Consider the following 57,671-nt stretch of genomic DNA (forward strand, 5'->3'; position numbering starts at 1 on the left):
CTCAAATTCTTCTACTTTGAGTCCAGTCAAGCTTTGAAACACATGAGGTTTATTGTGGATAGCGCCGTAGCTCAACATCGTAAACACCTCGGTCTTCGAGCAACAACCCTTCACTTCTAAACTACTCTATTTCCGATTAAGTCTAATAGATGGAGAAAGCGGTCAAATTTTGGAGTCGAAGGTAATTTCCGATGCTGAGTGTACCTGGGGCGTAGGACTCTATGCTTATCGCAGTCTCTTGCCTGATGGCAAGCCTCCGAAACATCTGGATAATCTTTACTGGATCTCTTTTGGGCTATGGAAGCAGTTGCTGACGCAGTTTGTCTTCGACCTGTACAAAGACTATAAGTACCGGGTAGTACCGCGGACGGAGATGCTTCGCCTTGCAGAGGCTGGTATACCCGCTTCTTTGTTCCGGTTAAACACATCGTCGAAGGAGTCGCTGAAGATTGGCGATCGCTATCAGTTCCCTGCTGGCTATATTGTCAGTTCGCCGCAGTTTATGCCACGCCGCAACGGCGAAGAGAGTTCAGAAGACAGTTCAACTGATGGTTACATTGTTTGCACCGTTTTCACGCCAGACGGCAACGAAATTTGGATTTTCGATGCTCAAAATCTGGAGGATGGTCCCCGGTGTAGATTGAGCCATCCTTCACTGAAGTTTAGCTTGACGATTCACACAGCGTGGTTGGAAAAAATCGCCCCCCGCACAGCCACGTACAACATCCCTGTGCGTCAGGATTACAAGAACTTAGTGAAGCAAAAGTCTCAAGAAATCCAGGATCTATTTGAAACTGAGGTATATCCTCATTTTGAGCCAACTTCGCGATCTGCCTGTTGAGTGAAGCCCTAAATACGCCTTACTGTGTATCGGAAAATATTTTAAGGTAGTAACTTTGTATACAGACGCGATATGTCGCGTCTGTATCTATCTTGGGATAGATTTTTGATATATAAGATTAAAGATGAGGTATTTTTTTGTTTAAAAGCAGTTTCGCAAATACCATTTCACTGTATGTCTGCAATAGCGCTCTCTAGTGCCTCTACAGCGGCTCGTAAGGGCGGCGATTCGGCTGTTCCCGAATCATCGCAGCATCCGAAGCGCGCATCCGCGCCGCTAGGCGATCGCAATAGTAGATGTAGCATTAAAAGAATGAATTAGTAGAAATTTTAGATTTCTTTGACTTTTTAAACAAGAAGGGTAAAAGTGATGGTCTTAATATCAGGATACGAAATTACAAATAAAATCTACGAAGGTACAAGAACTGTTGTTTATCAAGGAAAAAGGCATCAGGATAAAAGATCGCTTGTATTCAAATTAATTAAAAATAATTATCCAACTCCGAAAGATATTGCCAGGATAAAAAATGAATATGAAATTATTAAAGCTTTAAATGCTAAGGGAGTTGTGAAAACCCTAGGACTTGAGAATCATAAGAATGGATTTGCGCTAGTTTTAGAAGATTCTGGTGGAGAATCACTTAATAAAGTTATTGCCGACAGACCTATAAATTTTAAAATTGTTCTTAAGATAGCAGTTCAGGTTGCAGAAATTATTGGAGAACTCCATTCTCACAATATTATTCATAAAGATATTAAGCCACACAATATCATTTTCAATCAAGAAACGGAAGAAGTTAACATTATTGATTTTAGCATTGCATCCCGTCTATCCCTAGAGAACCAAACAATCAGCAGTCCCAATTTGATCGAAGGCACGCTTGCCTATATGTCACCAGAGCAAACGGGTCGGATGAATCGTTCTATTGACTACCGTACCGACTTTTATTCTTTAGGTGTAACTCTTTATGAAATGCTCGTGGGGAAGCTGCCATTTGAAACAACCGACGCGATGGAATTAGTTCACTGTCATATTGCCAAACAACCAATCCCTCTTCATGTGTTGGTGCCAGAAATTCCTCTTCCTGTTTCTGAGATCGTGATGAAGTTACTTACCAAGACAGCTGAAGACAGATACCAAAGCGCTGCTGGTCTAAAATTTGACCTCGAAAATTGTTTAATTCAGCTTGAAACAACAGGAGAAATTGAAGATTTTATCTGCGGTCAGCGCGATCGCGCCAGCCTTCTGCTAATCCCGCAAAAACTCTACGGACGCGAAACCGAAGTAGCCACCTTAATGGATGCTTTCGGGCGAGTTAGCCTTGGAGCAGCTGAGATGATGCTGGTAAGTGGTTACTCAGGAATTGGTAAGACAAGTGTAGTGAATGAAGTCCATAAACCAATTGTGGGAGTACGAGGATATTTTATTAATGGCAAGTTTGACCAGTTCAAGCGAAACATTCCTTATGCTGCTTTAATTCAAGCTTTTTCTGAATTGATGCGACAACTGTTAACTGAAAGTTCGGAACAGATAGACATTTGGAAAGAAAAGCTTAAAGCGGCTTTGGGAGAAAATGGTCAGGTAATTATCGATGTCATTCCCGAAGTAGAACTGATTGTTGGCGAACAACCAGAACTAACACAATTAGGACCATCTGAAGCACAAAACCGATTTAATCGAGTGTTTCAACAATTTATCCGGGTTTTTTGCCAAAAGGAACACCCGCTAGTCTTATTCTTAGATGACTTACAGTGGGCTGATTCTGCATCGCTTAAGTTAATTGAACTGTTAGTAACTGACCCAGATAGCCAGCATCTGTTAACAATTGGAGCATTCCGCGATAACGAAGTTAGTCCAACGCATCCGTTAATCCAAGCGATTGAGAAAATACAGGTTATAGGCGCTGTAGTGAATAATATCACTCTGCGACCTTTAGATAGCGATTGCGTCAGCTTGTTAGTTGCAGATACTCTTCATGAAAACGTAGGTACAGAGCGAGGAGAGGCACAAAATCTCGCGTCTCTCCTTTTTAATAAAACCCAAGGAAATCCTTTCTTCTTGACCCAATTAATAAAAACTTTATACGCCGAAAAACTGCTAATTTATAACTTCAGCCAAGGTAGATGGCAGTGGGATATAGAAGAAATTCAAGCAGTTGGAATTACAGACTATAACATTGTTGAATTGATCGCCAGAAATATTCAAAAGTTACCCGATGCAACACAGCAAGTTTTAAAACTGGCTGCTTGTATTGGCAACCAGTTTAATTTAGATGTTTTGGCAATCGTGAATGAAAAAACTCAATCAGCTACAGCAACAGACTTGTGGGATGCACTTCAAACAGGTTTGATTTTGCCTCTAAGCGATGCTTACAAAATTCCATTATCTTTTGACCAATTACAACAGGGAACTTTGGTTCTTGATGATATAAAGATTAGCTATAAGTTTTTACATGATCGGGTACAGCAAGCAGCCTATTCTCTTATACCCGACCTTGAGAAAAAAGCCACTCACCTAAAAATTGGTCAACTGCTGCTAGAAAATACTTCTCCTGAAGAAAGAGAAGAAAATATTTTTGCTCTGGTTAACCAATTAAATTTTGGTACTGAATTACTAAACTGTCAATCCCAAAGAGATGAACTGGCTCATTTTAATCTCATTGCTGGTCAGAAAGCTAGTACAGCGACCGCTTATCAAGCAGCCGTCAATTATCTCAACATCGGTTTGGGACTCTTGGCAGCAGACAGTTGGGTTTGCAACTACGAGCTGACAAATAAACTCTATGTATCAGCAGCCGAAGCAGAATACCTCAACACGAATTTTGAACAATCAAAAGTACTAGCTGAAGTAGCTCTTAAAAATGCAAAAACTCTATTAGATAGAGTGAAGATTAATGAAATAAAAATTCAGTATCATATTGCCCAAAATCAGTTGCCAGAAGCCATAGAACTCGGTCAGCAAGTTTTGGAAATGTTGGAAGTGCCCTTAGAACAAGAACCTTCGCCACACCTAAATATTGAGGACTGTTATAACCTTCCAGAAATGACCGACCCTTATAAAATGGCAGCTATGAAGATTTTGATAACAATTTCTCCCCCTGCCTTTATTTCAAGTAGCGCGATCGCGTTACCAATTGTCTACACAATGGTCAAGCTGTGTAGCCAATATGGGAATTCTTCCCTAGCTATCTATGGCTATAGCACTTATGGCTTGCTTTTGTGCGGGCCAATGGCAGATATTGATTCCGGATATAAATTTGGCAAACTAGCTTTTCATCTATTAGATAAGCTTTATGCCAAAGAAATTAAATCAAAAATCTACAGTAGCTATTGTGCTTGTATTCTACATTGGAAGGAACATATTAAAGAAACAATAGAATTATTGCGACAATCAATTCAAAGTGGGCTAGAAGTCGGTGATATAGAATTTGCTTGTCATTCGGCTCTATTCTACTGCGAACATTCATTTCTAGCTGGCGAATACCTAGAAAATGTTACGCAAAAACAAGCTAACTATATTGAAATGATCGGCAAGTTTAAAAAAGAATTTCAGCTTTACTATGCCAGCATAGGTGGGCAAGTTGTTTCTAATTTAACTGACGACTCATCTAAAAAATCTTGTCTATCTGGTAAATATTTCAATGAAGCAGAAATGCTACCCCATTTATTTGAAACCAATAATTTACAATCTGTATTTGCTGTATATTTTTATAAATTGATGCTGGCTTATTTGTTTAAAGATTACGATAAAGCAATTGAAAATGCTAGAGCAGCATCGCAGCATACTCAACCTATCACAGCCCTAATAGTATTTGTTGAATATAATCTCTACTATTCTTTAGCCCTCCTTACCCAGTACCCTAACCTTACAGCCACAGAGCAACAGGAATACATGGCTATTGTGGCGAAGAATCAGGAAAAAATGCAGCAATGGGCAACTCATGCCCCTACAAATTCTCAACATAAGTATGAGTTAGTACAGGCAGAGATTTACCGAGTTTCAGGTCAAACGCTCAAAGCAATGGAGTATTATGACCGAGCGATAAATGGAGCAAGAATTCAGGGATATATCCAAGAAGAAGCGCTAGCTTATGAGCGGGCGGCTGAATTCTATCTAACTCTGGGAAGAGAGAAAATCGCTAGAGATCATATGAGTGAAGCATATTATGGCTATGTTCGTTGGGGAGCAACCGCCAAAGTTAAAGAGTTGGAAATAGAGTATCCATACTTAATTTCCCAGATGCAATCAACAGAGCCGAATTCGAGTGAAGATACTGCCACAACCTCAAAGATGACTACTAGTGGTGAAGTTTCAGTGCTGGATTTAGCCACAGTGATGAAAGCATCTCTGGCGATTTCTGGAGAAATTGTGCTGGATAAGTTGCTCGCTTCCTTAATGAAAGTATCTATTGAAAATGCTGGGGCGATAAAAGGCTTTCTCGTCTTACCGAAAAATGGAAAATTGTTGATTGAAGCTGCTGCATCAATAGATTCATTAGAAGTAGTTGTGCAGCAATCTATTCCAATGGAAACTAGCCAAGATTTACCCGTAACAGTAATTAATTATGTAGCGAGAACTCGTTCTGATGTAGTTTTAGAAAATGCAGCTTGTGAGGGGAGATTTACAAATGACATCTATATTCAAAAGCGGGAATTGAAATCAGTCCTATGTATTCCTATCATTAATAGCGGTAGGCTGATTGCTATTCTTTACCTAGAAAATAATTTAACGGTTGGGGCATTTACTCCTAATCGAATGGAAGTCCTAAAGCTGCTATCTTCTCAAGCGGCTATTTCTCTAGAAAATGCTCTACTTTACACTAATTTAGCTACAGCTAACGAGCAACTAGAAGATTATTCGCGTACTTTGGAACACCGAGTACAGGAGCGCACGCGAGAATTAAAACTCAAAGAAGCTAGGCTTGCAGAAGCTCAGAGACTAGCACATCTAGGTAGCTGGCAATTTGATATAGAAACGCAAGAAATTAATTGGAGCGATGAACTATTCCGGATTTTTGGTCTCCACCCCGAACAACCTGAACCCACTTTCAGGGAACATGAAAACCTGATTCATCCAGATGACGTTGACTTATGGTTAAAATCAGTAGACCTAGCGATTGAAAGAGGGAAGGCTTATGAGTTGGAGTTGAGAATCTTTCGCCCGGATAGTTCTATTAGATATATTTTTGTCAAGGGGGAACCTACTTGCAATGCTTCTGGTAAGGTGACTAAGTTATTAGGGACAGCACTGGATATTACCGAGCGCAAGCTAGCCGAGTTGGCACAACAACAATCAGAAGCACAATTAAGAGAACAAGCGAAAAAGTTAGAATTGACTTTACGCGAACTACAACAAACTCAATCCCAACTCATTCAAACTGAAAAGATGTCTAGTTTGGGACAGATGATTGCTGGAATTGCTCACGAAATTAATAACCCTGTCAACTTTATCTATGGCAATATTGACTATGCCAATAACTATATCCAAGACCTGCTTGCTTTGATTGGCGTCTATCAGCAGGAGTATCAAAATCCTACACCTGCGATTCAGAAGGCGATGTCAGAAATCGAGTTGGATTTTGTGGTAGAAGACTTGCAAAAACTTTTTGATTCCATGAAAGTAGGGGCAGAGCGCATCAGAGATATTGTCCTTAGCTTGCGGAATTTTTCACGGCTGGATCAAGCTGAAATGAAACCAGTTGATATCCATGAGGGCATCGAATCTACTTTGCTGATTTTGCAGCATCGGCTCAAGAAAGATAGTTTGCATTCTGGTATTGAAGTAATCAAAAATTACGGTCAACTGCCACGAATTTTTTGTTACGCTTCTGAGCTAAATCAGGTATTTATGAATCTTCTAAGTAATGCAATCGATGCTTTAGAGGAAATAAGAAACTCTAGAGAAGAATCTGATAAAAAGCCTACTATTAGTATTTACACAGAAATGGCTTCTTCTAATTCAGTCAGAATTAGAATTGCTGACAATGGATCGGGAATGACTGAGGATGTAAAAAAGAAAATATTTGACCCATTTTTTACGACCAAGCCTGTAGGTTCTGGTACTGGTTTGGGGTTATCGATTAGCTACCAGATCGTGGTAGACAAACACAATGGAAAGCTCAGTTGTGTTTCTTCTTCAGGTCTTGGTACTGAATTTATCATTGAGATGTCGATAAGCCAGTAGCCATTGCCAATGCAGTTTGTCTGAATATCCAGGAGGGGTATAAATTATTGGGTTGTGGGAAAGAGATAGCATCTATATCTCTACCTGGATGAATGCGAACAGATGTATCCACTATCAGTCTAAGATGGCAATTGTTGCCTATCACCCAGTAGCGAAATATATTACCACCTTACTTGAATGCTACGCCACACTTTTGCTAACCCAGGAGCATCGCCAGCAGTACAACTGTTCGCATAGACGATAGCAATTTTATGAGCCAAATTGTATTTGCAGCTATTAGAGGAAATAGGTTATGGGAGAGGATGGCAACGAGGAATTCTTCTCACAGGACAGCAGCCAAGAAAAGATGGATAACAACGGGTGGCAGGAGCATCAGGAAGAGCCTCATCAGATATCTGAGGATTCGTTGACGAATGATACAGACGATACGCTGACAGATGATGACTTGCAGACTCCAATACGCCGCAGAAGAGTCCAGCGAGAATTTCCGGCTGCTCCTTTTGAAGAAGCATTGGAAGTAGCTCTAGCGATTCAGGAGCAGGCATCTGGTCAGAAAATTCGCCGCCTTAGATTGTTCGAGCTGATGGGGCGGTCGGCGGAAAGTAGCGCAAGCCGTCAAATACTAACTAACTCTAGCAGATATGGTCTTACAAATGGCAGCTACAAAGCTGAGTGGATTGAACTTACACAAGATGGTTACATAGCTACCGCTGATGATGTCCCTGAACGGGAAAAAACACGCGCACGCTTCAAGCTTGCTATCGAGCAAATTACACCGTTCAAGAAGCTGCACGAGCGTTACATGAATAATCGATTGCCAGCTAAAGGCGTTATGGCTGACTTTCTCAAAGAAGAGGGAATGAGTCAAGACGCAGTATCTGAGTCTATTGATACTTTTCTGCTCAATGCCAAGTTTGTTGGTGTTCTGCAAAATATAGCTGGTGCTGAGCGCTTAGTAGCGCTTGAATATGTTCTCGATCAAACACCTGCAACTACCCCCTCAAATCCGCCTGCTTCGCCAAGAGTGCTGCCAATACTTGAGAATTCAACTAATGAAGGTGGCACATTAGATACTACAGCTACTTCCTCACAATCTTTGGGAATTTCTGGAGAGGCTTGGAGTCGTACCTGCTTTTACATCACACCCATTGGTCCAGAAGGATCTGAGCAGAGAATGCATTCAAATCTTTTTCTTGGTCAAATTGTTGAGCCAGCACTAGAAGAATTTAACTTGGATGTAGTGCGCGGAGATCGAATTAAAGAGGCAGGAATGATCACGCGCCAGGAAATTCAGTATGTTATGAACGCTCGCCTCGTCGTTGCAGATCTCTCTTTCCACAACCCTAATGTGTTTTATGAACTAGCGCTTCGGCACGTTTCTGGATTGCCGACAGTTCAATTAATTCGAGCATCTGAGTCAGTCCCGTTTGATATTGGTCAAATGCGTACAGTTCGTATTGATACAACAAGTATCTACACTTTAGTTCCTCAACTAGAAGTATATCGTGCTGAAATTGCAAACCAAGTACGCCGTGCGCTGGAGAATTCAGAAGTAGCTGATAACCCTTTTACTGCCTTCTACAGCGCCAAGATAGTGTCGCGCTAGCATCATGTCTTGAATTAAACAGTTCTGAAACAAACCGACTTTAAACGCTTTCTCTGTCCTAGCTGGTATGCTCAGTTAAAAACAAATTAGTATATATGTACTGATTGAGGAACGAAGCGTGTCTAGAAGTGTCTTTTTCAGCTTTCACTACCAGCGAGATATATTTCGAGTAAATATTGTGCGAAATCATGCCATGACCAAAGGAGGCTATCAAGCCGCTGGTTACTGGGATCACTCTCTCTGGGAGGCTGTCAAGAAAGAAGGTGACTTAGCAATCAAGCGCATGATCAACCAAGGCCTTCAGAGTACTTCTGTTACTATTGTTCTGATTGGTTCTGAAACTGCTGGACGGCGATGGGTTCAATATGAACTAGAGCAGAGCTATGAGCGTGGGAACGGAATGTTAGGTATTTATATTCATAACATTCCAAACATTAAAGGTCAGAAAGACCTTAAAGGACTCAATCCATTTAGCCTCATTTACACAACCAGAAATAACAAGTTGGTTTCTCTTGCGAATCTTTACCCTACATATAACTGGGTTGCCGATGAGGGCTACAATAATTTTAGTAAATGGGTTGAAAGTGCAGCGAGAGCAGCTGGGAAGTAAGTGAAGTGAGTGCATCAAATCCACAGCAACGAGTTTCAGGCAATCTGACGGCTGAGTCTGCGTCAGTTCAGAATTACCTTGGCATTTTGCAGGGAATTATTACACGTCTAGCAAATAATAGTGCCAACTGCAAAACTTGGTGCATTTCCTTAGTCTCTGCAATTCTGGTGGTAATTGCAGACAAAGGCAAGCCTAATTATGCTTGGATAGCTCTAATCCCTGTTTTGCTTTTCTGTGTTCTAGATGCTTATTACTTGGCTCAGGAACGCGCCTTTCGAGGCATCTACGATAACTTCATCCAGTCTTTGCATGCAGGCAATACAAAACAGGATGATTTGTTCATATTGAAACCGATGCAGGGCTTCGGCGTTGTCAAAGCTCTATATCAAGCTAGTCTCTCATTTTCCATCTATCCATTTTATTTAACCCTCTTTACGACTCTGATTATTGCCCGATACCTCATCTTGTAGCGAGGGTGTAAGCTAGAGGTAAAGCAGGCATATCTAGCCCTATCAAACCAAACATCACCGCTGGTTCTTTGACTAAACAACTGAGTTTAAGCAGATTCGTAAGGAATTAAAGCTTTTTTAGGAGTAATATCTAGTCTATTTAATTACTTATATTTACAGTGCTGAACCTATTAAATTTGAGGCTATTTTATAGTGACTATTCAGCCAGGCTTAATATTAGAGGTGACACGTCAACCGATGGAGATTGCAACCTATCATCCTATGACTTTGCTCCAAAATCTAAATTGGATACAACGCAAAGCGATCACATTTTTTTACTCTTTGTCTCAAAACATTATTTCCGCTTCAGCCAAGCAAATACTTCATCAACTGTAAGCATCAGATTTATACCTTCTAAAACAGGCAAAACTTCTGCTTTAGCTAGCAAATCTGGTAGACGATTCGGCTGATAAACTAAGATTGAGCGTTCGCTGGGATCGAGCAACCATCCTAGCTGAGTACCATGTTTCAGACAGTGCAGAATGTTACCAGTAACTTTTGTTTGGCTTTGGTCGGGTGAAAGGATCTCAATCACCCACTCTGGGGCAAAATTAATTCCAGTGCTAGCGATATCACCGCTTTCATCTAATGGTAGTTTATCGCTAGCTACGACAACGACATCAGGAACTACTGAACGATTACCAAAACTACAGCGCAATTCCGGAAAGGCTTCGTAATTAGTAGCTGCTGCATCAATTTTGGCAACTAAAAGTTTTTGTAATAGGCTATGTTTACCGCCTCCCATAGGTTTTTGAACCGCTTCTCCACTGATATATTCCCAAGCTGGTGATTCATCAATATACGAAAGTTGTAAAAATTCTTCTAGAGTGGTTCTTGGAATTGCAATTTTCATTTTCTCCTCCCATCACTCTGTCTCAGCATCTAAATTGGGTTCAAAACCAAGGGCACGTAGTTGTTCTGCCAATCTCTTTACTCCTCGCCTTTCTCGCTCAAGTAGTTGACTTTCTCGCTCTTGCGGAGTAAGAATCTAGTTATCATCGGCATCATACCAACGCAACCAAATGCGATCGCATCTTTGACGATTTCAAGAATGCGATCGCATCTCACCACAAATTAGACAGAAGCGCTTAACTGTTCCTCAGAAACCCATGCACCGTGGAACCCGTAAGGCACCCGCTGGGGGATGAGGACACGCGCTACTGGTTCAGATGTCACGTCTTGGGCATTTACGACTACCAGTTCCGAAGTGTCTGCCTCATCATCGTGGACAAAAGTCATCAGCCAACCGTCATCCTCAGCAGTCGCATCGGGACGAGGAACAAATACCGCTTCGCCACCATAGCGTCCCCGTCCGAATTCGTGAGTTTCGGACTTACCATTCTTAAAGTCATACTTGATGACCCCTTCAAATAGAGGCATCGGATTATTTGCCATCTTTGCCGTATAACCGTAGCGCATCGGTCGTCCCATTCGCTGTTCGTTCAGGCGGGGGAAATCTGATGGCGCATCATCCAGCATCTCCTCTTTTACCGTACCCGTGCTGAGGTTAAAGCGCCATTGGTACAAACGACCAGCGTCTCCCTCATTTTCGCCGGGGGTCATATCAGTCGTTAAAACACTGGTGGAACTCATGCGACAAGCGACAAGCACTACTTCATCTCCCTCCTCGTAGGCATTGAGAGTATGGAAGACGTAGCAGGGGGGACTTTCAAACCAGCGGATGTTGCTGTTATCGCCATGACGGGGGACAATCCCGAAACGACTAGGGCGATCGCGCTCAAACATCAATGGTGGTTTACCCTGCTGCATTCGTGCCATGCTGAAAGTTAGCGGCAGATCCATAAAGATTGTGTAGTGTTCGGTGATGGCAAAATCGTGCATCATCACCCCCATCGGCAAGTCGATGGGAACGGTTCGCAACAGCTCACCCTTCGCTGAAACGACGCTGTATTTTAGGTACGGTGGGGCAAACGAGTAGCCAAAAAACATCATCTCGCCCGTTTCGGCATCGACCTTCGGATGAGCGGTAAAGGCAGAAACCAGCTTGCCATCGTAAGAGTAAGCACCTGATGTCTCTAAGCTGGGAACCTTAATAGTGTGAGGTTCACCGCCTTCCCAGAGCGCCAGCAGCCGTCCATCGTGCCACACTAGAGCGGTGTTAGCGGTATTTTTAGGAAAATTATAGGGATTTTTGCCTCGTGACGGTTCCATCAACCCCGTCCAAATTGCCTTACCCGCTTCGCGTTCAATATTAAATCCCCGTGTCCGGATATAACGGTTGCGATATTGAGCTTTGCCGTTATTTATTCGCACTCCGTGCAACATTCCATCCCCATCAAACCAGTGATAGTTGCCGATAGGTGGAAATTGAGGATTGGGGCCATTCCGCACAAACATCCCGGATAAATCGGGGGGTAGTTCGCCGATTACTTTCAAGTTGGTGGGTGCGATTTCTTCCCGTACTGGCGCAAAGTTGTCATCTAGATAGGGATTGACTGCGGTTGTGGTCATGCGTTGTGCTGAATCGATTGTCTTATCTATATTTATTTTGATTGAGCGAACGCGATCGCGTCTCACACTATGGTTGTGGAACAAGCCAGATGAAGTGGTTGGGGTGGAGCGAGCAAAGTTTAGAGGAGGATGCGATCGCATCCTCCTCTAGTTCTATCTCTATATGGAATGGATGAATACGAACAACTTTTACCCTAAACCATCTAAAGCCATCGTGATTGACTACCAGTAAATCGCAAAATATTTCTGTGGCTAAGCCTATTGGTTGAAGAATTACCCTGTGCCAAAACGCTAATCTACTGGCATTAGCAGGACTACCGCCAAGCGCTTAGAGTTCTGCAAGTAAGAACGATTCGCCAATCACCCCTATCAATCGTCAATCTCTGACACTAAAGACGATGAAACTTGAGAGTACGGCTTTTACTGAAAACAGTGTAATTCCGTCTAAATACACCTGCGACGGCGCAAATATTTCTCCCTCTCTTAGCTGGAATTCCCCGCCAGAGGGTACTCAGAGCCTTGCTTTAATCGTTGACGATCCGGATGCGCCTGGAGACATTTTTGTCCATTGGGTTCTCTACGATCTCCCACCTGAAATTCGCCATCTACCTGGCGGCATTCCCAGCGAAGCAAACCTCGCTGAGGGGGGCGTCCAAGGTAAAAATGATTTTGGCAATTTAGGTTATGGTGGCCCTTGCCCGCCTAGTGGTACGCATCGGTACTTTTTCAAACTCTACGCACTCGATCGACTGTTAGATTTAGCAACGGGTGCCACTAAAAACAAGGTAGAAGCGGCAATGAATGGTCATATTCTGGCAGCAGCAGAACTCATTGGACGCTACAGTCGCCAGAGATAATCTTGCGGCAATTCACAATTAATCTACAAAAAAAACACCTTTGAAAAGGTGTTTTTACTGGTGGCTAAAATAAGCCTGCAAATTTGATTTTGAGTTATCAATTCTTATGTGTGATGCCGAGGAGTCCGGGCACCCATAGATGAGCCAATCAGCGATGCTGCTAAACCTAGCAGAGAACCAATTGTAAACGACCAACCTGCCTTCGCTGTGGCACCCGCAATATCACGAGTTTGTTGAGCCGTTACATTAGGCGCGTCGTTGGGTACGTTCACTGCACCTTGTTGCGCTTGATTGACGATTTCCCCAGCATTCGCACCTACAATACCGAATGCGCCTGAGATTCCACTTGCTAACAACCAGGAACTCAATGCCAAAGTTGTCGCCCAAAGAATGGCTCCATTTAACATTGCTGTATTCCGGTTCATCGGACCACTGGCACGGGCTGCTACCCAACTACCCACCAAAAGGGAAATAAACAAAGAGATAATAGACCAAATTCCGACCGCTCTGCCAACATCATCGGCATAGGTTCTCGGTGCGCCGGAACCGGAAATATTAGTAGCACCAATTGCGGCTCCTAAAGCACTCAGAATTAACTGAGTAGCTAAAGCAGTAACAATACCGGCAAAAATGGGACCCCACCTTACACGATCGTGGTACTCAACAATTTGATTGCCAGCAGTTGGCTCAATAACAACCCTGTCTTCTCGATTTGTGTATGACATTGCTCACCGCTCTTCCTGTTTCTATTTTTTATAGAGCTACTTTCTTCTAACTTTCACCCTTGAGTTATACTTTATACTGGTATTTTTCTGGGTATATCTATCAGTAGGAATAATCAGGATATCTATCGATAGAAATATGTGTTCTATTTAAGTGAAAAGCGCGATCGCAATTATTAATAAATTAGTAGAGCTTTACGGCTGTTTCAGTGACAGTAATGAGCAATAAAAAGCCAGGCTGGTCACTCTGCTATCACATCCCGTTCTGCTCAAAAACTACAGACATATAATTGCCATTCCGTCAGCCGATAATATCCCCAACCCCAGCCAAAAAAAACCACAGGTCACGACTAGCCGAGATACCTTCAGCGGTGATAATTGCTAAATACGCTCTTAACACAGCTTTGTGAACGACATCAGTTGTTGTTACAATCATTAACTGTCCTCGTCAAAATTTCTTTTTAGACAAATTTGGGGTGTAGACGAGGTAAAGCTCATCCCTCTGCTGTGTTTAGCCATTCTGGATTCATGCTTCCGGAATAGAAACACTGAGCGATTGTAGAAACTCACGATAAATCGACCGTGCAAAAACAGACTTTATTAGTAGCCAGTCTCTTGTTGGTGCCAGCGATCGCTACCATCAAAATGCCAGTTGTCCAAGCGGCTCCACTGGTAGCCCAAGGCAGTCAACAGCAGGTGAGCGAACTGCTGCGGCAGGGGCGTAAGTTGGTGGATACGGGAGATATTGCCAGAGCCTTGACAATTTATCAACAAGCTGCGGCTCTCGATCGCGAAAATGCCCGTATCTTCTCCGCCATCGGCTATTTACAAGCAGTTCAGGGCAACTACCGAGAAGCCGCTAAAGCTTATCAACAGGCTGTCACCCTCGAACCGAAGAATGCTGATTTTCAGTATGCATTGGGGTACGCTCTCGCGAATCTTGGAGACAATGCCAGTGCCGCAGCCGCCTACCAGCGTGCTGCCCAGATCGACAACAAGAACCTGAATGCCTATCTAGGATTAGGGGTGGTATTACAGCGTCTAAAAGATTATCAAGGCGCAATGCAAGCCTATGAAACTGCCCTCCAGCTCGATCCGAAAAATCTACAAGCTTATGAATTTATCGGCTCCGCCTTCCTGAAGCAGGGGCGTCCCGCAGAAGCGATTCAAGCGCTCCAACAGGCTGTTGCTCTCGCCCCAAATGACAGCGGCGTGCAGTTGAACTTGGGAGACGCCTACATGAAGCAAGGCAACGTCACGGCTGGGATGGCGGCTTTAGAACGGGCAGCCAAGATTGAACCTCGCAATGCTCAGATAAGCCTCCAAATTGGCAAAATTTTGCAAACCGGGAATAATCTGGATGATGCCTTAAAGGCTTATCAACAGGCAGTGAAGATCAAACCCGATCTCGTGGAAGCTCAGACAGCGATCGCTGATATTTTGCTGAAGCAGCAGGATTACCTCATGGCAATTGTTGCCTATCGGCGGCTGGTAGAAATGTCGCCGGAAAATGCCCAAGCTTACTACAATCTGGGAGTGGCGTTGAGAAAGCGAGAAAGGGTACCGGAAGCGATCGCAGCTTTTGAGCAAGCCCGCGACCTTTACCAGCGTCAAGGTCAGAAGGAAGGCTCTCAGAGAGCGACTTCCGCCCTTAGAGAGCTTCAAAAAGACAAAGGCTAAGGGCAAATGGCGAATAACTGATGGATAGTTTCTTAAAAACTTATTAAGAGTCTCGGCTTGTGGAAATTTCTGCGGATAAGTTGGACTGCAAGATACCTCCTAACTGCGTCCTCAGCCCCATTGATGTTAGAACAATTTAGAGCATCTAATGGGGCTTCCGTATTTTCAATTTTGATTTTCGGCTTTGGATTTTGGATGATTAGGCTGGGGTTGAGCAACGGATAGATTCTGGTTGTTCATCGGTAGAACCCGCTCGAAAATCTAAAATTTCGACCAAAGCATCAACACTGGCATCCGATAAATCTGCCAGGGAAACCACCCGCTCTAAATTGGGAAAACAGCGGCGGATAGCGTGGTTGTAGCTCGGATCGTAGTGGCACTCTAGCAAGTCTCTTACCAATCTTTCCCACTGCCCAGCATCAATGAGCTGATACCATTCTTGGAGTTTTTCCCAGCCATAGCGAGATTTCAGTCTGTGCAACTTCGCTTTTAAAACTTCCGGGTGGGTCATTAAGTGAGGATATTCTTGCAAAAGCCACTGAATTCTAGCTTCTACAGGCATCTCAATTTCTACACAGCTTGCTTGTTTCATTTGCTGCCAAAGAGATGGGGGCACATAAATCCGCCCAATTTTATTACTCTCCGCTTCCACCCATACGGGAAAGTTGGGATCGAGGCTTTGCAACTGTTGCAGTAGCAGGGATTCAAAGTGTTTTTGGGATGGCTGAGGCTGGGGATGGGTTATCGGTAATTTCCCCTCAGCTCCAGATGCGATCGCCCTTGTTTCTACCAGCTGCTCCTCAGCGCCACTCCCACGCTCCCACTCTTCACCCAGGAGAGAACCGCGATGGTTTGCCAAACCTTCCAGATCCAGCACCTGAATGCCAAACTCAGCCAGACGGCGCAAAATGTGGGTTTTACCACTGCCAGTCATTCCAGATAATATCCGGAAGTTAAAGCGTTCCGGGAGGGTTTGCAGTTGCTCGCGTACCAAGGAACGATAGGTTTTGTAGCCACCTTCGAGGACAGTGACTTGCCAACCAATTTGACTTAAGACAGTCGCCAAACTGTTAGAACGCTGTCCTCCCCGCCAGCAGTACACGAGGGGATGATAATGTTTGTCTTTTTCGGCAAAGTGATGGGTGAGGTGACGGGAAATATTTTGAGCAACTAAGGTCGCTCCTAGTTTACGGGCAGTGAAAGGACAAACTTGTTTATAGAGCGTTCCGACTTTAGCGCGTTCCTCGTCATCCAAAACGGGCAGGTTAATGGCACCGGGTATCCGATCTTCAGCGAATTCGCTGGGTGAGCGGACATCAATAATTTCGCTGTAAGTTTCTGTCTCAGATAGCTGAGTATAATTGGGCGATCGCGGCATTGTTAAATATGAATGGCTAATTGCTGATGGCTAATTGAAGGATTGTTCAAGAGCCACTTTTCGATTAGCCACTCTTTGATTAGCCATTACCCCAACTCATACCATTTTAGGTTTGGGATAAGCGTTTGAGGGTTTGACCGCCTAGCAGTCGGTCAGTTTCTTCCAGCAATGCTGGAATTTTGTCGGCGTGGGGACTATGGGTAAGACATTGGCGGAGGTCTAGTTCTCGAACCCGATCCGCTTTGGCTCCAGGAAACCAGTGGCTGGCGTTGCCCAGCAGGTTGTAGCGCATTTTAGCGTACTCGATCATATCGTAGGCGATCGCTAGATTTCTCAGCCACAAAATCACTTGGATATTTAGTCCCCCCGGCGTTGCTTCTGGCTTTGGTAAGCCAACGTGCCAGGTTTTTAACCAGTCTTCTCCTAAGGTAGCGATCGCTTCTTTCTCTAAACGATGCAGAATTGGCACCAAAACCGCCTCTGCATTCTCTAACAGCGGCAAGGTCTTCAAGTGTTCGTCAAAGTCCTCTGGTCGTGACGCCCCCACACTAAGAGTATGCACCTGCGGATGACTCAGACAGAATACATCGTTAAACACGATTGGACTGAGGGGATAGCACAAATCCACCAATTTTTGTGGCGGTTTAAACAGCATTCCTCCTTTCTCTGAAGGACTGATAATAAAAACGCCCATATCGTGCCGAGAAGCTGCCTCAATGGCAGACCAGTTGAATTGATTGATGTAGTACCAGTGCAGGTTAACGTAGTCAAACTGGTTCGTCTCAATCGCCTTCACAATTACATCACTTGGCCCGTGCGTCGAGAAGCCAATAAACCGAACTTTGCCTCGATCTTGTAGCTGTCGTGCCACCTCCAGACAGCCGCCCTGTTTAATGCTATCGTGCAGCAACTCATCGGTATTGACACCGTGTAGCGACAGCAAATCAACGTAATCTAGCTTTAAGTAAGCTAGGGACTTCTCAAATTCTTGGCGAAATTCTTTAGCGTCCGCTTTAGGGCTGATTTTCGTCTGCACAATCAGTTTTTCGCGGGGAAAAGTCGGCAAAATTCGCCCTAACTGCATCTCAGAGGTGCCGTAGCCACGAGCAGTTTCAATATGATTGATTCCGACTTCAAAAGCTCGGCGAATCGTTGCTTCTACATTCCGTTGATTATCGCGGGGAACTCGCCATCCAGGGACATCCTGCCACTTAAACTGATAGCGCATCCCCCCGCAAGAAAACACGGGCATTTGTAATTCTGTACGCCCAAATCGCCGATACTGCATCTTTCTAAATACATAAGAAAACTGCTGAATTGTGCTTGTAGTTAAGCACAACTATTTTTAGGGTAATTGACGATGCTTGCAAACGTTGTTCGGGCTACCTTGCTATCTTTTTTACCAGCTACCTTGCTTTTGGCATCGAGTTCTGCGATTCTGGCTCAAAATAACTCTGGTTCTGAAGCTTTAAATTGGGTAGGTGCATCGAATGGAGACATCCCCCCCAATGCTGTGGTTGGTGGGTCTGAATCGGGGCGTCGTTTGTACATCTGTCGCGCCGAATATAACGGTGGCGTGCATCCGGGAAAAGTTGTTGGCAACAATTGTAATTTTGGTTGGGGAGGAGAGGAAATTCTCGCCCCTTTCTATGAAGTTTTAACCGCGCCGCGAAACGTTCGGATTGTTTGGATAGAAGCATCGAACGGACGGGTGCCAGCAGGTGCGATCGCGGGTGGGATAGAAGCAGATCGAGATCTATTTATCTGTCGGGCTTCTCACAATAAAGGCGTTCATCCCGGAAAAATTGTCGCTAGCAATTGCAATATCAGTTGGGGAGGACAGGAAATTCTCAAGCGCAACTATCAGGTAGCCGTGCTGAGAAATCGTTAAAAATCTGAGTTTAAGCTGGTGCGATCGCTACAGTTGAACGTAAAATCAAAAACGCTTGAAACCAGGATAGGGTCGGATTTTGTCTCGCACGGGAAAAGAGACAAAATCCAGGTAGAGAGCAGATTAGTAATTTTGCTCGGAGGCTCGCAAAAGAAGATTAAGCTTCTCGCACAATGGGCTTCCCATCTACCACTTCGCCCACTAAAACTAAATCTGTGACGCCCACAAATAAACCATTTTCCAAAACGCCAGGGATATTATTGAGCGTCTTTTCCAGTTCTCCAGGATTATCGAGGGTGTCAAATTTTACATCAATGACCAGATTGCCTTGATCGGTGACAACGGGACCCGCTTTTTTGACGCCCATCCGCAGTTCTGGCTTACCGCCTAGCTTTTCGATCGCCCGCATCACGGGTGTCATTGCCATCGGAATTACCTCGACTGGCACGCGGAAGGTGGAACCCAGCTTGTCAACGAGCTTGGAACTATCGACCACGACGATAAACTGCTCTGCCAAACAATCTACTATCTTTTCCTGGGTGTGGGCAGCACCGCCCCCTTTAATCAAATTGTGCTGCGGATCGACTTCATCGGCTCCATCAATGGCAATATCAATCCGATCGGCTTCATCCAGGGTGGTTAAGGGAATTCCGTACTGTTTAGCTAGCACGGATGCCTGAAATGAGGTAGGGATGCCTTTGATGTCTTTGAGGTCGCCGGACTTCAAGCGATCGCCCAAAGATTCAATTGCATAAGCAGTCGTCGATCCGGTGCCCAGTCCCACTATCATCCCCGACTGGACGCGGGCGGCAGCGGCTTTCCCAACTTCCTGCTTCATCACCTTAACGGGATCTTGTTCTGCACTCATTCTTAAAACTCCTGGCGATATTGACAACTTAGCTCTGTAGGCTAGGATCGCTTAGCAATACTACTCGGTTCACTTCTCTCCATTGCCTCTCTACCTCTGCCTAAACCACTTCTAAAAGACGAGTGTTTTTAGCGATGAGGAGAGTCCAACCCCCCTTCTCTCCGCGGGAAGGGGGTGTGAGGGGTTTGCTCCGCTCCGAAAAGTATGCGATCGCGTAAACCTAAACCAACTCAGCTGCAACAGTCAGTCTACTATCTGGAGTTCCCTTCCTATGACTCAGGGTGAAAATTTTTCTCAGGAAGATTATCAACACGACTCAAATCTGACTCCAGAAGCACACCATCAAAAAATTCAGGATGAGCAAACAAGCACTACACGCAAAGCCTTATTGCTGTTTGAAGAAGGATTAAAATTAGCTGAAGCAGGAAAGTATAAAGAGGCTGTTGCTCATTATCAAGAGGCTTTAGGTCTTCAACCCGATTCTGATAAAATTTTATACAACTATGGACTTTCTTTATTTCATTTAAGCCGCTACAACGAAGCTGTTAGTTGCTACGACAAAGCTATAAAGTTAAATCTAGATTATTCCGAAGCTTGGAGCGATCGCGCCCATGCACTGATCATGTTAAATCGTGGGAAAGAAGCACTAGCGAGTTGCGAACAGGCTTTGCAAATTCAACCAGAATCTTATCAAGCCTGGTACAAGCGAGGCTGGGTGCTGAGTAAGTTAAATCGCCGCAAAGAAGCGATCGCTAGCTGCGATAAAGCTTTAGAGATTAATCCAAACGGCTATGAAGCCTGGTGTACCCGTGGGGCTGTGCTACCTTTACCAAAACGCCGCAAAGAAGCTCTTTGCAATTTTGAAAAATCTTTGGAAATCAATCCAGCCTATCAGCGAGCTTGGTACAATCGGGGTTCATTACTGGTAAATTTAGGGCGGAATGAAGAAGCACTGGCTAGCTTTGAAAAAGCTACTACAATTCAACCAGATTGTCAAGAATTTTGGTTTCCTCAAGCCTGGTATGGTCGAGGCTTTATCCTGGCAAAATTACATCGCTATCAAGAAGCGATCGCTAGTTTTGAAAAAGCCTTACAACTTAAGCCGGAATATGCGTCGGCTGCATTCTATAAACTCATCTGCTTGCTCATAACAGGTAAAATTTTTCCGCATTTATTAAATTCTGAAAAAAGGAATCACCTATTTAACGATCTAAAAATTATTGTCAATGCGTTTAAGTATCAGTTTTTATTTATTGCAACATTTATTTTTGTCATCAGTTCTGCTCAATCGCCTTGGGCAACAAATTTTAAGCAAATATTTTCTACGTTATTTTCGGTTGCAATTATTTGGTTTATCTTAGGGGATATTTGGAAAAACAAGTCCCAATTAAGTTGGGTATTAGCAATTTATTTTAAAAGTGGGATTTTAAGTTATGTCCGGGCAGCTTTTATCCTTTTTGTTACCTTAACGACATTTGCAGTAGTAAACCCATACGTCCCCCAATTTATGCAATGGGGATGGGCTAGTGCGGTTTTCGGGAATTCTGGAAATATTATATTTCAACCGTTTGATACGATTAAAAGCATTCAACCTCCACCATCAGAGGATATTAATTCTCAACTTCCCAGCCCCAGGGAAAGCTTACCACCCGATGAAAAAGTTGTAACCCAGCCCAAGCCATCACCCGATGAAAAAGTTGTAACCGATGAAAAAGTTGTAACTCAACCCAAGTCATCACCCAATGCAAATGTTGCAACTCAACCTCGCCCGATACCTAATGAAAAGGCTGCAAATAAGACCTATAAAGCAGTACCGACAAACAGTACAAATCAAAAACCCCCTTTTGATTACACAAAAGTTTTGATGGTTGTTTTTTGGATCTGTTTAATTTTAATGGTTCCCTTTTGGGCTGGATTGGAGGAAAAGATTTTTCGTCAAGGTGCTAACACCTGGAAGCAGATAATCGGGAATTCTACAGCTTTTGGTTTAGTCCATATCACCGTAGGAATTCCTATTTATGCAGGTTTTCTGCTGATTATTCCAGGTTTCTTATTTGCTTGTCGCTATAAATTTGTACATGACCAGTCTTTCAAAAAAAATAATAATGAAGAAATAGCTCAGGAAGCAGGAGTTCAGGCAAGTACAGCCGATCATGCAATCTACAATGCAATCCTGATCACTTTCTTGGTTTTCGTAATGTTAACTACATAATTCAGGTAAGGATGCGATCGCATCCTCTCTTCTCCTGTCACTCACCTAATGCCGCGCCAGCACTATTCCCTTCATGGAAGCGATCCATTAAGCTAGCATTTCCAGCAGCAGGGACGAAGGTGGCATTCGTCTGTCCACAACAGACTTCTTGAGTTACAAAGCATACCCGACGACTGTAAGCGTATCAAAGCAACCTTTGGCTGTACTTCAAACAAAGTCCGCGCAGGCAGACGATATAGCAGTTCTCATTAAGAGTGCAATCCACTCGGAACCTTACCCCATGCCTGTTTCCGCTTTTCGGTGAAAGGCAGCAGGATCAAACTTTACTGCATCCAAACAAGAATCCCTATATATAAAGATTCACTGAAGCAGGCTTAGTTTGTATAGCTCTAAGCTTGAGTCTGTTAGCATGAGCGAAGCATCTGGGAAAGAGCGACACGTTAGCGATTCCCTGTCGTGATAGCTTCGCTTCACGCGCAGCATGAAGCGAACTTATGGCGGTTCTCTCTCCTAGTGTGCCGATTTACAAGAAACCTCCCTGTACTAAATGAAACTTTTGAGTGCCTATATCAAGGTATTGCCCGATTACGGCATGATTTTGTAGGAACATCTCCTGTGGGTTCGCAGAGGATGGCAAAGTTTTGCCTAAAACGGCTCATGGCAATTTGAGCGCAGCCTATAAGCACATAATGTTTACTACGAGCTTCCCATTTTTTGAAAACTAACCTATAGTACCGTTGGGAATACCTCTTACGCCCTCAGGCAGAAGACAGTTTCAATGGATACAGGGTATTTCCTGGTTTGATATATCTTTATTCCTTAGAAAAAAATATTGGTAGTCTCTGCTGTAATGTCACAGATTCATCCGCTTAATCTGGTTATCCAACCTGATGACAAGGAAACTAGCTGCTGTCTTTCCAGCATTGGGTTTCAGGAGCTTCCTGCCATGCCTCAGCTTCTCTATCAAACTGTAAATAATCGTGAACTGGTTAGTATTTTCGTCAAGATCAGCCAAGTCCTTTCAGAAACCAGTCAAGCTTCCTCACGCTTTTTTCTGACGCGAACCGAGCAAAAGGATTCTTCTATAGAGACATCGTCACGCGATTATCAAAATTTACTAGGAGATTTTTTAAAAGCGCAACCGATTAGTACGATTACCCAGGCGGTTAAATATGCTTGGTTTTTTCAGATTTTAGCGAAGCAGCAAATATTTTTTCACTATCAGCCTATTTTCAATTTATCAACCGGCGAAATAATTGCTTATGAATGTTTGGCACGCGCCAAAGACGAACACGAAGCACACTTCAGCGGTTATCAATTAATTGAAGCAGCCCTTTCGACAAAATTGGCTTACGAGTTTGATGAACTGGCTCGGACAATTTGTTTACAATCAATTGCTAACACCAAGAGTCATCAAACATTTTTTATTAATATCTTACCCAATGTAATCAGCAAAGATCCTGCATCCTTAGAGCAGAACATCAAGTTAATTCTCGACCTGGGATTACAACCCGAACAAATTGTATTTGAATTAACCGAAGTAGAAGCGTTGGTCAGCTGTCCAAAACTCTTGAAAACCATTAATCGCCTGCGAGAACGGGGGTTTGGAGTTGCTGTAGATGATTTGTGCGCCTGTGTTTCGCCTGACAACTACTTCATGGAGTTTTGCCCCGATTTGATCAAGATAGATCGGCGATTGGTACATGGTTGCAGCCAGCATTCTCTCAAGCAGGTGATGCTCAAAAGTTTAGTGAATTCTGCTCATAACTTGGGAATTCGAGTTGTCGCTGAGGGACTTGAAGATAGGGAAGATGTTGAATTTTGCCGCGATTTAGGGGCAGATTACGGGCAGGGATTTGGCTTAGCAATGCCACAGGTAACTTTGCAGCAGCAACGGCTCGATTTTGTGAAGTCGTCGCTCAGGATTTTGTCTTACACAGATCCCTGCACCTGTTAAAACTAGATGCTGTAACCAGATGCTGTAAGATGCTTTCCTGGTACAACTGACTCTTATCTATGCAGCTTGAATTTATTCCAGTCGAAGAATTTTATTTCGCACTAACCTTAGCCGTCAAAACTTTGGAGGAAGTGGAGAAACCGGGTTTAATAGAACAAGTGCGATCGCGCCTCAACCTCAAATACGGTCAGCCTTCGACCGTTGCCGCAGCCACCCAGAATACGTTTAATTATGTATTTCGGGTTTTAGAGCTAGACAACAGCCCTGCAAGTCAGCTGATTGTCTCAGTAGCAGACTGGCAAGGCAAATTGCGTCTAAGTAGTGATTATGGCTGGACTCTCGATCAAGATCGCAAGCCCGTTCGCACCGAACGATTTAACCAGCGACCAGAATTTACCAAGCAGCTACGCAGCTACCTGCAAGACTGGTTGCAACTTCCTCTGAGTAATTAGCTTTTAGTTGCTTAGTCATTAGTCATTAACCTTTGACTAATGACTAACGACTAATTGCTTTGAGCAGCCAACAGTTCCTTCAGCTTCGCCAATTCGCCAGCCCAGCGGGGGTCGGGTTGAAAGGTATCTGATTCATTATTAGATGTTGTCCCTTCAGAGCGTCGCGACTTCTTGTTGCTGCCACCACGACGACCACCGCCGCCTGTGGGAGCGGGAGCGGGAGCGCCACCGCCGCCGCTAGCAGCTTTGTTGGGGTCCTTAATAGGAGCTGGAGCTGCTGGGCGAGGTTCTTCTTCCCCTTCACCCTTAGCTCGTGGCAATGCCTTTTCTATTTTCAGGGGGCTTTCTTGGAACATCTGACCGTTGAACTTTTCAATAATTTCATCAGCCAGTTCATCCGTCTTCACGGTTACAAACGCAAAACCCCGACATTTGCCGGTTTTCCGGTCTTTAATCACCTTGGTGGAAACAGAATCGCTCATGTCCCCAAAAAGAGCTTGTAACTCCTGACGGTCTACTTCTTCTTTGGGCAGATTGCCTACATACAAACGGATAGACATGGAAAAATACCTCCAGACTCAATATCTTTAGACAAAAATTGCGATCGCGCACAAAGCGTATACTCGATTGGGCTGCTCGCACTAAACCCGATCTTCGGTGACAGCTTCTCCCAATCAACCTTACGGCTTATTTGGAGATTTCTCGTTTCAGCGAGAGCCTTTTGGTCTACCCCAACTCCACAGCCTGATGGGATGACCGCCGCCTTTTTCTTCATTTTCCTGAAAACGTTTTCATCTCGATTAAGAGCTAATCCGTCATCAGAATAGAAAAACCATCTATCAGCCTGCGTCTTGAAAAATTCCGCCTCACAGCTAGAATCTTCTTGAATCGTGCCAGATGGATGTACTAGCCCATAGAAACGCCTTCCTGCAATCAACCCCTTAAACGCCGAATAGCGCTTCTTCCCGGCACCGATGAGCGCCAAGATAGACACGAATTTTTCCCATCCAGCACCCGTAACAAACTTTGCCAATTTGCTCCCGGCGAGTTTTTTGTTGATCAAGTCTCGATCGGCAACCACCATTAATTGCTTCAATAGCCAGTTGGCAACTTGTTGGTAAAAATTTTGACGCTGGTTTGCAACATTTAACGGTGACAATTCAATCTGCTGGACAGCTTTAACTCGATGCTTACTGCCCTGTTTCTGGCGAGACAACTGACGCTGTAACCGCTCAATCCGCTTCTGGGCTTTCCTATTGTATCGAGGGATTGCCACCTGCTCAACGCAGTTTTGTAATCGTTGAAAAAAAAGTCTTTTATCGGCTGGAAATAAAGAGTTTATTTTTTTAAAATTGCGCTTTTGGCTGCAAGAATCTAGCTTATCTCTAATTGATGCGATTGAACAACTGCTTTGGCAATAGCAGTTAGTATTACAACCTTTTTGTTTCCACCAGTTAAAGCGTTCAGCCAACCGATAATTGTACTGCCATCTGAGCGCTTCTATCCATTCCTCCATTGTAACTAACTGCTGCTGACTTGGGCGCAATCGATACTCATGGGCGATTCTCATTAGAGAATTGTATCCTAAATTACTGTAATCTTTGCACTCGACCTTTATGGATATCGAGTGGTTTACAGCAGTATCGAGGCGAGACGTTTGCGATCGCTCCTAATTATTGCAAGATATTAACATTATTTTTAAAGGTATCACGGTCTCTGCTATGGGGCTAGTTTAAACAGCAGATTTCCGTCTTTAGCAGTATCTTCAGGCGTGAAGCACTCAACCTCCACCCCCAAGTGGATCGGTTCTCAAGATACTGCTTTGTATTTTCGCCGGAACGGTTAAATAACTTCAAAGGTAATCGACATCGCCGCCATCTGAGTTGTATCTACGTTACTCACGCCTTGGGGAGAGTTTCCAGTGCCGCGCGTGCCTTCCGCGAGGTCATCCAGCAAATCGCCGACCACTTGAGTTGGCTCCGAAAGAGCTACGGGGCCTCTTGTATCCCGTGGTGCTAGGTTTCGCAACGCTTGCAGGGCTTTTCGCAGGGGCGTGCTACTGGCAACAATCAGGACTTCTGCGACTCCTTTGGGTTCTTGGGTGACAAGGTTAAATTGATCGTCAGTCCCAGGAATTTGTAGTGTTTGCCCAGCCTTCACCTGCGTAACATCATCGGTCGCCGTCCACTGATTCGGGAAGATTGCCGATATTTCTCCCGTTGGGTCAATGACTAGGACGCTGAAATAGAGGTCGCGCGGCTCGTTATTTGTAATCTGGAACTGCACCGACGTTCCGATTGGTAACTTTCGGGCATCTGAGGGAAGATTTCCTGAAGAATTATTGGAAGAAGTTTTTTGACCGATACTGCGATCGCTACCGCGAACGGTGAAAGCGCTAGCCAAAATTTCATTTTGACCGGCTCGATTCATCGAAGCATTGACGTTTAGGCGCGATGAATTGGTATTCAGAGTGAGTTTGACAATCCTGGCTGCTAGTAAAGATTTCAGTTTGGCTTGCAGGCGACTGACAGCATCGGCTACGGTTTCACCAGCACTGCCAAAGGAGTCAGGAATCGGCTCCATCGCTGGCGAAAATAAACCTAAACTGCCCTCACTCTTCATCCTTCCAAAGATGTATTGCACCTCTTGCTGTTGTAAAGGTACAGGTTCAAGGCGCTTGATCGCTTGCAAAGCTTGTTTTGCCTGCGCGGTGTCGTTGCCTAAAGAGGGGTCAAGACCAATTTTTAACGTTACATCACTGGGAATCCCACGAGTGCGTTCCTGCAACAGCGATCCGGGTTTGGCAGTTTTTAACAATTTTCCGCGTCCGATTAAGCCTTCACGAGATTCTAACTGCACGACTCCTTGTTCGCGCCCTTGGGAGTCTACTACGGTAAGGAGGGCATCTTGCTCAAAAGCCGCTAAACTTTGGGGGTTAAGTCCGCCCAGCCATAATTGAGCTTGGTTGCCTTCTACTTTAGTGATCACAGCTTCCGCTGGAGGCGTTTGTTGACCAATAAAGTACATCGGTTGCTTGAGATTATTGCTGCCTGGTTTTGCCTCAAATTCAGGGTTTTGCCGAGATGACATCCGTGTAGTGTTACGACCAATATTAGGGAGGGCGCTGGCAAAAGATTCGCTGCCAGTTTGTTGCCACAGATATTGAGTCATTAAATAAGTAAAAGCACCGGCATAAAAGTCGCTGAATGGGGCATCTGCGGCATACTGTTCCCGCTTGGCGGAGGCGATGACGACACCTTTGGCGACACCCTCGCGACGGCGACGCACAAATTCAGCGGGTGAGAGATTCAGGCGAGAGAGCCATTGTTCCTGATATTCTATTTCGGCAGGAACTGGTTGAAGTTGGGAACCCCCATCACGCGATCGCACGACTAAATTCCCCCGTTTGCCGCCACCTGAGTGACAGCTATCCAGCACTGCGGTAACGTTCTCTGTCTTCAGGGCATCCATCAATAAAAATAAGGTGTGCCCCATGATGTCCTCGACAACGCCTCTTTCATTGGGAAATCCGGTAGGCAGCGCACTATCGATGGGCACAAAGGTACTATTAAGACACTTCCCTGTCGGGTCTTTGAAGTCGCAGTCGGGATCGGTTACTTGGGAACCATGCCCTGAGAAGTGAAAGACCACGACATCCCCGGCTTTAGCTTGTTTAATCAGGTGTTCTTCAAAGGCATTTAAGATGCCCTTGCGGGTCGTTTGCCCATCAGTCAGGAGCAGAATGTCTTTCGGATTAAAGCCAAATCGGTGAATCAGCAGTTGTTGCTGCAACTCGACATCAGTGACACATCCTCGCAACGGTGCTGTTGGATAGGCATTAATCCCCACCAGCAAGGCAAGTTTCCGAGGTGTTCCTTGAGCGATCGCACGACCAAAGCGATCTCCTTGCTGCATAATCTCCAGCTGGCTCAAACCCAGCGTTGCCAAAGTCGATCCAGCAAACTGCAAAAACTGACGACGCTTAATGTAAGGCATAATTACTTCTAACTAGATTGGTGTTACTGTCTTAACTCAAAACTCAAAATTTTTTAAAGTCCATTTCCAATCAAAATGAAAGGTGCCCAATAGTAAGGATGGTCAAATTTTGACCTAGTGCTGAGAGGATTTTCGCTTCTAGAATTTGGCATCGCTTCAACATTAATACTGCCGCGACTATCAACATTATTAGGCGCTGGGGTTGAGAAATCACTGTGCAGCAAGCCCAGTTGAGATTGGCGAAGGGCTGTAGCTTTTGTCATTGGTGCCTGCTGTGTACTTTGAGCTAAATAGCCGTAGAATTTTTGCATCAGTTGACTGGTGCTGCGATCGTCCACCAGCCACAAGGAAGCGATTACTGCCTTGGTTCCAGCATTGAGGAAATAGTAGCTGATGCCAGCAATCTCTACACCATCTTGGTCTGGCCCACCCAGTGCCGTTTCGCAAGCTGATAGCACAACCAAATGAACATTGCCCAAATCTTGTAAAGTTTGAATCTGAGAAATTGTTAATTTCTCACCCGTACCTAATAGCAGAAATGAATCATCTGGGCGTCCTGGCACAAATTGACCGTGGGTAGCAATATGCAAAATCTGATGACCTGTCAGATTATCTCGCAAGGTAGGAAAATCAAAAGCATTGTTGAGAAATTCATTTCCCGGATAAATTCCAGTTGTGTCGTTCGGTTTCTTTTGCACGATCGCATCTAATTCTGCTGGGACATTGGGCAGGGAATTAAAGCCAGCAACTGCATGAGATAGCCCTAACGCTAGAACGGAGGTATTTTGAATGCCAGGAGGAAGGCGATCGCGTACATCTGTTAAGTCAGCAGATAGCACCGTAGAAACGGAGTAGTTCTCAATTAAATATTTTTCGCCATCAAACAATGCACTAATGGGAATGTAGCGAGTAACCCGATCCATCGAAAAAACTAAATTTTGAATTTTATTCCCTTTAAGTTCGGGTTCAATCGGTTTAATGAGCCAGTCGTAGAGTTGTTTACCCGTCGCCTTGACTTCGGCAATGTCAGACCGGGAATCTTCTACTAACTGGCGGAATTTTAAAACAGATTCGCCTAATTGCCGTTGCGTCACGGGAACTTCCAGGCTTTTAACAATACCTCCTTTCGATGCCCATAGCAGCCAAATTTTGTCCTTGAGTACAAAGGGATAAATCAGCACGGTACCTGGTTGAGCTTCGACGATTTCTTTAGCTTTACTAAGTTTATTAGGATCAAAAAAGGCATCATCTTGAGCGCGACGGCTGCGAATTTCTTTTTGAATGGTTTCAATTGTCTGATTATATTGTTCGGTCAAAGCCTGAAGCCGATCGTTAAATTGGCTCAACTGGCTGCACCGATTTTGCTTGCACTGCTCCACTTGCTGCCCAAAAGCGATTAAGGTTCCATTTTCTTTGAGAATCTTTTCTTCAATGGGATTTAAGGCGATTCCTGAAGTTTTATCCCCAGCTCTCGCATTTTTTGTATAGTTGGGTAATTCTTGGATTTTCAATAGTTCTAACACCTGTTGAGCTTCTAAAATTCGCCCTTGGGACAGTAACAAGTTAGTGAAGGCGCGATAGGTGTCGGCAATGGTTTGAGTATAGGATTCCTGTTGCTCTCGTGGCAGCACTCGTAAATCTTGGCGAATTACTTCTGTGACATTCACGGCTTGCTTGTAGAAAGCGATCGCTAATTCTGGCTGGTTCTGTTTCTCTAACAGAAAACCCATATTGCCAAGCGCAATTCTTTCGCCTGTCTTATCGCCAATTTCTCTAGCAATTCCCAATGCTTGCTGAAAAAACTCTAGCGCTTGGGGATACTGTTCTAACTGGTTGTAAACTCCCCCAATGTTATTCAGAGTAGCTCCAACGCCAGCCCGATCGCCAACGGTTTGACGAATTGCTAAAGCTTGCTGAAAGAACTCCAGCGCCTGGGGATACTGTCCCAACTGGTTAGAAACAACTCCGATATTGTTGAGGGTGACTCCCTCACCCGCCTTGTCGCCAATTTCTTTAAGAATCCCCACCGCCTGCTGATAGAATTTCAACGCTTCGGGATATTGACCTAAATTGCGGTAAGTTTCGCCAAGATTGTTGAGAGTCGTTCCCTCTCCTGCTTTATCGCCGATTTCTCGACGAATCTCCAAAGCTTGCTCGAAGAATGCTAGCGCCTGAGAGTACTGCCCTAAGTTCTCGTATACTCCTCCAATGCTGTTGAGGGTATTTCCTTCACCCGCGCGGTTGCCGATAGTTCTGCGGTTAGCTAAAGCTTGTTGATAGAATTCCAGTGCTTGGGGATACTGACCTAAACTATCGTAAACTCCCCCCATGTTGCTGAGCGTGCGCCCCTCACCAGCTTTGTCACCGATGGTTCTAGCAATCTCTAATGCCTGCCGATAGAATGCCAGTGCTTGGGAATACTCGCCCATGCTGTAGTACACTCCCCCAATGTTATTGAGAGTCGCCCCAACACCTGCCTTGTCGCCGATGGTTTTAAGAATTCCCGACGCTTGCTGGTAAGACTCTAGCGCTTTTGGATACTGCCCCAGACTGTCATAAACTGCCCCGATACCAATGAGGGTGCGCCCTTCACCTGTCTTGTCACCAATGTCTTGGCTAATGGCTAAAGCTTGCTGGTAATATTCCAGAGCTTGAGGATAGTTGCCTAAGCTGCGATAAACGACACCAATGTTGTAAAGGTTACGCCCTTCATTGGCGGGATTCCCGATATCTCGGCTAATGGCTAAAGCTTGTTGATGGACTTCTAGGGCTTGAGGATACCTGCCTAGCTTTCGATAAGTGATGCCCAAGTTATTTAGAGTGCGGACTTCACCTAAGCGATCGCCAATATCCCTAAGAATTTTCAAAGCTTGTTGTTGAAACTCTATCGCCTTTTGATACTGTCCCTGGCTGTCATAAACTCCGCCAATCGTGTTCAGAGTTCTGCCTTCGCCTAGCTTGTCATTTGCTGCTTTCGCCGTTTCCAAAGCTTGCTGAAGGAACTCTAGTGCTTGCGGATATTGTCCCTGACCGCTATAAACAATGCCAATATTATAGAGAGCGTTTCCTTCGCCTACCTTGTCGTCTGTTGTTTTTAGAATTCCCAATGCTTGTTGTAGAATCTCCATTGCTTTAGGAAACTGTCCTAACTCCCGGTAAGTAGCACCAATTTCTGTTAACGTCCGTCCTTCGCCTACCTTGTCGCCCACTTCTTTTCGGAGAGGCAGCGCTTGCTGTAAGCTTTCTAAAGCTTTGGCGTATTGACTCAAGCCGTTGTAAACTTCCCCCAGGCTAGTAAGTGCTTCACCAACCCCTGGTTTATCGCCAATTCTTTGGCGAATTTCCAGAACTCTTTCTAGGGTTTGCAGAGCTTCTTTAAACTGGCTGTTGCGAAATTGCTGAATGCCTAGTTGAAACAGCCGATCTGCCTCAGTTTTTTGCTCTTGTCGAGATGCGATAAACCGCGTTTTTTGTGCTGGTTCCACCACGAACTCTGGTAAGGCTAAGGACCTCGCTGCCATTGGGAAGAAGTAACTGAAAGATAAAAGTAAGGCTGTAGTAAAGCTAAGTTTCTGGATAGGGGAACGCATAAAAATACTGCTACACAAGCGGATTAGCTTGAATATCCTTCATCGCGTTTCTTTTGCGGTAAGTAATTGATATCTGTCAGTCTTACCAGTAGAAAGTTTATCCAATCGTCAGCGAGATCCTCCTCCTTGTGTCGCGCCAGGAGCTGCAATTTCCGCAGGATTGTAAGCGCCACCTCTAAGCTGGGTTCCGCCCCCTGCCTGCCCTTCAGGTGCATTTAAAGCACCAGCAGGTTGAGAGATTGGTGGAGTGCTTCCCTGTGTTTGCTGCGGAAGCAAGGGTGCGGTAGCGATCGCCTCAAGTCCCACTGACTTCAACAAATCTTCCCAGGCTGTTGCTAGCGTAGTATCGTTAGGGCGATCGCGACGTAGCTCAGCCAGAGTCGTCAGAGTCTCATACCAGATGCCAGCTTTTGCATAGATAACTGGACGCTCTTGGGGAGATGCTTGCTGTAATTGACTGGCAAGAGAGGCGCTTAATTCGTTGCGTCGAATCCAGCCTTCAACCGAAATATTACTCCCCCGGTCTTCAGGGTCGCAAAGCAGTGCTAAGGAAAAACGGTATGTTTTTCCAACTTGTAGCGGTTTTATACCTGCTTGTTCGGGGAGGCTAACGCTAACAACACCAGGATTTTGAGAAATCTTGAAAGTGGTCTCGTAAACAACCTGCTTTCCCTCTACATCCCATACCATCAACTCTGCTGTCTGCGGGACATTTTTTGGAATATAAAAGAAGAAGGTTGGATATCCTGTAACCGTTACCCCAAAATTCTTGCCTGGTATCAACGCAGTTAGACCCTCTGCATCAACAATACAGGCGCTACGACCACGCGAGGCTCCTGGTTCCCGAATATTCGGAACTTCTTGCTCTGGAGGATTGTAAACAATACCCCTCAAACGGAATCCTCCACCTTCCTGCCTATTCTGTGTTCTTGGCTCCAAAGAGACAAGATTGTTAGAAAGTCCAATAACACCCGTTAATTTAGCGTTATTCAAATTCACACTGGTTAAGTTGGCATTGGTCAAGTTAGCACCAGACAAGTCAGCGCCGCTTAAGTTGGCACCACTCAGGTTAGCTCCTCTCAAGTCGGCTGCAACCAATCTGGCACTAATCAGGTTGGCACCACTAAGATCGCAATTCAAGCATTTATTGGTTTCCAGCAACCGTTTAAGATGTTCGGGATTTTCCGCTCTCACTGGCGTAGCGAACCAGAGGGCAGATAACAGCCCAACGGTGGCTAGGATTCTTTGTTTCATTGCATTTGTTGCCTCTCCTGAGCGTTAAGCGCCTCTAGTATAGCCAATCGCTAAAGCATCAACTATCTGAGTTGGGCGTGTTATTATCCATTCCTAAGCTGAATAAAGGGTGCAGAATCGTAAGTAAGAAGGTGAGAAATATTTTCCATCTCTTTTACCTTTACCAAGTACCTGAATTTTGATAGTTTTTAAAGTCCATTTCCTATCAAAATGAACGGTGCCCAATAATACGGGTGAGAAAATTTTGAGCCGTTGCTGGGGGTTATCGGCGGTCTAGAACCAGGTATTTGTTCGACAATAATGCCACCCCGAGGATTGGTATTGGCTGCTGTTGAGACATTGCCTTGTAACAAATTGAGTTGAGCTTGGCGCAACGCTTCCGCTTTAGTCACCGCCTTTTCAGAGGTGCCGTTAGCTAAATTTTTATAAAATTGCTGCATCAAGAGACTGGTACTGCTATCGTCCACGAGCCACAGGGAAGCCATCACCGCCTTCGCTCCCCGGTTTAAGAAGTGGTAAGCCATACTAGCAATTTCTATGCCGTCTTGACGGGGACCAGCCAAGGCGGTTTGGCAAGCTGACAGTACAACCAAATGAATGTTATTTAACCCGGTTAAAGTTTTTATCTGAGGAATCGTGAGTTGTTCGCCAGTTCCTAAGAGGATGTAGGATTTATCTGCGCTATCAGGAACAAATACCCCATGAGTCGCCAGGTGTAAAATTCTATAATTTTTCAAATTGTCTTGCAGAGTAGCAAAGTCAAAAGAACGGTTTAAAAACTTTTGACCGGGATAAATTCCCTGATTATTTTTAGTTTCTTGACGCACAATCGCATCGATTTCAGCAGGCACATTTGGTAGAGAACCAAAACCAGGGACAGCATCAGATAATCCCATTGCCAAAACAGGGCTATTTTGAGTGCCGACAGGTAGTTTATCGCGGGTGTCAGTATCTTCTGTCAATACATTGTAGATGGTGTATTTTTCGATTAGGTATTGTTTCCCGTCATAAAGGGCGCTCATTGGAATATAGCGCGTCACTCTGTCGAGAGCAAAGACCAAGTTTTTCACCTGGTTATTCTTATTCTGAAGTTCCGCCTCTAAGTCTTTGATTAGCCAGTTATAAAGTTTTAGGCTAACAGCTTGTATCTTATTAGCTTCAGCAGAACCGCAATGAGCAGCGTTCTCGCACTCCTTCATTAAATCGCGGAACTCTTTGACCGTTTTTCCTAATTCATCTCTTCCGACGTTAACTTTAACGGTTTTGACCGCACCCCCTGGGGCATATAGTTGTAACCACAGTTCGTTTTCTAGCACCAAGGGATAAATCATCACTGTGCCTGGTTGCGCTTCGACAATCTCTTGAGCTTTTGCCAGTTTGTTTGGGTCAAAGAAAGCGTCATCTTTGGCACGGTTAGCGCGAATTTCTTGGTCAATCTTCTGCAATTGTTGGTCAAATTCAACAATCAGAGAGGTACGACGAGTAGTAAGCTCTTTAAGTTGACTACAGTTGGTACTTTCGCACTCATTAATTTGCCTTGCTAAGGCAATAATAGACTCGCTTTGAGCAGGAATCTTTGTCTCCGTTGGAGAGAGTGGAATATTAGGCTTATCCCCCGTAGCACTTCTAGGACTGATGGCTTCGCGAATTTCCTGCTCTCTCATCAGTTGTTGTACTTGTAGGGCTTCTTTATCCCGTCCTTGTGAGAGCAACAAAGCTGCTAACTGACGATAAATATCAGATACCTTCACCTTGTCGAAATCAACTGTTGCATCCAAGAAAGATTTTTGTAACTCTTGTGGTAAACCTTCGATACCACGCCTGACTTCCTCAATTTTGTTAACCGATTGCTTATAGTAAGTAATGGCAACACTTGACTGATTCAAATTGTAGTAGATACGCGCTAATCCTGAATAAATGAAAGCATCAGCGCCAGGAGCTTGATTATCGGTTGCGATCGCAAGTGCTTGTTGATATACCTCAATGGCTTCTTCTTGGCGTCTAAATTTGCGATGAATATGTCCCACTAGAGTAAGAGCTTGTTTTTCCCAAACTTTATTTTGGACTTTTCTAGTAAAATTCAACCAAGTTTGAGCGGCTTCCATTGCTTGTTTGTCATTACCCAGTTGTCCATAACCAAGACTTAGCAAGATATTAGCAAATGCTTGGACTTGTGGCTGTTTAATTTCTTCCGCAATTGCTAATCCTTCTTGAGCGGATTCAATTGTTTTTTGTGGATTTCCTTGGGCAAAATAGTTTTGGGCGATAAAAAGCAGCACAAGGCTTTCGTCAAAGCGATTTTTGAGTTGACGTAGTATGGGCAGTGCTTGTTGATAGAATTCGTTACTTTTTTGGTAATCCCCAAGCTCAGCATAAACAATCCCCAGAGAAGTTAGCGGTAAGGTCTGTGCTGCTGGAATATTAGTTTCACGGGCAATTTTCAAACTTTGTTGAAGTGAATCCCATGTTTTCTGATATTCACCTAAATCTTTGTAGCGGTTACTCAACCGAGCTAAAGCATGGGATTCTAGCCTACGATTTTTTAATTCTCGCGCAATTGCTAATCCTTGCTCTACTAACTGTTTGCCTTCTGTGTATTTGCCAATAATTCCGTAAGAGTTTCCTAACTTGATTAGTAACTCTGCTTCTTGTTCGCGATTATTTATTTTCCTTGCCTGTGCTAAACTTGGCTCTGCAACTGCAATTACTTTTTGATATTCTCCCAAAGCCTCATACATTCCACTAAGAATAGTCGCCGCCGCTACTTCTCCAATGAAATCTTTGTTTTTGCGCGATATCTCCAAAGACGTTTGTCCTACTGCTATCCCCTGTTCGTATTCTCCTTGAACTCTGTAGGCGTCGCTGAGAGCATTTAAAGCTAAGGCTTCACGAGAAGTATTTTGCCTTTGTCGTGCTAAAGTTAAAGCTTGCTTGGCTGTTTCCACGGCTTTGGTAGTATCACCTAACAAGCCATAACTCTGGCTTAGGGAAGTTAAAGCACTGATTTCATAGTTGTTCAGTTTTGCCTTTTGCACTACTGCCAACCTAGCTTGAGCAAACTCCACCGCTTTTTGATAGTTACCTTGGTTGGAGTAAATTTCTTCAAGAATATCCAAAGCATTCTGCTCTAGTTGGGGGTTTTCTAGCTGCTTGGCAATTGCTAAACATTGCTCAGCCGACTGCAACGCTAAGGGATAGTTTCCCTGTTTGTTGTAAGCGCTGCTCAAGCTTGCCAGTGCCTTTGCTTCAAGGGAGGATTCTTTGATTTTCCGCGCAATGGTTAAGGCTTGCTGACTGACTTCAATGGCTTTCGGAACATTTTTGAGAGGTACATTGTATAAGAAAGCCAACCGCAGCAGCGCGTCTACTTCTAATTCAGGTTTACCGAGGGTTTGTGCACGCTTTAATAGCTGTTGCGCCCAATCAATAGCTTTGTCATATTCCCCAAGATTGCTGTAACTCAGACTTAAGCCAGATAGCGCACTCGATTCTGTGCTTAAAGCACTATCTTGTAAATTTGGCAATAGTTTAGCGATTTCGATTTGTCGCGCTGCGGCTAATGCTTGCTGGTAGGTTTCGACTGCCTTTTGATTTTCTCCAAGTACGTTATAGGTGCTGGCTAAAGTGAGTAAAACATCTGCCTCACCCCGTTTATTATTTTGCTGTCGTGCAATTTCGACTTGTCGCAACCTGATTTCAATATATTTGCGAGAGTCGTCCTGAGTATTGTAAATGCTAGCAAGCTGAGTCAGAGCTGAGTCTTCAATACCTAAATCCTTGGTTTCTCGCGCAATGCTCATCGCTTGTTGTAACACTTCAATCGCTTTTCGCTCGTCTTGAAAGAAGCTGTAAGCTGCTCCCAGATGAATTAAAGCACTTGCTTCTGATTTTGTTTTTTTCAATTCTCTGGCAAGGTTTAAAGCTTCCTGTGCCAACTCTATCACGCGAGAATACTCTGCTTTTGCTTGAGGATACACCCCTCTGTTGACAAATGATATGGCTGTTGAGCTATATATTCCACTTAACAAGATTAGGGTTTCTAGTTGAGCGGGTTTATCCTTGATTTCTCGGCGAATAGCTAATGATTTTTGAAGGAATTCAATGGCTTGCTCGTCTTTACCTTGCAAATAGTAAGAACTTCCGATTAGAGATAGAAAGTTAGACTCTTGGGGCTTATCTTGGGTTTCTCGTGTAATCGCCAGTCCTTGTTGATAGAATACGATCGCTTGCTCATATTGATTTTGACTAAAGTAAATATAGGCTATTCCAGAGAGAACATTGGCTTCTTGCGCTTTATTGGGAATGGCTTGCGCGATTGCCAGAGCTTGTTGCTTAAAGGCGATCGCTTGCTCGTATTGCTTGAGACTGCTGTAAGCCTTCCCTATGAATAGAAGAATGCCAACTTCTTGGGACTTATTCTTTACTTCTCTGACAACAGGGAGGGATTGTTGGTAAAAAGCGATCGCTTGCTCATATTGTTTTTGATTAAAGTAAGAATCTCCCATTCCTTCGAGAATGCCAGCTTCTACTAGGTGAATTCCTACGGCTTGAATAAGAGGCAATGCTTGCTGATAAAATTGCAAAGCCTGGTCATACTTGTCTTGATTAAAGTAAGTTAAGCCGATCTGATAGAGAGTTTCCCCTTCACCTACACGGTTTTGCACTTCGCGGCTGAGGGCTAACGATTTCTCCAACCACTCCAAAGTACGAGGATACTCTTTCATGCCTCGATAGACTGTCCCCATTCGGCGCATAGTAATTCCTAGTAGAAATTTATCCCCTAATTCTTGTTGGATTGCCAGCGCTTGCTGTAAGCTTTCTAAGGCTTTGGGATATTGCTGAAGACCACCCGCGTAAAGCGTGCCAAGACTACTGAGGGTTTTACTTTCTCCTGCTTTGTCTTGTACTTCCCGACGAATCGCCAAAGCTTGTTGCAAGGTTTCTAAAGCTTTGTCATTTTGGTCATTCCAGAAATAACTCAAGCCAATATTATCTAGGGTTTCTCCTTCCCCTGTACGATCTTTTAATTCTCTGCGAATAGCCAAAGCTTGCTGCAAAACATCTAAAGCTTTGTCAGGTTGCCGCAACCAGTAGTAAACCTCGCCGATGTTGTTCAGGGTTTGCCCAATTCCGGCTTTGTCATTCAGTTGTTGCTGTATTTCTAGCACCCGTTGATAGGTGGCGAGTGCCTTTGGGTATTGCCCTTGACGATACTGCTGTATGCCTTGTTGGAAAAGTCGATCCGCTTCAGTTTTTTGGTCTGTAGAAGTTGGTGCCTGTGCTAAAGCGCTTTCAGAACGATCGAGGATCAAGGATGAAGGGTGAAGGGTGAGAAGCAGGCTAATCGTGAGAAGGCTGAGGTGATAGACGCGACGATGCATTGGGCAACTCCTCCACAAGCGGTTTAGCAGATGGCTGGCTTAGAAATTGGTCATTTCATCAGTAGGGAATCGGCAAAAGCCAGATGCTTTCTGAGGAAATCACGGTTGGCAAGCAGAAAATTTCTATGCTACTGGAAGAGATCCACGCTTGCGATCGCTTGTTACGGAAGAATCGCATTGAGAACAGCACTCGCGTACAGGCTTTATGTCCCTGTTGATGGGTTATCACGGAGAAGAGTCATCTGACAATCTCAGGAGGCGATCGCGCTCAGTCTAGAGGTACAATCCTCTAGGTGTATTGAGGACGATAGGCAACGTGTCAGAAGAACCACAAACCTCGCCATCACTGCCACCTACAGGCGCGATTGAAAGCGTCTCTCTAACAGCTACGACAGAGAACTGGTTTGAATACCCAGTCAAGGCGCATCCTCACCATACTGACTATGCAGGGATTGTCTGGCATGGCTCCTATATTGCCTGGATGGAGGAAGCGCGGGTGGAATGCCTGCGCTCAATTGGCATCGAATTTGCAGATTTAGTCGCCTTGGGATGCGATATGCCGGTTGTGGATCTTTCGGTGCGCTACCACCGCCCTCTGCGGATGGGAATGAGTGCGGTGCTGAAGACGCGCATGGCAGATACCGAGGGCGTCCGCATCAATTGGGATTATCAGATTCAATCTCTCGATGGACAAGAGTTGTACGTCACTGCCAAAGTCACGTTAGTGGTAGTAGATCGAGAGAAGGGTAAGATTATGCGCCAGTTACCACCCACGATGAAAGATGCGTTGGCACGACTTTCAGCGGTTTAATCTAAATTTGGTAGGCTTTCCTACCTAATGCTCCCTAAAATGTTAAGTCAATAGTTTTGATTGCAGGTAAAACCTTAATTGTGAAGTTATTTGTCTACCACACGCCCGAACTGACTCCCTCCGACAGCGTACCTGAGTGTGCGATCGCCATCGATGTACTCCGCGCTACGACTACTATCGCCACCGCGCTGAATGCGGGTGCTGAGGCTGTCCAAGTCTTTAGCGATATGGGAACCTTGATGCAAGTCAGCGAACAGTGGCAAGCCGATCTCCGGTTGCGCGCTGGTGAACGAGGCGGTGCTAAAGTGTCTGGCTGCGATTTGGGCAATTCTCCCCTGGATTGTACGCCAGAGCGCGTACAGGGACGACGATTATTTATCAGTACTACGAATGGCACTCGCGCCCTAACGCGAGTACAGAAGGCTCCAGTGGTTCTGGCAGCAGCGTTAGTGAATCGTCAAGCGGTGGTAGAATACGTTCTCAGCAAGCAGCCAGAGACGGTTTGGCTGCTGGGATCGGGTTGGGAAGGTAGTTTTTCCTTAGAGGATACGGTGTGTGCAGGTGCGATCGCTCATTCTTTGCAAGAGAAAGGTTCGCTAGAAATAGGTAACGATGAAGGATGTGCCGCGATCGCTCTTTACCAGCAGTGGCAAAATAATTTACTAGAGTTGTTCCACCACGCCAGTCACGGTCAACGGCTGTTACGCCTCGATTGTCAAGAAGACCTGAAATATTGCTCCCAAACCGATATTTTAGATGTGCTGCCGATTCAACGAGACATTGGAGTGTTGGTTAAGAATATCTAAGCACGCCTTATTACTTTTCTCCGTCTGTAAAACGCAGTTTACAAAGCGAATACGAACGGGAAATGTATTGTTTGTAGAGTCATGAGGCATCTAACTGGGTGGATTTGCGATCGCTCGATTAGATGCATCACTATCTTTAGAATTCAGCAGTCGTTTGATTTCATTCAAAATGATGTCTAACCCGGCATCTTTCGATAAAAAAGCATCTGCTTCCGGACAGATTTCTCTGCCAAACTCTAACTCATTAGCACTAATAAAGCCGGTTGCTAAAACTAATAAGGGAGGATTTATAAGATCATTTTTTATATGATTGATGATCTCGCAACCATCCATGCCTCTCTCATACGGAGCTGGGGGAATAGAAAAATCTATAATCAGTAAATCGTAATTTTCTATTTCTTGTAAAAACGTAAAGACTGTTTTATAAATATGAACTTCAAAATCTTTTCGTAAAAATCGCTCGATAATCAAACACCAATTTTCATCATCATCCAATACACCTATCTTGTACATGGATTTTGATCCCTCTCTAATCAATAGCTGGGCGAAGCCCAAACCTAAAATGTATTTGCTCAGCTCAAAGCAATCTACTCTCAACGAAACTCATTCTTTATTCTCTATTATAGTTGGGACATAAACTCAATTAAATAAACGGGGTGGGCATGAGTTGGGCAATCATTTCTTTCAACAAGGCTACGCCATCAGAGTAGGGGAAGAACAACTTTGCTCCCCTACTGTCAGTGGCAATTAGCAATGGGTTGAGCCTAAATTGAAAAGTAAAAACCCAACAAGCGTTCCATCACACAAGCCGCAATCCGCTCAGCGGCTCCTGCTTCTCCCATGCGGCGGCGTCCATTTTCAGCAATCAGTTGCAGCCGATCGGGGTCGCGTAATAAATATTGCACAACCCCGGCGACTTTAGTGGGTTGTTCTACCAAAATCAGGGAGGGTCCTAGCAGGCGAGATTGAGCTTCGGCAAAGGCGCTCGTAAACTGAGGACCTTCTCCGGGGATCGCGATCGCGGGTTTCCCCAATCCGACAAACTGCTCCGTTGCCGTACCAGCCATTGCGATCGCTAAATCGGCTTGATTTAAGCAATCGTTATAAGCGTGCTGAGTCAGAATCAGAGTGCCATTTTCTTTCGTAAAAGTTAGTGCTTCTGGGTCAGAAATTGGTGAGGAAGAGAATTTCTCATTTGCCCCCAGTGCATTAGATTGTCGCCAACCGTGAGCTTCAAGGGTTTGGCGCAAAGGATCTAAATTTAACCCCAGTGCGATCGCGCCCAGAAATAGGACGGGTCGAGGTGCAAATGCCTGCATTAACCCCACACAAGCTTGCATAATTTGCTGCCAATTGGCATAAGCTTCGGGAGGTCTAGAACCGGGGAGAAGCGCCACAATTAGCGATCGCCTCATCTCTTCCTGTTCAGCATTTGACGAATAAAATATTGCTTTTGGTCTGGGTGGTTCCAAACCGTCCATCATCGGGTTCCCTAAATCAAACGCCGGGATAGGCCACTTCTTTAACATCTGAGTTGTCAGCCCATCTCTGGGAAACACCGCCTTACAACGCCGCTGACTCATCAGCCAACGTTCCCAAGGCAGGTAAACAGACCCAGACCAACCTTCCCAGCGCCCTCTTTGGTCGCGCCGTGGCAATGGCCCCGCTTCATCTCGCAAATAATATTCCGATTTAGCCGTACCCACAAAAGCATAGGGAACGCCGCTTAACCAGCCAAATAGTAGCGGGACAATATCTCCCACCGCCAGGATTACGCCTCTGCTTCGCTCCTTGGTTCTGCCTGGGGACGCCCACTTCCGGATCGCGCGGTGCTGGGCAAGAGTGAGCTGTAGTAAACCGCCCTGTACATCTCGCACCAGTTGACGCCCATCCATATAGATAAAGCCACCGGAGGGCATCGTTTGCACGTGACCAATGATGGGGATATCTAACTCAGCATAAGCTCGCCCGTCACCCACCAATGGCAAGGCTGCTAGTTCCAAAGAATGAGACTGTTGCTGAAGTTCTTGCAAAATCCGGACGGCAATAATGTCCTCCCCATGACCATTGCTGAGGCACAGTACCCTCATCCCAGACCTCCACAGATTTTAGATTTTCGATTGTTTCTCCATTGCCAATCCAAAATCCAACCTTCCTGACTCCAGAGAAGCCAGGGAAAAATTTCCAAACTCAAAATCGACGAATGGAACCAGACGGCAATAGCGAGTGTCAAATTTAACAAAACCTCGTAAGCGATAAGCAATTAGCGATTTTACACTAGCTACCGTCTTATACCATTTCGCTGGATATCTGTATGCAATCTCCTTCTCCTCCTCTCTCTCCCTGGTTTTCTATAATGCGCGTTCCTTCTTTGGCTATTTGCACTTTAGCGGTTTTGGCTGCAAGCGATCTCAGTTCTCTGGCTAGCGCCAGTACAACTTCTTCATCTCCAACCCAGACACCAAACGCTGAAGAAGTTGTCGTTGTCCCAGTCACTTCCGATGTGCCCTCCTCGACAGCCGCAACTCAAAAAATAGCAGATGCTCAGGTCGTTGTCCCGGTTAATTCGGGTACGCGCCAGCCATCCGCGCCAGCTCAACAACCCGTCAATAGCCAAGTGGTTGTTCCAGTTAATTCTGCCACCACCCGCCCCGCGAGAGCCATTGCGGCACCGGAAACCCGGACACTGCCTCAATTTACTCAGACGACTCGCGTTCCCCAAAAAGCGCCTGCTAGCTCTCTCAATTCACCAGATTTGGTCGTGACCGCGACAGGTATTGAGGTAGCGGGAGCGACACCAGAGTTGCAGCAAATTGTCCGTCAAACGATTAAAACTCGTCCGGGTGGAGATACCAGTCAAAGCCAGCTGCAAAAGGATGTAACGGCGATTTTAGCGACCGGACTATTTACTGATGCCAACGTAAACAGTTATACCGAGCCAAATGGACTGAGAACAGTCTTCGAGGTGAAACCCCTGGTGGTGCGATCGCTCAAACTTTCCGGTGCCCAAGCCCTGACTCCAGCGGTTGCCAACGACATTTTTAAATCCCAACTGGGGGCAAAAATTAGCCCCAATGCCCTCAACCAAAGTGCCGAACAAATCAACCAGTGGTACAAGCAAAATGGTTATGTGGCAGCACAAGTGCTAGCCGTGCAACCCAGCCGCGATGGGGTAGTCACCATTGAAGTCGCTGAGGGTACCGTTGGGAATGTGAAAATCCGCTTTTTGGACAGCGAGGGCAAGCCAACCAAAGGACGCACCCAAGAAAATTTCGTCCGTCAGGAGTTAAAACTGAAGCCGGGTCAACCCTTCCGGGTCGATGCGGCACGGACAGACTTGCAACGGCTGTATCAGTTAGGGCTGTTTGACAACGCGGATGTTTCCCTCAGTGGTGATTCTCGAAAAGTTGACGTGAGCTACGACCTGACCGAACGCACTTCCCGCGCCGTCAACGTTGGGGGTGGTTACAGCGAGAACAGTGGCATCTTCGGCAGCATTAATTATAAAGACCAGAATTTTGGGGGCATTAACCAGCAGGTAGGTTTGAATGTCCAAGCAAGCCGGAGCGACTTACAGTTTAATGGGAATATTACCAGTCCCTATCGCGCCAGCAATCCAGACCGCCCTGGATATAGTATCGAGGCATCTCGACAGCGGCAACTTTCCGAAACCTTTAACGAAGATGTCAAGCTGCCGAATGGGGACAAAGTTCGGGAAGGGCAGTTTGGCGGCGGCGTCACCTTCACGAAACCTGTAGGCGATGTGCAGGCATCGGTAGGCGTGAACTACACCCGCACCAGCATCCGCGATAGCAAAGGCAATCTCTCACCCGTAGATGAATTAGGAAATCGCCTTTCCTATAGCCAAAACGGTATCGACGACAAAGTTTCCGTGTCTGCTGGGATCGCACAAGACAAACGAGACAATCCAATTAACCCAACCAAAGGCTCGGTCGTCAGCCTCAGTACAGAACAATCGATCCCGGTTGGGAACGGCAGTATCTTGATGAACCGGGTTAAGGCAAACTACAGCCAGTACATACCCTTTAATTTAACCAACGGTGCAACTCCAGATGTATTAGCCTTCAACGTGCAGGGAGGCACAACCATCGGCAATCTCCCGCCCTATGAAGCCTTTAATCTAGGTGGCATCAATTCTGTACGGGGCTACGGAAGTGGTGATGTTGCCAGCGGTCGCAGCTATGTGTTAGCCTCTGCCGAGTATCGCTTCCCAGTTTTTAAGCCGGTAGGTGGCGTTTTATTCGCTGACTTTGGCTCCGACTTAGGCTCTGGCGATACGGTGCCGGGAGAACCTGGAACTGTCCGTGGCAAACAAGGAACTGGCTTTGGCTACGGAGCTGGTGTGCGCGTCCAATCCCCGATTGGCTTGCTTAGGGCTGACTTTGGTATCAACGACCACGGTGAAAGCCGACTCCAATTCGGGATCGGTCAAAGGTTCTAACATCGGAAGGAAGAGAAATTTAAAATGAGTTCAAATTAGCTCATCCTTCATTCTTGGTGATTGCATGGACACGCTAGTTGGCAAAACTTTGCAGGGTGGCAAATACACTCTCGATCGAGAACTGGGACGGGGTGGCTTTGGCGTTACCTTTCAAGCCACCCACCACTACTTGGGGCAACCTGTAGTCATTAAAACGCTCAACGATTCCCTCTGTCGGCATCCTGACTTTGCCAGATTTGGGCGTCAGTTTCAGGATGAAGCAAGACGTTTGGCGTTGTGCGTCCATCCCAATATCGTTCGGGTTAACGATTTCTTTTTGGAAGCTGGGTTGCCCTACCTGGTAATGGACTATATTGCGGGTCAAACTTTGCAAGAGGTCGTGTTTCCGGACAAGCCGCTGCCAGAGTCCGCTGCTATCCACTTCATGCAGCAGATTGGGGCAGCAGTCAAAGTGGTGCATCAAAATAATCTGCTGCATCGGGATATCAAGCCCCAGAACATCATTCTGCGCCAAGGAACTCAAGAGGTGGTGCTGATTGACTTTGGGATTTCGCGGGAGTTTACGCCAGACTCAACCCAAACTCACACAAGTATTGTTTCCGAAGGGTATGCCCCCATTGAGCAGTACCTGCCCCAAGCAAAGCGCACCTCAGCGACGGATGTTTATGGGTTAGCCTCCACACTTTACGCGCTGTTAACGGCAACAGTACCAACGCCTGCGGTACTCAGAGACAGGCAACCGATGCCAGCGCCCCGCGACTTAAAACACTACCTAAGTCCGGCGGTAAATCAGGCGGTGATGCGCGGGATGGCTGTTGATGCTCAATATCGACCTGGCAGTGTAGATGAGTGGCTGTCTCTGTTGCCGGATCTTCAGTTTGGAGGTTCCACTGCCGAAACAATGCCGCCAACTCATACAGTGGCAACTATCCCAGCGATCTCTCCATCACCGCCTAGAGGCGAAGCTTTGGTGGGAAAAAATTCGGGTTCAAGAAATGGAGGCGCGATCGCTTCGCCCGTACCAGAAGAGAGAAACCATCAATCCAGTTCTTCCTTCTTCCGAAATCCCCGCAGTCTTTTCATTGCTACAGGAATCGCGATCGCATCCGGTTTAGCGATCGCGTTGAGTTCTGTCTGGCGTCAGCCTCAACCGCCCGACGCTTCCCCTGTTGCCCAACCGGAATCCCAGCCGCAAAATCAGCCACAAGAGGCACAAACTGTCACTCCCGAATCCGTAGAGAAAGTCAATAGCACTGCTGCTGAGTCTGAACGGAAACCCGTTGAAGTTCAAAAACCCTTCCGCAGAAAATCGCAGCCGCAGCGCGTTAACCGGGATGTTCCAGCCTCAAACACTTCATCGAAATCCTCAAACTCAAACAAGCCGCGATCGAGTAGTGAGGCGAACAAGAATGCCGGACAGCCAGAAATAGAACCTCAAGAGCAAAAACAGCCGGTTTCTACATCCGAACAAATCCCACCGGCTGCTATCAATCCACAATCTTCTCCCGCTTCGGAGATAACGCCGCCATTCCCTCGCAGCGATCGCAAGCCGACTAATCCGGAACCTTCATCTTCTGCACCAGAGACTTCCGCACCGCCGAATTCAGTTGTTGTGCCCATCACAAAACCAAAACCAGAAACTCAATCCCAACCGGAATCGGAAAAACCGGAAAAACCGGAAAAACCGGAAAAACCGGAAAAGCAGGAAAAACCAGACAAGCCGGAAAAACCGGACAAGTCAGACAAACAGAAGGATAATTAGCTGCTGCTTCTATCGACATTTGTACAGTTGGCAGCGATCGCCTTTCCCTCTAAATTTGGGGTGCCAACCGCCGATTAAACCGAACTTAATCGTTCGGCTATTACTCCCTAAAACTGTCTCTGGAAACCTTCTTAAATCCGGTCATTCCTTCAACAAATAACTATAATAGGATATGTAAGACAGGGGGCCTTAATGGTTTCGACAGGTTGGCGAACGCTGCCCCGTGATTCAGGTCGAGAGTGAGTCTTCTCTCGTTAATACTGGACTCAAAAAAAAGTAACTGCGAAAAACAACATCGTAGCATTCGCTCGTCAGGCAGCTGTCGTTGCCTAAAAACCTCATCTTAGGTTTCTGAGCGTCTGTAGTCTGACTCCGTTAAGGGCTACAGAACAACCCCAACGGATGCGATAGCAAGTCGTCTCTGGTAGATTTGCTAGCTAAGACCTCATCAGAGAATCCTGTCATCCGGGATAATGGATGGTTCCCGCCTTGAGGGTTAGATAGGCTAAGCCTGTGAATGAGCGATAGGTTAATACCCAATTTGGACACGGGTTCGATTCCCGTAGGCTCCACTTCTAATTACTTTTTAAAACCACCTTCTACCCAAAAGTACAAGGTGGTTTTTGCTTTTAATAAATTTAGTTTTAATTATTTTAGGTTAATCGTTTAGAGTCAACTTTCCTGGAAAGCAGATCTAATAACACTTTTGCGTGTTGGTGTCCATTCTTCGACGGAAATCTCAATAGACTTTGACTTGACACTTTGTTATATATTGCTTAATCTGTCATTAACTTATTCTTAATCATTTTGACGCGGGACTTTTACCAAAACACGAGCGTAACCTCGTGCCATTTGTGCTGGATATCGCGATCGCTAGCCGAGAAATCCCGTACACTTCCTGCTTTTTAATCGCCCATTATCACTCAAATAGCACTTTAAAAATTCGGGAAATTTTTCAACTCTCCGTTTCACCAAGCTTAAATTTTTTAAGAGAGGTTTCAAAATGCAGTTTTTCATCTCTCCAAAGAAAGCTAGGAGATTTCTGATTTTCGCAGTCATAGGGTTCATCTTTGCCAGCCTTGCCAGTCAGTTAACAAGGCACTTCTTATACCAGCAAGGTTATAAGCTCTTATGGTTGAATAAAGTAGTAGAGTTATTCAACGTCGATCGCGAGAAAAATTTTCCAGCATTGTTTTCAGCATCGCTGTTATTACTTTGTTCAATTTTGCTAGCGGTTATTACCTACGCGAAGAAAACTGAAAGCGATCGCTATACCTTCCACTGGGGCGCTCTGTCGGTTCTTTTTCTCTTTCTATCAGCAGACGAATGGCTAAGTTTCCATGAAAAGACGATTGAGCCACTTCGAGATACATTCAAAGCTACCGGATTTTTATACTATACTTGGGTACTTTTCGGCATCGCTTTTGTCGTTCTTACCTTAATATTCTTTTTAAGATTCCTTGCTCATCTTCCCGCAAAGATACGGCGTTTATTTCTGATTGCCGGAACTTTCTTTGTTGGAGGGTCGATTGGCATGGAGTTAGTGAGTGGATTTTACGTATATCACTATGGTCGTTTAATTTGGGGAGCCACTTCAACCAAGCAGACAATACAGGCGATTGGATATATGCTGATGTCAAGCTTGGAAGAGTGCTTGGAGATGGTCGGTGTTGTTCTCTTTATCTATGCAGTGATGTCTTACATGAGTTCCTATGTCAAAGAAGTGCAAATCCGCATTGAGGAGGAAACACCGACGGTTCCCTTAATGAAGTACCCAGAAAAAGTTTAAATCTCAATTTACCCAGCTTTTGATTCTGGTGCCGACTCAGCCTCTAAAGAGGCTAGTTTCGCCTTGCTGTGATGCCGCATAGATTCTCCCACCGTAACGTTTAACTGATCGCCAATCAGCAGTACTAGAGAACTCATATACAGCCATAGCATTAAAACAATAACGGCACCTACTGCACCATAGGCTTTGTTGTAATTACCAAAGTTAGAGACGTAAAGCCGAAACAAAGCTGATATAATCGCCCAGGATACAGCCGCTACCATTGCTCCTGGCATAATCGGGGTTCCAGCAACCCAGCGGCTAGGACCATAGCGATAGATAAAAGCAAAGGCTGAGGCGACAATGCCTAATGCCAAAGGCCAGCTAAAAAGCCGCCAAATACTTAACAATTCCAATAATCCACTTTGGCTGATTAATAGCTTCACAATCAGGTCGCTAATAAATACTAAAAAGGAAGCAATAATCAGCAGGACAATGGTACCAATTGTTAGAGCGATAGAAATTAATTTGGCTTTCCAAAAGGGTCGGGTTTGTTCTAGCGGAATCTGATGGATTTGATCGAGAGCGGTCATGGCGGCACTCAGCGCCCCAGAAGACGCCCAAATAGCTGCAACAAAACTGAGGGAAAACAGCCCTTGATTTTGCGATTGACTGATTTCGCGGGCAAAACCTTCAATAAGGAAAAGAGCTTCTTGAGGAGCAATTTCACTCAATTGCTTAGCTAACCCTTCAAAAGTGTCTGATGAGGATTGAAACAGGCCAATTGCGGTCAAGATTGCCAAAATGGCTGGAAACAAAGCTAACATGGCGTTGTAGGCCATTTCTGCCGAAAGTCCTGTTAACCGCCGTTGGGCTACGCGCTGGAAGGTTTTCTTTAAAGTCGCCCAGCTGAGATGTCGAAAGAAACGGAAAAAACGGATTGAGGAGCCTCTAAGAGCAGCATAGGCTAAGAACGAGCGCATTATTGTTTGATTCCGTATACAACGTTTTCTATACTGTGCCAAATCAACTACTAAGGTTACAGGGGTTTTGTAAAACTATCGATAGTGTGTATGACAAATCGGCAAATTTTGTTAAAAATTGATCGTTGTAACCGATGAGGAGTCGTTATTAATGGCCCACGAGGTAGCGCAGTGGTTGGCTGAAATTAAGACCCTGAAACAGCAGCTAGCAGAGTTAGAGCGCGATCGCGATGCGGCTTTGGAAAGTGCGGCAAACTGGCGTCAACTGTATAACACAGAAGCGCAGCAACGCCGAACTGAGGCAAAGCTAGCTCAACAACAGATTGAAAAGCTCAAAAGTCAACTACGGCAACTCCAGAGTTCACCGCAACCCACAGAGGACAACCCGGGTGCTGTGGAGGCGATTCGTGCAGAAGTAGAACAACTAGAAAATTTGGAGGAGTTGAAAGCGAAACTAACCGAGGCGATGGTTGAGCGCGATCGCCTTACCCAGGCTTTAAAATCTGAGCAGACCAATCATGCACAAACCCGCAGAAGTTTAACGACTGCGATTGGGGATACCCTCGATCGACTTAGTCGGGAGCGCATAACCCGCCAACCAGCGGCATCAGGCCAATCAGCTCCGCGCGGTCAGTGGGTAGGAGTAAGTACTCAAGCTAGCAAAAACAATAAACAAACCCCTCCGTCTTCACAAGAAGAGGAGGGGCGCAATCCCGGCTCAAAAGCTTAAAAGGTGTAAAGTTCCCTCCTTAACCACCGCAATAAGGAAGGTTTGGAGGGAGCGCACACTTCAGAAATAATCTAATGAAACTGAGCCTAACTACTCAAAATCCCATTACCTGAGCCACGGTCGCTAAATCTGGCTCAATTCCCTGTTTAAACGAATTTTCGCTATGTTTAATTGCCGTATCTGGGTCTTTTAAACCATTCCCAGTCAGGACGCACACTACGGTAGCGCCTGCGGGAACTTGATCTTTTACTTTCAGAAGTCCAGCGACGGAAGCCGCACTAGCCGGTTCGCAGAAAATGCCTTCTTCGGATGCCAAGAGACGATAGGCTTCTAGAATTTCGGCATCTGTTACCGCATTGAACTGACCCATGCTGGCTTGTTGCGTAGCGATCGCCCGTTCCCAGTTAGCAGGATTACCGATGCGAATAGCGGTTGCCAGGGTTTCTGGATTCGGCACTGCCTGACCTGTAACCAGGGGAGATGCGCCAGACGCTTGGAATCCCATCATTCGGGGCAAGCGATCGCATTTCCCTTCCTGATGGTATTGACAAAATCCCATCCAGTATGCTGTGATATTTCCGGCATTCCCTACGGGGATGCACAGCCAATCGGGAGCATTTCCTAACGCTTCTACCACTTCAAAAGCAGCAGTTTTTTGTCCTTCTAAGCGATAGGGATTTACCGAGTTCACCAGCGTGACGGGGTAATTTTCTGCCATCTCCCGTACAATTTCAAGCGCCCGGTCAAAATTTCCTTTAATTGCCAAAACTTCCGCCCCATACAGCAACGCCTGAGCTAACTTGCCTAGCGCCACGTAACCATCGGGAATCAATACAAACGCTCGCATTCCGCCCCGACGGGCATAGGCAGCAGCAGCGGCTGAAGTGTTGCCGGTACTGGCGCAAATGACGGCTTTGGCACCAGCTTCCTTTGCTTTAGAAATTGCCATCGTCATCCCCCGGTCTTTAAAGCTACCAGTGGGATTGAGACCGTCATACTTCACCAACACGCGCACCTGTTTACCCACAATCTGAGAGATCGCGGGAACCGGGATCAATGGAGTATTGCCCTCCAGCAGTGTTACGACTGGCGTTGTGTCCGTCACCGGCAGATATTGCCGATATGCCTCAATCAGTCCAGGCCAGGACTGCCGTCCAACAGGGTTACTTAGGGCAGGAGAATTCGCAGCAGATACAGTTAAAGCCACAGGAGTCAGAGAGGGGAAAGGGATTGCCAAAGTGGGTTCGCTCCAGAGTTTGTCTATAAAAAACCGACCCTTGAACTAAACCCACTCTTCTCAAAATGGAGAGGGGAGACGGGGAGAAGTTCACCCCTGTCATTTATTCTCTCTCCTTCAACAGAAGCTAGAAGAAATTTTCGTTTTCTACGCTACTTTAATTGCGGATTTCTTCAGGCTTTTGCCTTCTGACTTCTGTGTTCTCGCTTTTCACTTCTGGTTTGGGACGCTTAATCAGCTTTGGCTTAGTAGAGATTCCCCGATCGTCCATTGGTGTCTCTTGTTCGCTGGACATCCAAGAGGGACGAGTTTGGTCGTACACCATTTGTAGTGCTGCTGCCGCGATCGCATGGGCGTCGTATTCTTCACTCAATTGCGCCACGACAGGCAAGAATGAAGCCATGCGCTCTCCGCTCAATACTTCGCGTACTTGAGCTTGCAGTTTTTCCAGACGTCGTCCTTCGATCTCCGCCCGTGTGGGAATTTGGACGATTTTCAGGGTTTGTCGGACTTTGCGCTCAATTAGCACCAATTTCCGACGATCCATCGGTTGAATCAGGGAAATGGCTGTTCCTGCGTTACCAGCGCGACCTGTACGCCCGATCCGGTGGATGTAGCTTTCCACGCTATCTGGCAGATCGTAGTTAATCACATGGCTCAGGTGGTCAACGTCTAAACCCCGCGCCGCAATATCGGTGGCGACTACCCAGCGCACTTGGTGTTGGCGGAACCTCATCAGCAGCCGTTCCCGGGCTTGTTGATTGAGGTCGCCGTGGTACTCGTCTACACTGTGACCGGCAGCTTGCAGTTGGTTGGTCAGTTCTGCGGCTGTCTTGCGTGTCCGCACAAAGATTAGGGCAGATTCGGGATCTTCTAGTTCTAGGATGGGCAGCAAGGCGCGAGATTTTGACCAGCCGCGGGGCACCATGTACACCACCTGGTTAATCCGGGAGGGAGCGGCTTTGGGCTGCTCCACAGAGACGTTCATTGGCGATCGCAAGAACTTCGCAATCAATTTTTGAATGGTCGGCGGCATTGTCGCCGAGAAAAATGCCGTCTGACGTTCGGTGGGGACTTGCTTGAGGATGGTTTCTACATCATCAATAAAGCCCATGCTCAACATTTCATCGGCTTCATCTAATACCAGCCAGTTGACTTGATCGAGCTTAAGCTCTCCCCGGTTGAGCAAATCAATCACCCGTCCTGGGGTTCCAACTACGATCTGAACGCCCTGTCTGAGGCGCTGGATCTGCCGGTCGATAGCTTGACCGCCATATACTGTCAGCACGCCCAACCGCCGCTCGTTGCTAAAGCTGCGAATTGCCAGAGCAACTTGCTGAGCTAATTCCCGCGTCGGTGTCAAAATCAGCGATTGGACTGCGGGATTTTTAATGTCGATCCGTTCCAAAATCGGCAGCGAAAAAGCCGCTGTTTTGCCGGTTCCAGTTTGGGATTGTCCCACCACATCCCGACCAGCCAACAGATGAGGAATGGCTTGGGATTGAATTTGTGTGGGCGCAGTGAAGCCTAGTTTTTCTAGTTGCTGAATGCGAGCTTCTGAAAGGCCTAGGCTTGTGAACGAAAGGGTCATAATTTGTTGTTAGTTGTTAGTGTTCGAGAATTGTGAATTGCGAAGTATGAAGTTTTTAAGTATGAAGTTTGAAGTATGAATTAATATTTGCCTTGGTTCTTCAGCCTTCATTCTTGAGTTGTCATTCTTCATGCTTCGGGCTTGGCGACATGACCATACAGGTCGTAGATGTCAGTGCTTGTAATTTCCACCGATGCTATAGAACCTAATGGGACGTCGCCTTGGACGTAGACTAATCCGTCTACCTCCGGAGAAAATCGGGCAGATCGACCGATTAATTCCCCAGTTTCTGGATGTTCTTGCTCAATCAAGACATCAACCATCTTGCCGACACAAGCTTGATTTTTTCTCAAGGAAATTGGCTGCTGAACTTCCATCAAGGCATCCCTACGGATATCCATGACTTCTTGGGGCAGTTGATTGGGCAAGGTGAAGGCAGGGGTGCCTTCTTCTGGAGAAAAAGTAAACACACCTACATGGTCAAATTCATGGCGCTGGACGAACTGTAGCAAGTGTGCAAAATGCTCTTCCGTTTCGCCAGGGAACCCGACAATGAAAGTGGTTCGCAGTACAGCATCAGGCAGAGCTGTTTTAATCCGCTCAATAATTTGGTCGTTTACCTGTCCCTGCCAAGGTCGGTTCATGGCGCGGAGAATTTCCGGGTGGGAGTGCTGTAACGGCAAATCCAAATAAGGCAATACGTTAGGAGTCTCCTGAATTGCTTCGATGACGGCTGGTGTTAAGCCTGTGGGATAGGCATAGTGCATCCGAATCCACGGAATGTTAACCTTTCCCAACTCCCGTAGAAGTTCCGCCAGTTTTGGCTTCCCGTAAATATCCAGACCGTAGTTGGTAGTGATCTGGGAGATGAGAATTAACTCTTGGACTCCTTCCGAGGCTAGCTGATGGGCTTCGGCGACGATGGATTCAATGGAGCGTGATCGCTGATTTCCCCGGAGATGGGGAATAATGCAGAACGCGCAGCGGTAATCACATCCTTCCGCTACCCGCAGGTACGCGACACCTTCCGATGTCGTGCGGTAGCGAGGCGTTGTTTCATCGGCTATGTAGGTCGGCAGCTCTGAAACTTGCTTGACCCGTTCACCGCCTTCCACTCGTTGAACCACATCGACGATTTGGTGATAATCGCCGGTGCCCACCACGGCAACTGCTTCTGGCAATTCATCCAGCAGCTGCTCCTGGAAGTGCTGCGCCATGCAGCCTGTGATTACAATCTTTTTGTTCGCTTCCGCCAGTTCTACTAAGGTGCGGACAGACTCTGTCCTTGCAGCCTCAATAAAACTACATGTATTAACTATAACATATTCTGCTAATTCTTCATTACTGTCTACCTGGTACCCTGCCTGTACCAACAGACCTAACATATGTTCGGTATCAATACGGTTTTTTTCGCAGCCCAAGTGAGAAATTGCAATTGTTGGCTTATTGCCCATGCGGTTTAGATACGGCTAAAGAAATTCTGTTAGAAGCTGAAGCCAAAATATTATACCCTATTCTTGGCACAGCAGTGTATTACCCAGTGGGACGTGAGTGTCAAACTGGGAGGATCGGGTTTGGGTATGAAGATAGGAGTTGAGTCGTTGAAGAATCTATCTTCCACTCACCAACCAGAGTAGGGAACTGGATAGTGGTATCTACCCCTGTCTCCATTCTAGATAAAATTCTAGAATGGCATCATCCAAGATGCGATTCATTTCACTGCTATTTTTGCTGCTTGGAGGAGAAGAACCGACAGGTGTAGCAAGAATTCGCCGGTGTTTTCAGGTAGACAAGTGGACTTAAATCAAATCTTCAAGACACCGAATCCCATCATTGGCGTGGTTCATCTTCTGCCGCTGCCGACATCTCCCCGCTGGGGAGGTAGCCTGAAAGCGGTTATCGATCGAGCTGAGCAGGAAGCGACCGCGCTATCTGCTGGAGGCGTGAACGGCATTATTGTGGAAAATTTCTTTGACGCCCCTTTTAGTAAAAACCAGGTAGATCCAGCGGTCGTTAGTGCAATGACACTGATTATCCAGCGGCTCATGAACTTGGTGACGTTACCTGTAGGCATTAATGTATTACGCAATGATGCCCATAGCGCGATCGCAATTGCATCCTGCGTCCACGCTCAGTTTATCCGCGTCAACGTCCTCACCGGGGTCATGGCAACTGACCAAGGGCTGATTGAGGGCGAGGCGCATCAATTGCTCCGTTACCGTCGGGAATTGGGCAGTAATGTAAAAATTTTGGCAGATGTCTTAGTCAAGCACGGTCGCCCTTTAGGTTCCCCGAATCTGACCACAGCAGTGCAAGAGACGATTGAGCGGGGTTTGGCAGATGGCGTCATTTTAAGTGGCTGGGCGACGGGTAGCCCTCCGAGTCTAGAAGACTTGGAACTAGCAACCGCCGCTGCCAACGGGACGCCCGTATTTATCGGCAGTGGTGCCAACTGGGAAAATATTTCTACGCTGATGCAAGCCGCAGATGGCGTGATTGTTTCCAGCTCTCTCAAGCGCCACGGGCGGATCGAGCAGCCCATTGACCCGATCCGGGTCAGCCAATTTGTGGAAGCAACCCGACGCAGCTTTGCGACCAAAGCGGAACCCAAGCCAGTTTCTTCGGTCACTTATTAGTTGTTAGTTGCAGTTGTTAGTTGTTAGTTTTTAGTTGTTGGTTTTCTAAATTAACTCCAAAAAACTAACATCTCAAAACTTTTTACTGAGTTCTCTAACCTGCGATAATTTCGCGCTTCAGGTTTCTATCTCACTTCTCAGCCCTCCTACCTCAGTTCTGACATGAGCCGCCGACGTTCTACTCCCTGGATTCATCGCTGGTCGCGTCTGCTGATTGCGGCGATCGCTATTTTAGGTGCCTTAGTGACAGGCTATCTAACCGTAGTCAAGCTAACAGGAGGCTCTGCTGCCTGTCCCACCAGCGGTTGCAATCAAGTCCTCTCCAGCCCCTACGCCACCGTATTTGGTGTTCCCTTAACTTTGTTTGGCTTGCTGGCTTATGTCAGCATGGTCGCTTTTGCCCTCGCTCCAATGGCAGCCAACCCAGTTGAAAAAAAAGACCTGCATTCTCAACTAGAAAACTGGACATGGTTGCTATTATTTGCCGGTGGCACCGCTATGACGGTTTTCAGCGGCTACTTGATGTATCTACTGGCATTTGAAATCAAAGCCGTTTGTCTCTACTGTCTTGCCTCCGCTTTCTTCTCCCTTAGCTTGTTAGTGCTGACCTTGATCGGTCGCGCTTGGGAGGACTGGGGACAACTCTTTTTTACCGGGATCGTCGTGGCAATGGTAGCCCTAGTTAGCACTCTGGGCGTCTATGCCACTGTGAAGTCACCAGTTGCTTCAGGGGGTGGCTCTGCCACCACCGGATCGCAAACATTTCCCATTACCACCGTCTCTAGCTCCGCAGAAGTTGCTTTAGCGAAACATCTTGAAGCGGCAGGAGCAAAGATGTACGGCGCTTTCTGGTGTTCTCACTGCCACGATCAAAAGCAATTGTTTGGGAAAGAGGCATTCAGCCAAGTCAATTACGTTGAGTGTGCCGATCCCAATGCTCCACAAAAGCAGGCGGAAATCTGCCAAAAAGCGGGAATTCAAAGCTACCCCAGCTGGGAAGTCAACGGTAAATTGGTCGATCCAGGTGTGAAATCTTTAGAGACACTGGCTGATTTAACGGGTTATACAGGACCTCGCAACTTTCAGAACTCCTTGCCGGGACTTTAAATTTGGGTGCCATAGAAAATAGCGATGTCACCCGAAACGGAAAAAAAGATATTTGCCGTAGAATTATTTGGTCTTTTCAGCAGTTGCTAAAATTAAAACCGAATACTTCTACGGCAAAATCTTTGGCATGATGGGGTATCGTTTCATCATCCAATTATTTAGCACTTTACGGATAGCCAAAACAGCGACAACGCTGCTGTCTTAGTATTGAAGAAAGGATAATCAGCAACTCTGATTTTGAAAAAGTCTCTCATTGACCAGACTTAAAGTTTGCACCGAGCCATCTACACATACTGAGGAAAGTTGTATCACGATGGTGTATACAACAAAATTGTTTGGATAACCCTGCAACCAGGTCGATGGTAAAAAAAAGTATATGGACAAGATTGAAGCAACAGCTTCAACAAGAGCGCCGAGTACCAATCGCTTCGTCGGCTGTTGCAAGCTGCATCATTATCCTGCGGATGGCTGGACTGTTTCAATCCTGGGAGTTGGCAGCCTTAGACCAGATGTTTCTTTTGCGTTCTTCAGAACCAATAGACGAGCGCGTGGTAATTGTCGAAATTAACGAAAAAGACTTAAAGCACGTAGGACAATGGCCCATTCCTGACGCAGTCATGGCAACTTTAGTACAAAAACTAAATGCCTTTGAGCCACGAGCGATTGGTCTGGATATTTATCGCGATCTCCCAGTACCACCCGGTCATGTAGAATTCATCAAAGCTGTTCAAACGATCCCTAACTTGATCGGAATTGAACTATTGAAGACTGAAAAAAGCTTGGGTGTTCCACCATCCCCAGTACTAAACCGTCTCCAGCAAGTTGGTTTTAATAATGTGGTCGTTGATGCTGATGGTAAGGTGCGCCGTAGCTTTTTATATGCACACGTAGATAACAAACTACATACAAGTTTTGCGCTCCAGTTGGCGTTGATTTATTTGAAGGAAAAGGGAATTACTCCGAGTCCGTCGCGCGTGAACCCCGATTACCTACAGCTAGGTAGGGGTGTCTTCCCAGTTTTTAAATCAAATGATGGGGCTTATGTGACGGCTAATGCCCAGGGTTATCAAATATTAGCCAACTTTAAGCAACCCAATAGCTTTCAGATTGTTTCAATGGTAGATGTTCTGGAAAACCGGGTACAACCAAGCCTTCTACGCGATCGCATTGTGTTGATTGGTTCAACCGCACCCAGCCTCCAGGATTTTTTCTACACCCCTTACAGTAGCCGTCTCAACCAAGGCGCACAAAGGATTTCAGGTGTCGAACTCCAAGCCAATTTTACCAGTGCGCTCCTGAGCGCTGCTCTGGACGGACGT

General features: G+C 45.8%; 39 protein-coding genes, 1 other RNA gene and 1 pseudogene (1 of these 41 running past the window's edge). 22 read left to right on the forward strand and 19 right to left on the reverse strand.

The annotated features are described in order from the left end of the window. The first annotated feature begins 169 nt into the window (after positions 1 to 169). From NC996_RS19690 to NC996_RS19710, 5 genes are all read left to right on the forward strand, one after another. The gene (locus NC996_RS19690; RefSeq protein WP_242037624.1) at positions 170 to 841 is read left to right on the forward strand and encodes a carotenoid oxygenase family protein; all 672 of its coding nucleotides are present in this window, start codon (positions 170 to 172) and stop codon (positions 839 to 841) included. Between the two features lie 369 nt (positions 842 to 1,210). Further along, positions 1,211 to 7,024 (forward strand): AAA family ATPase, encoded by a 5,814-nt coding sequence (locus tag NC996_RS19695; protein ID WP_190687154.1) that lies wholly within the window; start codon positions 1,211 to 1,213, stop codon positions 7,022 to 7,024. A gap of 292 nt (positions 7,025 to 7,316) precedes the next feature. Continuing rightward, complete coding sequence (locus tag NC996_RS19700) at positions 7,317 to 8,630, forward strand: hypothetical protein (RefSeq protein WP_199303170.1); 1,314 nt, start codon at positions 7,317 to 7,319, stop codon at positions 8,628 to 8,630. 118 nt (positions 8,631 to 8,748) lie between these two features. Beyond that, positions 8,749 to 9,240 (forward strand): TIR domain-containing protein, encoded by a 492-nt coding sequence (locus NC996_RS19705; RefSeq protein WP_190687156.1) that lies wholly within the window; start codon positions 8,749 to 8,751, stop codon positions 9,238 to 9,240. Between the two features lie 5 nt (positions 9,241 to 9,245). Beyond that, a complete protein-coding gene (locus NC996_RS19710; protein ID WP_199303171.1) occupies positions 9,246 to 9,710 on the forward strand; it encodes a hypothetical protein in 465 nt (154 codons plus the stop codon). A 334-nt stretch (positions 9,711 to 10,044) separates the two neighbouring features. On the opposite strand, the gene NC996_RS19715 is transcribed toward NC996_RS19710, so the two are convergent. Both NC996_RS19715 and NC996_RS19720 read right to left on the reverse strand, forming a co-directional pair. After that, positions 10,045 to 10,602 (reverse strand): Uma2 family endonuclease, encoded by a 558-nt coding sequence (locus NC996_RS19715; protein ID WP_190687159.1) that lies wholly within the window; start codon positions 10,600 to 10,602, stop codon positions 10,045 to 10,047. Positions 10,603 to 10,823: 221 nt separating this feature from the next. Then, the gene (locus NC996_RS19720) at positions 10,824 to 12,221 is read right to left on the reverse strand and encodes a carotenoid oxygenase family protein (protein WP_190687237.1); all 1,398 of its coding nucleotides are present in this window, start codon (positions 12,219 to 12,221) and stop codon (positions 10,824 to 10,826) included. A gap of 398 nt (positions 12,222 to 12,619) precedes the next feature. Between NC996_RS19720 and NC996_RS19725 the strand changes: the two genes are divergently transcribed. After that, the gene (locus NC996_RS19725) at positions 12,620 to 13,078 is read left to right on the forward strand and encodes a YbhB/YbcL family Raf kinase inhibitor-like protein (protein ID WP_190687161.1); all 459 of its coding nucleotides are present in this window, start codon (positions 12,620 to 12,622) and stop codon (positions 13,076 to 13,078) included. A gap of 104 nt (positions 13,079 to 13,182) precedes the next feature. Here the strand turns inward: NC996_RS19725 and NC996_RS19730 are convergent, their stop codons facing one another. Further along, the gene (locus NC996_RS19730; protein ID WP_190415090.1) at positions 13,183 to 13,803 is read right to left on the reverse strand and encodes a hypothetical protein; all 621 of its coding nucleotides are present in this window, start codon (positions 13,801 to 13,803) and stop codon (positions 13,183 to 13,185) included. Between the two features lie 181 nt (positions 13,804 to 13,984). Continuing rightward, positions 13,985 to 14,236: pseudogene (locus NC996_RS19735) on the reverse strand (hypothetical protein). Between the two features lie 146 nt (positions 14,237 to 14,382). Here NC996_RS19735 and NC996_RS19740 point away from each other — a divergent pair. Beyond that, positions 14,383 to 15,480 (forward strand): tetratricopeptide repeat protein, encoded by a 1,098-nt coding sequence (locus NC996_RS19740; RefSeq protein ID WP_339380379.1) that lies wholly within the window; start codon positions 14,383 to 14,385, stop codon positions 15,478 to 15,480. Positions 15,481 to 15,679: 199 nt separating this feature from the next. Here NC996_RS19740 and mnmH read toward each other — a convergent pair whose 3' ends face one another. Both mnmH and NC996_RS19750 read right to left on the reverse strand, forming a co-directional pair. Continuing rightward, positions 15,680 to 16,858: a tRNA 2-selenouridine(34) synthase MnmH gene (gene mnmH, locus NC996_RS19745; RefSeq protein ID WP_190687164.1), complete on the reverse strand. Its 1,179-nt coding sequence runs from the start codon at positions 16,856 to 16,858 to the stop codon at positions 15,680 to 15,682. 106 nt (positions 16,859 to 16,964) lie between these two features. After that, on the reverse strand, positions 16,965 to 18,146 hold the full coding sequence (locus NC996_RS19750) for an aldo/keto reductase (protein ID WP_190687240.1): 1,182 nt from the start codon (positions 18,144 to 18,146) through the stop codon (positions 16,965 to 16,967). Positions 18,147 to 18,218: 72 nt separating this feature from the next. Between NC996_RS19750 and NC996_RS19755 the strand changes: the two genes are divergently transcribed. After that, entirely contained in the window at positions 18,219 to 18,749 is a 531-nt protein-coding gene (locus NC996_RS19755) for a DUF3421 domain-containing protein (RefSeq protein WP_190687167.1), read from the forward strand. Between the two features lie 157 nt (positions 18,750 to 18,906). Here the strand turns inward: NC996_RS19755 and rpiA are convergent, their stop codons facing one another. After that, entirely contained in the window at positions 18,907 to 19,617 is a 711-nt protein-coding gene (rpiA, locus tag NC996_RS19760; protein ID WP_190433167.1) for a ribose-5-phosphate isomerase RpiA, read from the reverse strand. Positions 19,618 to 19,888: 271 nt separating this feature from the next. On the opposite strand from rpiA, the gene NC996_RS19765 reads away from it, so the two are divergent. From NC996_RS19765 to NC996_RS19775, 3 genes are all read left to right on the forward strand, one after another. Beyond that, a complete protein-coding gene (locus NC996_RS19765) occupies positions 19,889 to 21,829 on the forward strand; it encodes a tetratricopeptide repeat protein (protein ID WP_190687170.1) in 1,941 nt (646 codons plus the stop codon). Between the two features lie 946 nt (positions 21,830 to 22,775). Continuing rightward, positions 22,776 to 23,786 (forward strand): EAL domain-containing protein, encoded by a 1,011-nt coding sequence (locus tag NC996_RS19770; RefSeq protein ID WP_339380381.1) that lies wholly within the window; start codon positions 22,776 to 22,778, stop codon positions 23,784 to 23,786. Positions 23,787 to 23,845: 59 nt separating this feature from the next. Further along, complete coding sequence (locus NC996_RS19775; protein WP_190687176.1) at positions 23,846 to 24,238, forward strand: hypothetical protein; 393 nt, start codon at positions 23,846 to 23,848, stop codon at positions 24,236 to 24,238. A 50-nt stretch (positions 24,239 to 24,288) separates the two neighbouring features. Here the strand turns inward: NC996_RS19775 and NC996_RS19780 are convergent, their stop codons facing one another. The 6 genes from NC996_RS19780 to NC996_RS19805 form a co-directional block, all read right to left on the reverse strand. Continuing rightward, positions 24,289 to 24,798, reverse strand: coding sequence for an RNA-binding protein (locus tag NC996_RS19780; protein WP_190429814.1), 510 nt, complete (start codon positions 24,796 to 24,798; stop codon positions 24,289 to 24,291). Next, on the reverse strand, positions 24,777 to 25,514 hold the full coding sequence (locus NC996_RS19785) for a transposase (RefSeq protein ID WP_242037626.1): 738 nt from the start codon (positions 25,512 to 25,514) through the stop codon (positions 24,777 to 24,779). The genes NC996_RS19780 and NC996_RS19785 overlap by 22 nt, the downstream gene beginning before the upstream one ends. 566 nt (positions 25,515 to 26,080) lie before the next feature. Beyond that, positions 26,081 to 28,234 carry a caspase family protein gene (locus NC996_RS19790; RefSeq protein ID WP_190687181.1) on the reverse strand — a complete coding sequence of 718 codons (2,154 nt, stop codon included), beginning with the start codon at positions 28,232 to 28,234 and terminating at the stop codon, positions 26,081 to 26,083. A gap of 53 nt (positions 28,235 to 28,287) precedes the next feature. Then, complete coding sequence (locus NC996_RS19795) at positions 28,288 to 31,824, reverse strand: tetratricopeptide repeat protein (protein ID WP_190687183.1); 3,537 nt, start codon at positions 31,822 to 31,824, stop codon at positions 28,288 to 28,290. A gap of 108 nt (positions 31,825 to 31,932) precedes the next feature. Further along, positions 31,933 to 33,078, reverse strand: a complete 1,146-nt coding sequence (locus tag NC996_RS19800) for a DUF928 domain-containing protein (protein WP_190687186.1) — start codon at positions 33,076 to 33,078, stop codon at positions 31,933 to 31,935. 188 nt (positions 33,079 to 33,266) lie between these two features. Next, the gene (locus NC996_RS19805) at positions 33,267 to 38,459 is read right to left on the reverse strand and encodes a tetratricopeptide repeat protein (protein WP_190687188.1); all 5,193 of its coding nucleotides are present in this window, start codon (positions 38,457 to 38,459) and stop codon (positions 33,267 to 33,269) included. Between the two features lie 83 nt (positions 38,460 to 38,542). Between NC996_RS19805 and NC996_RS19810 the strand changes: the two genes are divergently transcribed. The 3 genes from NC996_RS19810 to NC996_RS19820 all read left to right on the forward strand — a co-directional run bounded on the left by NC996_RS19810 (position 38,543) and on the right by NC996_RS19820 (position 40,076). Further along, the gene (locus NC996_RS19810; protein WP_277879693.1) at positions 38,543 to 38,677 is read left to right on the forward strand and encodes a hypothetical protein; all 135 of its coding nucleotides are present in this window, start codon (positions 38,543 to 38,545) and stop codon (positions 38,675 to 38,677) included. A gap of 98 nt (positions 38,678 to 38,775) precedes the next feature. After that, a complete protein-coding gene (locus tag NC996_RS19815) occupies positions 38,776 to 39,270 on the forward strand; it encodes a thioesterase family protein (protein WP_190415105.1) in 495 nt (164 codons plus the stop codon). Positions 39,271 to 39,350: 80 nt separating this feature from the next. Then, positions 39,351 to 40,076: a 2-phosphosulfolactate phosphatase family protein gene (locus NC996_RS19820; protein ID WP_190415674.1), complete on the forward strand. Its 726-nt coding sequence runs from the start codon at positions 39,351 to 39,353 to the stop codon at positions 40,074 to 40,076. 90 nt (positions 40,077 to 40,166) lie between these two features. On the opposite strand, the gene NC996_RS19825 is transcribed toward NC996_RS19820, so the two are convergent. Together NC996_RS19825 and NC996_RS19830 are read right to left on the reverse strand one after the other, a co-directional pair. After that, the gene (locus tag NC996_RS19825; RefSeq protein ID WP_190687191.1) at positions 40,167 to 40,589 is read right to left on the reverse strand and encodes a response regulator; all 423 of its coding nucleotides are present in this window, start codon (positions 40,587 to 40,589) and stop codon (positions 40,167 to 40,169) included. 251 nt (positions 40,590 to 40,840) lie between these two features. Next, a complete protein-coding gene (locus NC996_RS19830; RefSeq protein ID WP_190687194.1) occupies positions 40,841 to 42,166 on the reverse strand; it encodes a lipid-A-disaccharide synthase-related protein in 1,326 nt (441 codons plus the stop codon). A 224-nt stretch (positions 42,167 to 42,390) separates the two neighbouring features. On the opposite strand from NC996_RS19830, the gene NC996_RS19835 reads away from it, so the two are divergent. From NC996_RS19835 to NC996_RS19850, 4 genes are all read left to right on the forward strand, one after another. Then, a complete protein-coding gene (locus tag NC996_RS19835) occupies positions 42,391 to 44,538 on the forward strand; it encodes a BamA/TamA family outer membrane protein (RefSeq protein WP_242037627.1) in 2,148 nt (715 codons plus the stop codon). Positions 44,539 to 44,602: 64 nt separating this feature from the next. Beyond that, on the forward strand, positions 44,603 to 46,300 hold the full coding sequence (locus NC996_RS19840; protein ID WP_190687197.1) for a serine/threonine-protein kinase: 1,698 nt from the start codon (positions 44,603 to 44,605) through the stop codon (positions 46,298 to 46,300). A 183-nt stretch (positions 46,301 to 46,483) separates the two neighbouring features. Continuing rightward, positions 46,484 to 46,875, forward strand: a transfer-messenger RNA (tmRNA) gene (gene ssrA, locus NC996_RS19845). A 560-nt stretch (positions 46,876 to 47,435) separates the two neighbouring features. Then, positions 47,436 to 48,089, forward strand: a complete 654-nt coding sequence (locus tag NC996_RS19850; RefSeq protein WP_190687200.1) for a hypothetical protein — start codon at positions 47,436 to 47,438, stop codon at positions 48,087 to 48,089. A gap of 8 nt (positions 48,090 to 48,097) precedes the next feature. Here NC996_RS19850 and NC996_RS19855 read toward each other — a convergent pair whose 3' ends face one another. Next, complete coding sequence (locus tag NC996_RS19855; protein ID WP_190428667.1) at positions 48,098 to 49,051, reverse strand: YihY/virulence factor BrkB family protein; 954 nt, start codon at positions 49,049 to 49,051, stop codon at positions 48,098 to 48,100. 151 nt (positions 49,052 to 49,202) lie between these two features. Between NC996_RS19855 and NC996_RS19860 the strand changes: the two genes are divergently transcribed. Next, the gene (locus tag NC996_RS19860; protein ID WP_199303172.1) at positions 49,203 to 49,781 is read left to right on the forward strand and encodes a hypothetical protein; all 579 of its coding nucleotides are present in this window, start codon (positions 49,203 to 49,205) and stop codon (positions 49,779 to 49,781) included. A gap of 94 nt (positions 49,782 to 49,875) precedes the next feature. On the opposite strand, the gene thrC is transcribed toward NC996_RS19860, so the two are convergent. From thrC to rimO, 3 genes are all read right to left on the reverse strand, one after another. Then, positions 49,876 to 50,988: a threonine synthase gene (gene thrC, locus NC996_RS19865; protein WP_190428669.1), complete on the reverse strand. Its 1,113-nt coding sequence runs from the start codon at positions 50,986 to 50,988 to the stop codon at positions 49,876 to 49,878. A gap of 187 nt (positions 50,989 to 51,175) precedes the next feature. Continuing rightward, complete coding sequence (locus NC996_RS19870; protein ID WP_190428666.1) at positions 51,176 to 52,609, reverse strand: DEAD/DEAH box helicase; 1,434 nt, start codon at positions 52,607 to 52,609, stop codon at positions 51,176 to 51,178. A gap of 128 nt (positions 52,610 to 52,737) precedes the next feature. Beyond that, complete coding sequence (gene rimO / locus NC996_RS19875; protein ID WP_190428665.1) at positions 52,738 to 54,063, reverse strand: 30S ribosomal protein S12 methylthiotransferase RimO; 1,326 nt, start codon at positions 54,061 to 54,063, stop codon at positions 52,738 to 52,740. A 339-nt stretch (positions 54,064 to 54,402) separates the two neighbouring features. Between rimO and btpA the strand changes: the two genes are divergently transcribed. The 3 genes from btpA to NC996_RS19890 form a co-directional block, all read left to right on the forward strand. Further along, positions 54,403 to 55,245 carry a photosystem I biogenesis protein BtpA gene (btpA, locus tag NC996_RS19880; protein WP_190415113.1) on the forward strand — a complete coding sequence of 281 codons (843 nt, stop codon included), beginning with the start codon at positions 54,403 to 54,405 and terminating at the stop codon, positions 55,243 to 55,245. 162 nt (positions 55,246 to 55,407) lie between these two features. Continuing rightward, positions 55,408 to 56,352, forward strand: coding sequence for a vitamin K epoxide reductase family protein (locus tag NC996_RS19885; protein ID WP_190687202.1), 945 nt, complete (start codon positions 55,408 to 55,410; stop codon positions 56,350 to 56,352). Positions 56,353 to 56,711: 359 nt separating this feature from the next. After that, on the forward strand, positions 56,712 to 57,671 hold the beginning of the coding sequence (locus tag NC996_RS19890) for a CHASE2 domain-containing protein (RefSeq protein ID WP_190687205.1). Its footprint extends 1,197 nt past the window's final position; only the first 960 of its 2,157 coding nucleotides appear in the window; the start codon lies at positions 56,712 to 56,714; its stop codon lies off the right edge, out of view.

This window comes from Trichocoleus sp. ST-U2 (genome assembly GCF_039961875.1).
In the GTDB taxonomy this organism is placed as follows: domain Bacteria; phylum Cyanobacteriota; class Cyanobacteriia; order Cyanobacteriales; family FACHB-T130; genus FACHB-T130.

Excerpts from the sequence above, each read along its gene's own strand:
- NC996_RS19725 (WP_190687161.1), top strand. The coding sequence starts at position 12,620 with ATGAAACTTGAGAGTACGGCTTTTACTGAAAACAGTGTAATTCCGTCT.
- rpiA (WP_190433167.1), bottom strand. The coding sequence starts at position 19,617 with ATGAGTGCAGAACAAGATCCCGTTAAGGTGATGAAGCAGGAAGTTGGG.
- NC996_RS19860 (WP_199303172.1), top strand. The coding sequence starts at position 49,203 with ATGGCCCACGAGGTAGCGCAGTGGTTGGCTGAAATTAAGACCCTGAAA.
- NC996_RS19720 (WP_190687237.1), bottom strand. The coding sequence starts at position 12,221 with ATGACCACAACCGCAGTCAATCCCTATCTAGATGACAACTTTGCGCCA.
- NC996_RS19810 (WP_277879693.1), top strand. The coding sequence starts at position 38,543 with ATGCTTTCTGAGGAAATCACGGTTGGCAAGCAGAAAATTTCTATGCTA.
- NC996_RS19775 (WP_190687176.1), top strand. The coding sequence starts at position 23,846 with ATGCAGCTTGAATTTATTCCAGTCGAAGAATTTTATTTCGCACTAACC.
- NC996_RS19840 (WP_190687197.1), top strand. The coding sequence starts at position 44,603 with ATGGACACGCTAGTTGGCAAAACTTTGCAGGGTGGCAAATACACTCTC.
- NC996_RS19870 (WP_190428666.1), bottom strand. The coding sequence starts at position 52,609 with ATGACCCTTTCGTTCACAAGCCTAGGCCTTTCAGAAGCTCGCATTCAG.
- NC996_RS19855 (WP_190428667.1), bottom strand. The coding sequence starts at position 49,051 with ATGCGCTCGTTCTTAGCCTATGCTGCTCTTAGAGGCTCCTCAATCCGT.
- rimO (WP_190428665.1), bottom strand. The coding sequence starts at position 54,063 with ATGGGCAATAAGCCAACAATTGCAATTTCTCACTTGGGCTGCGAAAAA.
- mnmH (WP_190687164.1), bottom strand. The coding sequence starts at position 16,858 with ATGCCGCGATCGCCCAATTATACTCAGCTATCTGAGACAGAAACTTAC.
- NC996_RS19715 (WP_190687159.1), bottom strand. The coding sequence starts at position 10,602 with ATGAAAATTGCAATTCCAAGAACCACTCTAGAAGAATTTTTACAACTT.
- NC996_RS19700 (WP_199303170.1), top strand. The coding sequence starts at position 7,317 with ATGGGAGAGGATGGCAACGAGGAATTCTTCTCACAGGACAGCAGCCAA.
- NC996_RS19800 (WP_190687186.1), bottom strand. The coding sequence starts at position 33,078 with ATGAAACAAAGAATCCTAGCCACCGTTGGGCTGTTATCTGCCCTCTGG.
- NC996_RS19885 (WP_190687202.1), top strand. The coding sequence starts at position 55,408 with ATGAGCCGCCGACGTTCTACTCCCTGGATTCATCGCTGGTCGCGTCTG.
- NC996_RS19805 (WP_190687188.1), bottom strand. The coding sequence starts at position 38,459 with ATGCATCGTCGCGTCTATCACCTCAGCCTTCTCACGATTAGCCTGCTT.
- NC996_RS19770 (WP_339380381.1), top strand. The coding sequence starts at position 22,776 with ATGCCTCAGCTTCTCTATCAAACTGTAAATAATCGTGAACTGGTTAGT.
- NC996_RS19795 (WP_190687183.1), bottom strand. The coding sequence starts at position 31,824 with ATGCGTTCCCCTATCCAGAAACTTAGCTTTACTACAGCCTTACTTTTA.
- NC996_RS19825 (WP_190687191.1), bottom strand. The coding sequence starts at position 40,589 with ATGTACAAGATAGGTGTATTGGATGATGATGAAAATTGGTGTTTGATT.
- NC996_RS19835 (WP_242037627.1), top strand. The coding sequence starts at position 42,391 with ATGCAATCTCCTTCTCCTCCTCTCTCTCCCTGGTTTTCTATAATGCGC.
- NC996_RS19780 (WP_190429814.1), bottom strand. The coding sequence starts at position 24,798 with ATGTCTATCCGTTTGTATGTAGGCAATCTGCCCAAAGAAGAAGTAGAC.
- NC996_RS19830 (WP_190687194.1), bottom strand. The coding sequence starts at position 42,166 with ATGAGGGTACTGTGCCTCAGCAATGGTCATGGGGAGGACATTATTGCC.
- NC996_RS19790 (WP_190687181.1), bottom strand. The coding sequence starts at position 28,234 with ATGCCTTACATTAAGCGTCGTCAGTTTTTGCAGTTTGCTGGATCGACT.
- NC996_RS19765 (WP_190687170.1), top strand. The coding sequence starts at position 19,889 with ATGACTCAGGGTGAAAATTTTTCTCAGGAAGATTATCAACACGACTCA.
- NC996_RS19695 (WP_190687154.1), top strand. The coding sequence starts at position 1,211 with ATGGTCTTAATATCAGGATACGAAATTACAAATAAAATCTACGAAGGT.
- NC996_RS19750 (WP_190687240.1), bottom strand. The coding sequence starts at position 18,146 with ATGCAGTATCGGCGATTTGGGCGTACAGAATTACAAATGCCCGTGTTT.
- NC996_RS19755 (WP_190687167.1), top strand. The coding sequence starts at position 18,219 with ATGCTTGCAAACGTTGTTCGGGCTACCTTGCTATCTTTTTTACCAGCT.
- NC996_RS19730 (WP_190415090.1), bottom strand. The coding sequence starts at position 13,803 with ATGTCATACACAAATCGAGAAGACAGGGTTGTTATTGAGCCAACTGCT.